This window comes from Synechococcus sp. H70.1 (genome assembly GCF_047502705.1).
Classification (GTDB): Bacteria; Cyanobacteriota; Cyanobacteriia; order Thermostichales; family Thermostichaceae; genus Thermostichus.
Map to the genome: position 1 here is coordinate 1 of NZ_JANSIV010000014.1, position 45,000 is coordinate 45,000.

Sequence of the window (45,000 nt, forward strand, 5' to 3'; positions counted from 1 at the left end):
CCCCGCCCCCGCCCCCCCGCCCCCCCCGCCGCGGCCCCCCCGCCCCCCGCCCCCCCCCCCCCCCCCCCCCGTGCGGCGCTGCCCATCGCCCAGCAACTGGGGGTTGGGAAGGTTGTTAGCCTGGATAATTGACCGCTGCGTCACCCCGTAGCGAGCAGCAATCCGCTCGATGGTGTCGCCGGCTCTCACGGTGTGGGTCAAAAGGGCCTGCCCTGCTGGCAGCCTCTGCTGGGCTCGGCGTGGCCGCTCAGTTTGTAAGCGAGCTTGTGCCTCTGCTTGGCGCTGGGCTTCCTCTTCCTGGCGGCGGCGCTCTTCCGCTTCGCGGGCTTTTTGAGCGGCAATTCTCTCCTTCTCCCGCCGGATTAGCTCGCCCACATCACCGGGGATGAGCAGCCGCTGGCCAATACGTAAATATTCAGGCCGCTCCAGAGGGGTGGCCTCAATAATTCGTTGCTGCGGAACTTGATAGCGCTTGGCAATACCTTCCAGGGTATCGCCTGCCTTGACGGTGTAGATTAACCCCGGCTGGCTAGGGATCAGCAGTTTCTGCCCTGGCTTTAGCTCAGTTCTAGCCTGCAGGCCGTTGGAAACGGCGATGGCAGCAGCATCGAGCTGATACCTCTGGGTTAGGTGCCAGAGGGTTTCTCCTGGCTGCACCTCATGCTCGAGAATGCCTCGGGGCCCTTCCCCTGTTGGGATTTGACCAGCCTCGAGGGCTTGCCGCAGTTGGGCTTTTTTGAGCTCGTAGTTCTGCTGCAGGGCGCCGGAGAGGGTATGCACTGAGGGTGGGATCAGCTCGGCTAGCTCTGCTCCCAAAGGGTAACGAGACAGCTGGCGTTGCTGCAGAGTAGCAGCCCCCGCCACACCCAACATGAGTAAAAGACCGGTGGCCCAGGCTGGATACCCTCGGTAAGCAACCCCCGGCGAGGGAGCTGCCCTCTCGGAGGAGCCCGGCTCCTCAGCGGAACTCGGCAGCGGCTCCTGCCAAACCTCTGCTCTGGGATCCGCCTTCAGCTTTAGGAGCCACACCAGGCTGGCTAAGCTGAGAGAGAGGGCCAAGCCAGCCCACCAACGTCTGGATAGGGCGGAGAACGTTTCAGGATCCCACTCCTTGCCTCCTTCCCCAGAGGGATCTGGAGCTGGCGGGATTCCTACCGAATCCTCAGCCGGAGAGAAAGTCCTAGGGGTATCTAGCTCCTCCCTCTGAGAATCTGAGAAGGTTAATTTTGGAGGCATCCTCACACCACTAGGTAGAGTGCAAGAGAAGAAGTAACCTCTTGGCCCCGCGCCTCGCTTGAAAGCAGCAAGGCTCAAGCCAATGTAACGAATCAGTTTGCACTCTGGTTAGGTTACCGTAGTTGGTAAATCTAGACAAGTCTTCGCAGGTAATTCCAGCTACGATGGTTGCACTACGATGATTTCAGCCTTCTACCTCTTGCAATTTTGCCTAGCCTTATCCCGGGGAGGACGGCGCCTTGGAAAGTAGAGTCCACTTTGCTGTACTTAAAGTTACAACTACAAGCTAGGGCTTTCCATGACTTTAGTTGTCTATAACACTTTGACTCGCCGCAAAGAAGTCTTCCAGCCCCTTGCTGCTAGTGAGGTGGCGGAGGGGGAAAAGCCACTGGTGCGGATGTACGTCTGCGGTGTTACAGTTTACGACCTCTGCCACCTGGGTCACGCGCGCGCCTATGTGGTGTGGGACATGGTGCGCCGTTACCTAGAGTGGCGGGGCTACTGGGTCAAGTATGTGCAGAACTTTACCGATGTGGACGACAAGATCCTCAAGCGGGCACTGGAGCGGGGCGAATCGATGCAGGCGGTGGCGGAACGCTTCATCGCCGAGTACTTCCAGGACATGGATCGCCTCAACGTCAAGCGGGCCGATCTCTACCCCCGGGCAACCCAATCCCTGCCGGCAATGTTCGAGCTAATCCAGGCGCTAGAGCTCAAGGGCTTTGCCTATCGGGTACGGGATCCGCAGGGGAAAATCCCAGGCTATAGCGTCTACTACACTGTCCGTAAATTCCCAGACTACGGTCAACTCTCCGGTTGCAAGCTGGAGGAGCTGGAGGCAGGGGCCAGTGGCCGGGTAGGGGAGGAAGGGGCTGGCAAACGAGATCCCTGGGATTTTGCTCTTTGGAAAGCGGTTCCCCCTTCCGAGCCGGGGTTTGAGTCTCCCTGGGGCTGGGGACGTCCGGGCTGGCACATCGAATGTTCGGCCATGGTGCGGGAAAACTTGGGGGATCACATCGACATTCACGCCGGCGGGGCCGATCTCATTTTTCCCCACCACGAGAATGAGCTCGCCCAATCCGAGCCGATTACCGGCAAGCCGCTGGCCAAGTACTGGCTGCACAACGGCTTTGTCAACGTCAACGGCCAGAAGATGTCCAAATCTTTGGGCAACTTCACCACCCTGCGCCAGGCGCTTGCCGTCTATCACCCTATGGCCCTGCGGCTGTTCTTGTTGCAGACCCACTACCGCAGCCCGATTGACCTCACCGAGGCTGGAATGCAGGCGGCTAGCCGCGGCTGGGAAACCCTCGAGAAAGGGATCCACTGCGCCGAGCAGTTTTGCCAAGGGGAGACAGCCTCCCCTGATCCCAAGGCGATGCAAGCCTTCCAAGCGGCTATGGACGATGACTTTGGCACCCCTGGGGCCCTGGCTGTTGCTTTTGAACTGGCCAAGGAACTGATCCGTGAGCACAACCTGTTGACCCACCAGGGCTACACCCAGCTGGAGCCGCAGGTACTCGGGCAAAAGGGTGCTGCCCTGTTGGAGATCTTAGCTACGCTGGGCTTTTGCTGGTTGCAGCCGGCTGTAGCTGCTCCAGGCCAGGCAAGCGCCCTCCAGAAAGAGGGGCTGCCTCTGCCGCAGGAGCAGATCGAAGAGTTGGTGGCGCAGCGCACGGCTGCCCGCAGGGCGAAAAACTTTGCCGAGGCGGATCGGATTCGAGAGCAGCTAAAGGCCCTGGGGATTACCCTCATCGATCAAAAAGATGGCACCACCCGTTGGCTGCGGGAGTAGGAAGCCTGAGGTGAGCCGCCTACCCCGAAAGGCTAGCAATGGCCTTGTGGTAGAACTGGCGCATCTCAGCAAACCACTCCACCCGCGAGGGATCCCAGGTGTAGAACATGTGGCCGCCGCGGTAGTGGCGCAAGAGGAGGTTGGCCCTAAGGCGAGGATCCAGCTTCATCAAGTCCACCAGGTGGTTAGAGGCAAAGTAGGGCGTAACCAAATCGTAGAAGCCGTGGTGAATGCTCACCCGCAAGTGGGGATTGAGAGCCATGCTGCTGCGCAGCTCGTCCATAGCGCCAATGAACCCCTGCTTGAGCTCCCCTTTGGGGGTAAAGCGCCAGGACTTGAACACCTCTAGGTTGAGGAGGTGGTAGGTCAAGTCTGTGTCCACCTGGAGGGTCTCCCGCAGGTGGCTGTTGATGGCGGCAGTAAACAGGCGATCCACCCCATCCAAGGTGGGATCGGATCCTGCAAAGGTAGGCCGATCCGGAAAGGGATCCACGGTGGTTACCGAGGCATCGTAGAGCCCCAACACCAACCGCTGGGAGCGCAACAGCTCGCGGGCAAAGCTGGCCGGGTCGATCCGCCCGCCCTTGTGGGCCACATACTCAGGTGAGAGTCCGATCCCTGCCGCCATCTCTGCATAGATGGCTTGCCGCTCTGCCTCTGGCATTGCCTCCCCCATGGCCAGAAGCGGCAACAGGCGTTGCCGGGCAAAGCTTTCTGCTTTGGGCAGCAGGAGCTGCAAATCCTCCCCCCAACCACACCGCCCATGATGGGCTGCTGTGGCTACATAGGAAGGGAAAAGCATTGCCCAGCTGCTGAGGTTGTAATCGTTGGTCTCCAACAACCCAAACTCAAGCGCTGGCGAAATGAGAATGGCCCCTGACAGGCCGACCCCAAACCTGGACTGCAGCTCCTTGGCCAGCCGTGCCACCCGAAACCCACCGTAGCTCTCACCAGCAATAAAAATTGGAGAGAGCCAGCGTTTGTAGCGGGAGAGGAAGCCCTGGATAAACTCGCCTAAGGACTGCAGATCCCGCTCCACATCCCAGAAGGGCGCTTCCTTGGGAGGCTCCTCCTCCTTGTCTAGCGGCTGAGTGGGCTTGGGGGCAGAGGTTGCCACAGCTCCCTGAGACTCTTTGGAAGATGGGGAGTCCTCCGAGATGGCGCGGCTAAAGCCTGTCCCTACTGGGTCGACAAAGACCAGGTCGGTAAAGGGCAGCCAACTTTCGGCGTTATCCACAAGGTGTACCGGCGAGGGGGGCAGACTGCCGTTGGGCCCAAAGCGAATGCGTTTCGGCCCCAGCGCACCCATGTGCAGATAGGCAGAGGCTGCCCCTGGCCCTCCGTTGAAAACAAAAGTAAGAGGGCGGTGCTGGGGCTCAGCGTCCTGGCGCAAATAGGCGACGTGGAAGATCTCCGCTACTGGCTTTTCTCGGCGGAAGAGCCTTTGCCAACCAGCCAAGGCCTTGTAGGGGAAGGGCTCTCCTCCAGCGGTAAAGGTGTGCTCAGTGGTGTGCAGGGCAGGGGTGGACTTGGGTTCTACCGCCATAGGTGTCAGGGATCCGCAATCTAACCGATCCCCAGTCAATCACAAGTTGCCGGCCATCCATCCCTTCCAACCTGCTTCTTTGGCGTTAGTGGCTAGAGCAGCCGGCTTCCCCCTTGATCCACCAGGGGGACCACAAGCTGCGGGCAGGTCAGTGGAGAAGCCACCAACGGTTTTCGGCGGAGCTCCTACAAAGCCAGTGGAGCTTCCAAGGTCAAATAAAAGGACTGGCCAGGGCGTAGCACCACCACCTGGGGAGCCGTGACATTGCCCACCACCCCTCCCGCCACCGCGCCCCCCAGAACGTTACCTAGCGAGAGGTTGCCCGTGAGTGCCCCTAGCACCACACCCGCCGCTGCCCCAATAGCCGCATCTTGGGCAATGGCCTCAGCCGTGGAGTGGCGGGGATCCTTCTCGTCGGGAAGGACGCTGGAAGAAGCCCGCAGGCTGTAGGTGCGACCGCCAAGGACAATGGAAGTGGCCACAAAGCGGGATCCGCCCGCTGCTGGCTCCATTTGCCCGAAAACGCGACTGCCGGCTGGGATCACCAAGCGCCCCTGGCTGTCGAAAATGTTCTGCGTAACGGCCACCTCTAGGGGATAGAGGGTGTCCGGGTAAAAGTACTGCGGCCCTTCGCTGCTGAGGCTGCCGACGGGGATAAGGGTCCCCTGGTCAAGACGGTAGGCACCCAATTCAAAAAGGGTCTGGGCCTCCACTGGCAGAGAGGCTAGGCCAGGGATCCCGGTTAAACCAATCGTGACTGCTACTAGAATGGCTCTCATTGCAAAATCTCTGCTTCGGCCAACGTTATCCAGCCAAAGTTCTGGCTCTTTTTTTGTCTTCAACTTTAAGCGGTTCTCGTTGCCTAGCGCTTGCCTTCACAAACGGGGCTTCTGCAGCAGCCAGAGTTCTGTTGCTACTGGATGTGGCTATGAGCCTCGCCCTGGACTCGTAGACACCCCCCGCGAAGATAGGGTAGGCTGCCCTACAGCCCCGCCGTGGGACCTCCCTGGCCCCTTCGTGGAGGGACTAGCAGGAGTGCAGGAGGAGGTCACTCAACGTTTTCGTTGCTTACAAACCCTGACTCCTCTGCAGAGCCAGGGGATTGCAGCGCGTGCTTGAGAGCATGCCATGCCAGGTTGGCACACTTGATGCGCACTGGGAACTGGGCGACCCCCTTCATGGCATTCAGGAAGCGGTACTCTCGGGGAAATTCTTCGCCGCCGCGCATCATGGCCTGAAAGCGCTCCACCAACTGCAGCGCTTCGGGAATAGTACGCCCCCGCACAGCATCAGCCATTAAATCGGCAGAAGCCATAGCAATAGCGCAACCTTCCCCCTCGAATTTGACATCGACAATCTGCTCCTGGTTGGGATCCAGCTGCAAAGTGAGATCAACTGTGTCGCCACAGGAGGGGTTATGGCCGCGTTGGTGGCGGTGAACCGGATTTACCCTGCCAAAGTTGCGAGGCTTTCTGTAGCGCTCGAGAATCACTTGTTGGTAGAGTCCGCGCAGGTTGTCAAGAGGCATTGTTGTTCCCAGCTAATCAACACCTGAGGAGTTGCGTTCGGGCAACATCCTCCCTTTCCAGGAGCCTGGGGAAGCAGCCCCCTCGGATGGTTTGGCGAGATCTAAGTTAATCTTAACTTTGTTCTCAGCTGAGACTAGGCCTGCAGAGGGTGCAAGCTATCTAAGCAGGAGCTCTGGCCAGGCTACTTGGGGAACAATGGTGCGCCGCCCGGCCAACGCAAGCGCATCAAAACGCATCAAAGGGATCCCAACCAGCGCCGCCAGCTCCACCAGGGAGCCCCTCTTCTGCGGGCCCGGAACAGCTCGGCCACTTCTTCGCCGCTGGGCCGAGCTCTAAAGGTCTGGAGGACGCTGTAGCAGCCGTCTTCCTCCTCCTGCCACACACTCCAGGGATCCGGATAGGCGCGAAACAGAGCCCCTCCCACCAGTGAGCGCAGATAGTAGCTGGTCTCAAAGGTACTCAGGAAGCGCTGCCGCAGCCGCCGGCCCGCCAACCCCACTCCCACGGTGGCGGCGTCTTGAAGCTGGGGGTTGAGGAGCACCACCGGCTTGGGATCCCGGCCTTTGGCCGGATCCCCGCCGCTGACCGCCTGGCAGACCCGCTCCACCTGGTCCAAGTTGTAGACTGCTGGCATGACGAAAAGGAGGCTCTGTTCTGGTGTAGGTTGGGTGCGGGCAGTCAGGCTCTGCAGTTGCACTCCTTCGGGAAGGGATCCCCACTCCCGCTGGGCTAGGGCTGCTCCGCCGGCATCGCTAAACAACACCAAAGCTGGTGGCTGGAGCAGCTGCAAGAACGGCCGGGCCAAGACCTCTGGTTTAATCTCAGGAGCAAGAAGCTCAATGAGCAAACGGCGATACCCCGCCTGTATGGCCAGCTGCGTGGCCTGAATGGCCTGCTCACAGGCCTGGGCCAGGTCGACAGGCAAGTGGGGAAATTGGGTTAGTTGTAGGTGCTCGGCCACAGTTCAATCCCACTAGAAGACACTTAGCCGGACGACTCTTCCCAAGCCCTGTGGGTGAGCAACTCCTCCAGCACCCGTACCCCCCGCAGTTGGTTGGAAAGGGGCAGGTGACCCTTGGGAGCAGAGAGATCCCAGGTAAACTCCTCAGGATAGCGGGTCCAGTGGTAGCCTTGCTTCCAGCCAATGAGCGACCAAAAGCGCTCCCAATTGCGATTTACCCCCAGCCACAGCTGCCGCTGCACCGAGTAGCCGAAGCGATCCCCAGAAGCCGCCCGCCACAGGGCATCGATGGTGCGCAAATCCTCCACTGGGATCCGGCTTACCTCAGAAAAGTACAACCAGCCCCGCCGCAGTGCCCCCTCTCCTGCTGCTTGACACAGCAATTGTAGACTTAGGCGATCCGCCTCCCGCCAGGCTCCTGCCAACAACAGCTCCTGCAAAGGCCGGTAGTCGATGTTCAGGGCCGAAATCAGAGGCACAGCTACCATTGCCCAGTTGCCGAAGGTCTTCCTCGATATCTTAGTCCCCTCAGCTTTCGGGCGGGTACTGGGGCGGATCCCCAAAGATGAGGCGATAGCCGATGTAGGCCACCCCCACCAGCCCCGCTAGAATCCACAAGAAGGTCGAGAAGGGCAGATAGGAAAAAAAGATCACATAGACCCGGCGGCTAAGCCAAGAGAGAATGAGATAGGCCGCTGCCACGAGGCCGATCCCTTGCAGAGTGCGGAAAGCCGGCACCCGCGAGAGCGGCATGCGCTGGCGGGCCACCCAGATGGAGGCGAGAAAATAGTAGGGAGGCACCAGCAACAGGAACATATCCGCCTGCTTGACCACTGCCTGCCAGCCAGCTGTGTTGGTGGCGTAGGCCAGGTAGCCAGCCCAGAGGACGAGGCTTACCGCTGCTAGGCCAAGGTTTAAGCTAAGCAAAAAAGGCTCTTCCCACTGCCCCGGGATCCAGTGGCAGAGAACCCAAACCAACCAGGGGGCGGCAAAGAGCAAGATGGCAATCGTTGGGCCGTTGGTGTTGAGCTGCGTGAAAAACGTTTCCAGCGTCATACAAAAAATGTCAATTTCTCTCGCTAGTAGTGTAGTTCCAATCCTTGCCCAAAATCTGTCAACAAGGTGGTAGGCATCAAGTCTTTCCGACAACCGGAAGAGTCCTTCTCCCAAGCCAACACCCCTCCCCCACGAAGGAGAGGGGCAACTGGCTGGACAACGGCTCAAACTACAGACCTTGCAGCACTGTGTCCTGGCGCACCGAGAGGTTCTGGATGCGGGTATCCTGGGCAGCCGGTGTGTCGGCTTGGGTAAACACCCCGATCTGCCGCAGGTAGCGAGCTAGAGCATCCTGTTCGCTGCCGGGAGTATCGAAGGTGAGGCCGGAACTGGGGGCCAAGTTCACCCGGTTGGGGTTAGACAGGCGCGGGAAGGGGTAGTCATCCCCACCGTTGGCCAAGAAGTCCAGCGTCACCAGGCGGAAGGTACGGCGGGGATCCCCTTGCAGCTGGCCGTTGCGCACCACTACATCAGGGCCCCTGGGGGTATCCACCCGCAAAGAAACTACGCGGGATCCCGGTGGCCGCGAGGGATCAAAGCTGAAGGCAAAGCCGCCAATCTGCGGGAAGCGGCCTGGTGTAGCCCCTGGCTGGGTTTGGGCCACTCCATGTTCTATCAATTGCTTCAGCTCCTCAGCGGTGACGGTTACCAGCGACAGGCCGTTGTTAAAGGCCAGAGCGGTTTCGATATCCAGTTGCGAAATTTGGCCTGCCTGCTTGCCGGCATCGGGGTTGGCCAGCGGAGGGATCCGCCGCACCGGCTCGCCGCCGCCGCCACCGGTGGTAGCTCCGATGGGAGCGCGAATGCCGCCGCCGTTTTTTAGAGAGATGACCGTGGTGGGGTCAACCGTTCTGGCGTAGGCCAAGTTGGCATCAGCCGTGAGGTTGCCCAGGTTGGTTTCCTCGGTGCGTACCTCGGCCCGCAGGCCGTTGAGGAACTGCGTTGTGGAGCCAAAGATGCGTCCATCCTTGGTGCGGATGATGTTGCCGATCTCGTTGGCCACCCGCACCACCTCAGGGTTGGGAGTGCCGCCTACGGCTGCTACCCCTTGCTCGTCGGTGGCATAGGCGCCGCTTACCGGATCAATGCGGGCAATCACCCCGTTGGCGTCGAAGCCAACCACCAAGCGGCCCACGTAGCGGTAGTTGGCGCCGGTGTTGACCACCGCCACCGGCTGGCCACTGGCGGAGGAGCGCAGAATGGGGTAGTCGCCCGTGCGCACATCCCCAGGGCGCAGGCGGTCGGTGGGCTTGGCAATCACCCGATGGGAGCCCCCTGCAATGATGACGTCCACATCCCGCAACTGGCTGGCCAGGGCCACCTCGTTTTGGAGCTGCTGCAGGTGGGCCAGGAGGATGATCTTGTTAATGCCCTGGGCAGTAAGCTGGTTAACGAAATTTTGAATCAAGGCGGCGCTGACCTGGTCACTGTCATCTACTCTGCCTTCCACCCTTACTTCAGGGCCAGGACTGGAAATGGCAGCTAGGCGCGTGGTGGTGGCTCCCACTAGGCCAATTCGCTGTCCCCCTACAGTAATCACAGCGGTTTTGGCAATCTTGCCCGGAATGGAACTGGCCTCTTGCCCATCGGGAGCTAGATCAGTGCTGCTTAATTCGCCGGTGCCGCTAAAGCTGAGGTTGGCGCTTAGGTAGGGAAAGCGGGCGCCCGCATAGCCGCGGCTAGGGTCAGGCCGCAGGAGGTCGCGGAGTTGCCGGGTACCCTGGTCAAACTCGTGGTTGCCAAGAGCAGAGGCCTGAAAGCCAATGGCATTGAGGATCTCGATATCAGCCTTGCCAGGCGTGCGGTCGTAGCGAGCCCGCAGCGAGGGATCGGCGCTGGCGTTGTAGAAGGGGCTGGGAATGTAGTTGTCGCCACTAGAGAGGATCACGGTGTTGGGAAATTGGGGCCGCAGCGCATTCACCACCGCCGAGAAGCGGGGTGCATCCTGAACGGCAGCGATGGAAGCTTCTAAGTCGCTGGCGTGCAAAATCTGCAGCGTGAAGACAGGCGGCTGGGGGGAGAGGGTGACGTTGGGATCCGAGGCAATAAACCCCGCTCCTCCCCCGGCTGGAGGAACTGAGCTGCCGTCGGTGGTACCGCAGGCGTTAGCCAGACCCAGCGCCAAGCAGCACAGCCCAGCCCCAAGGGACTTGGCCAGAGGGTTCAGCCAAGCCGGGAACCCTCCCTTGGCAGGGGCAGACCCTCGCGTGCAACAAGCTGGTTTCATGACCATCCCTACACTCCGTCCACAAGACGCCCTCGCGTTCACGTTACCAGGGCTGGGCGGGAGGTTTTGCTATGGTTTGTTTAAGGTTAGGTCAAGCCCAGGTTAAGCTTGGCTGGGATCCCAGCCAAACTGGTGCAGGTCCACCCGGCCCTCGGCGTCGAAGGGGATCCCTTCGGCTTGGAGCAAGACTTTTTGCAGGTCGTCGTAGCCAAGGCGAAAGGGGGAGTAGGAGATGCGCCCTTGGGCGTTGATCACCCGGTGCCAGGGGATGTCGGTCTTTTGGCCTTGCAGGCGAAACAGGGCATAGCCCACCTGGCGAGCATACCCCGGATAGCCGGCCAGCCGCGCCACCTGCCCATAGGTGGCCACTCGCCCCGGCGGGATCCGCCGCACAACTTCATAGAAGCGCTGGTAGAGGCTGATGGATTGGGCCTCGGTGGGGCAAGCCGGTGTCATAGGGATCCCTACCCAAACTCAGGAGACAATGGAGTTGGCTGATAACAAGCGCAGCTCTTCCTATGAGTTATCTCATTGCCGTCCTGCCGGATCGCATGGCTGCCGAAGCGGCCTACAGCGCCCTGGAACAAGCGGGCTTTCCCGTGGAGCGGCTGCACCTCCTGGGGCGAGGCTACAAAACGGCAGATGAGTTTGGGCTCATCGATCCGGCCCAAGCAGCCCGCCGGCAGATGCAGCGCCTAGCCATTTGGCTGGTGCCCTTTGGCTTCTTGGCGGGAGTGGGGTTCAGCCTCCTCAGCGGCCTGGATACCTTTGCTTGGGCGGGATCCCTGGGCAACCACCTCATTGGCGGCCTATTGGGTGCCCTGGGCGGGGCCATGGGCAGCTTTTTTGTGGGGGGAGGAGTGGGTCTAACCAGTGGCTCTGGCGATGCCCTGGCCTACCGCAACCGCCTCAATGCAGGCAAGTACGTGCTCATTGTGGAGGAAGCAAGCGAAACCCGCCTTCGCGAGGCGACGCGGATTTTGCGCCAATTTGAGCCGGAGAATCTACAAGGGTACAGCGAGCACCTTTGAACTTGACCTAGCTGCCGGTACAGCAAGCTTAGACCCTTTGCGTACGTGCAATTAATTGTGAGGTAGCAAAAAGCATGTTTTGGCAGTGGCGGCGACCTTTGGCCTTGCCTGCTCCAGTGGGCCGCAACTGGGCCGTTGGCCTGGGAGCAGGGATCGCCTGGCTGGCCTCTGGGCCGGCTCTTGCTCACCACGTTTTGGGCGGGAGATTGCCGGCCACAGGATGGGAAGGATTTCTCTCGGGGCTGGCTCACCCTGTTATTGGCTTAGATCACCTGGCCTTTGTGGTGGCCATGGGTCTCATTGCAGCGGGGCAGCCCTGGCGCTACGGGATCCCTTTGGGCTGTGTGCTGGCCAGTCTACTGGGCACCGGGATCCACCTGGCCGGCTGGGATCCCTTGGGGCTGACGGAGTTGGCGATTGCCTGCTCCATAGTTCTCTTTGGCCTACTGCTGGTTCAATCGCGGCAGCTCCCCAGTTGGCTCTTGCTGCTGTGGGGGTCCCTGGCTGGGCTATTCCATGGCTATGCCTATGCCGAAGCCATCCTCGGCGCCGAACCCATGCCCTGGCTGGGCTACTTACTGGGGTTGAGCACCGTGCAATATGGGGTAGCGCTCCTTGCCCTCTGGGCAGCTGAAACCTGGGCAGAGAGGATCCCTGGCTTCATCCGCAGCGCCGGCTGGATGATTGCGATAGTGGGGTCTATATTCCTGACGTTGGCGGTGGTGAGCTCCTAGACACCGTTGCACTGGGGATCCCCAATCCGGTACAAGGATAACGGTGAAGATCAACTCAAACAAGGGGAGATCCCATGGAGCGCACTTTTATCGCCATCAAGCCAGACGGCGTGCAGCGGGGTCTGGTGGGCACCATTATCCAGCGCCTGGAAAGCCGGGGCTACCAATTGGTGGGCCTAAAGCTGGTGCAGGTAAGCCGAGAGCTGGCAGAAGCCCACTACGCTGAACACAAGGAACGCCCTTTCTTCCCCGGCCTGGTAAAGTTTATTACCTCAGGGCCAGTGGTGGCCATGGTCTGGCAGGGCAAAGGAGTGATTGCTGCCGCTCGCAAGCTAATTGGCAAAACCAACCCCCTGGAAGCCGAGCCGGGCACCATCCGCGGCGATTTTGGCATTGATATTGGCCGCAACCTTGTCCACGGTTCTGACGGGCCGGAAACTGCCCAGCGGGAGATTGCCCTTTGGTTTCAAGAATCCGAGCTGGTGAACTGGACGCCTGCCACCCAAAGCTGGATTTACGAAGAGCTGTAGAGCTGCAAAGGGCACTCAAGACTCAAGCATCTGGGCTGGCACTACAATAAGGGTATTGCCCTCGCGCTCGATCACGTAAAGCTCTTGACCAGGTTGGATGGCTAAGTTAGGGATACTGCACTTGGCATTCCAGATGGAGCCGAGATAGGAGACCCGACCCCGCTCACCCGGCGGAATGGCCGTAACTGCCCGCGCTTCTCGCGATTCCTTCAGGAGATCTTCCAACTGCGTTGAAGGAGAGGGCAGCAGACGCCGGCTGAGAATGATTAGCCCAAGGGAGAGCCCAATCCAAGCCAAGAACTGGGCCCAAACTGGCCAACCCCAATGGGCCAAAAGAGCAGCGCCTAGAGCAGCCAAACCCACTGGGCCAGCTACCAGCCCCGGCAAAAACAGCTCGGAGGCAATGAGAACCAACCCAAGAACAATCCAGGGCCAAACCATAGGACCTAGGGATCCCACCACGTTTAGTATGGCTCACAGCCTCCGGATTCTGGGCAGGGATCCCTTTTTCTCCTGGCTAGACTGCCAGCTAGCCACCCAGGGGGTAGGGCTTCAAAAACTGCAAGGGATCCCTCTCCTCCTAAGGGGAATTCTTGGGTAAGTTCCTGGACTCGGCAAGCCGCATCAGGGTTTCCCAGTCTGTGTTCATGATGAAGGCCACCGCCTGAAGGGCTGCTTCTCGGTGGGGGCAGGCCTCGCCTAAAACGCAGCCATCTCGGCAAAGAGTGGCGCAGTCGTGCTCAGGGCTCTTGAGATTTGGGCCAGCCATACCGTCGTTCTCTCCTGGGGTTTTACATTTTCTTTAGGATACCCGACCTGAAGAGAATCTTGCGCCTGCTAGGGATCGGAATGGGCGCAGATAGCCTGGATGAGGTGAGAAGACCGGTTAAGCCCAGAGGAGCAGTGGTCTTATGGAGTTTTCCCAACTGCAAGTGCTGGTGGAGCGGGCTCTGGAAGATAAGAAGCTAACCCGCAGCGAGGTGGATCAAATCATCGCCGCCATCCGGGCCGATGGCAAAATCTCCCCGGAAGAGATGAACTTGCTGGAGTCCATTCGCGAGAAGGTGCTGCGCCGAGAAATTCAGGTGGTGGAAGAGTAAGGGGCGGGGATCTCTTTTTGCAGGTAGAGGGTAACCTCGCTGCGGTTGTGGAACAGGTGGCGGGCTCTCACCACGGAAAAAGCCTTGCCCAAAATGTCCAGCGTTTGCTGCAGCACCCGCAGGCGGGAGCGGCGGGGGAGTTTTAGGGTCATCACGGCTGCCCCCTGCGGCTCCAGATAAGGGGCAAAAGCCACCATCAAATGGGCAGAGGCGCGGCCATCCATGCGCATGTCGTTGAGAATGAGGTGAAACCGCCCCGCGCAGCGAGCCAGATAGGCTTGGGCGCTGAGGCGGTGGTGACAAATGCCGGCATCGGAGCGGAGACGCTTGTCCAGCTCTGCCGGATCCACGGCCGTCACCTGCTGGCCATGCAGGCGCAAAATGCGCGACCAGCCCCCCGGCGCTGCCCCCAGATCTAGGGCCTGCCCTCCTGGGTGCAAAGGGATGCGAAACACCTGGATGGCTTCTAGCAACTTGAACTCAGAGCGGCTAATCTGACAGGGATCGCGGCGGAAGCGGTGAATGCCGCCGGCCCACGTGGAGAGGTTTTGCGCTGCCCGCGACAGGCCCAGCCAAGCTCGGATCCCTGTCGGGTTGGCCAGGATCACCACCGAGATCACCTGTTGGGGATCCCTGACCTGCAGCGGCGCCCCCACTGCTGCCGCCACCTGGGCTGCTAGGGCGGCGTTGACCTGAAAGGGCTTGACGTTGAGCTTGCCAAATAGGCGCGTCTGCACAGAAAAGCTGAGGGCAGGGTCGATGGCCGCCAACAGCTCTTCGTCTAGACAGAGTTGCGCTAGGGATCCCTCGTCCAGCTGAAACTCCCGCTGGATGGGGCAGATGTGGCGCAAAAAAATAGGGGGGTTGGCCTGCCAGGCCTGGGCAAGGTCGGCAAAGGAACGCTGACTGCACACCCACACAAGGCCAGGTGCCTCCGGCAAGGGCTGAAGGACGGCCTCGGGATCCGCCGCCGCAATTTCCCGCCTTGCCAGATCCAGAAAGTTGGGGTCGGCGCTGCCCAGCCACAGGTGAGTAGCAGGGGGAAGAAACCTGCTCACTTGACCCGCTGCCATCGCAGATAGGGCAAAGAAGCAGCCACCTCTTGAATCCGATCCCGGGCGGCCAGCAACTGTCCGGTGGCATCCCACGTCCCCTGCACCAGCATCTGCCAGGCCCCCTGCGGGATTTCAACAGCAGCGGCCTTGTCCTCCCAACGCACCTGTTTGTTGAGCAGATCCAGCGTTAACTGGAGCTGCGGGTTTCTGACCACTGCCTCCTGGAGAGTGTGGATTACGCTCGCAGGTGCTGTTACACAGGGGATCCCCAAACTTAGACAGTTGCCGAAAAAGATCTCGGCAAAGCTTTCGCCAATGAGGGCGCGGATCCCCCACTTGGCCAGGGCCTGGGGGGCATGTTCCCGGCTGGAGCCACAGCCAAAGTTAGCGTTGACCAGCAAGATCTCTGCCCCCTGGTACTGAGGCAGGTCAAAGGGGTGCTGGCCGGCAGCTTGGGCGCGGTCGTCGGCAAACACGTGTTGGCCCAAGCCCTCAAAGGTAACGCATCTTAGGAAGCGGGCTGGGATAATCCGGTCCGTGTCAATGTCATTGCCTACCAGTGGGATCCCTCGACCTGTAATACTTAAAACTTCGCTTGCCATGCAAACCCCTGGCGAAACTTCACCCTCCGTCCAGAGATGGGCTAAAAGCGGCGGTAAACTTGGTTCTCCAAGTTGCGCACCTGTCGCTCCAGGCGATCCAGCCGCCCGCGCAGCTCATCCATTTCCGACTGGCGAGGCACGCCCAAATCCTGCAAAACGTTGCGCACCTGCCGCTGCACGTAGGATTCCAAGTTGCTCTGTTCAGTTTTTACCTGGTTGAGCAGGCTGTTGAGGAGATTGGATGCCTCTTCTGAGCTAAGCTGCCCTTTTTGCACCAGCTCATCGGCAGCTTTCTTTAACTGCTCTGCCAACAAAGTCGTGGTGCCAACACCCATCAGTAAGAGCTGACGTAGGATACTATTGTTTTCCAATGCTGCCCTCCAGAGACCACTTGACCAACAGGACTGTCCCCCATGACCTTTCTAGCCCCCTCTCTTAGGGCGGCCTCTGCCATCATAACAAATGAGCTCCACCCCCTCGAAGAGGGGTCAGTTTCAACCCCTATGGGGTGCCGGCCCAGGGGTTTCTGCCACTGGCAGCGCGGAGCGCCTGCCCTCGGGGATAGGGAAAACGCCAAAGTGCTAGCAACAGAGTTGGGCATTCCCCAAAAGATGCGGGAAGATTAGGAGTTAGGAAAGCCGGGATCCCAAGTCTTCTTGTTTGCCGAGGAACCCCCATGCACGATCTGGAGAGTTTGCCAGAACCGGTAGCTGATGCCCTGATCAAAAGTCTGCTTACAGATCTGGAACGGCTCATTAACCAGCATGGTTTGTCGGAGGTTTTGGTGGGGTTGGCCATGTATTGCAATGTGCAGTTCAAGGCCAAGCTCAACAAGCCCAACCGCACTGAGAGGGATGAGGAGTTGGGGTTTTATTTCCGCGACGCTGCCAAGGCTCTAGAGGTAGCAGCCAGCCTCACCTACCGCACCATTGACCGCTCCCGGCCCAGCCAGCCCAACGCTTAGCCACCCCCACCTCCAGCCCCTCTCCCTGAGGGAGAGGGGAGGTGGCCAGTGCTCTGGGGTTTGGGGTGGCAAGGGATCCCCCTGGGTTCTTATGCTGGTGGGCAACAGTTGCAGTGAGGCCGAGCGTGAGAGTTGTCTGGGAACGCAGCATTTACGCGGGCAATGGCCGCGTGCCCTGCATTATCTGCGGCGGATGGGCCACCCCGATCCAGAAAAAGGGGCAGCAGGTGCTGCTGGCGGTGGTCTACAACGACCGCGGCCAAATCTATGGCGAGATCTGCCGCAGTTGCCTTAGCCTGGGGGCTAAGGGCATCAAAGAGTATCTACGGGAGCGGATTGCCCGCCTGCGTAGACAACTGCAAGATCTGGAGGAGCTGGAGCGGGGAGAGGTGGAGTTGCCCACCTTGGAGGAGGAGCTGAGCGCTTACCTAGATTGAGGACTGCCCTTCCCGCCGCTCAATCGGGATCTTGAGCCAACGGCTCAGCTCCGAGGCCAGCCATTCCAGCTCTGGCTCCTGCAGACCCGTTAGCTCGTACTTGCGGATGCCCGCCCAGATGTTCAACCGTGGGCTCACCTCCCCGCGATCCCCATCGGAATCCCGTTTGGTATGGCGCGGGATCAACTCCAGCCGGTCAATATCCCGTCGTAAACTAGGGGGAACTGGATGAAAACGTAGGCCAAACAGCTCGTGGGCTAAGCTGATCCGTTCTTTGTCAATATGCAGGTAGGCCTTGCCGAATAACCCGTAGAGGATCCCGCGCATCACTGCCAACCCCACCATCCAGAAGGGCAGCGTGAACAGGCCAACCATCAGATTGCCCGGAAAAGGAGCATACCAAACCGACATGATCGTGAAAAAGGCCATGAAGGAGTTCCAAGTAATGGCGAAAGGCAACGAAGCCAAGGCACCGGATCGTTGGGCCGGGATCACTACCAGAAAGATCTGCTCGGACTTGTACAGTTGAATCCGGCTGCCTGCCGGCTTTCGGCGGGGAACCGCGGCTGCTGTTGAAGGAACCGGCAGGGGGTGGCGATCCAACTGCTCCAGTGCCGCCAGGGCCTGCCGGGCGGAAGTGGGGCGATCCGCCACTAAGGGCTCTGTCAGCCAGCGCAGCCAGTCGCGAAAGGCCGGGCTCAGTTGCACCGCTTGCTCGAACCCAATCCGGGATCCCACCTGCGGCAAGTCCGCCGGATGCTGGCCTGTCAGCAGGTGAATCAGCGTGGCGCCTAGGCTGTAGAGATCGGAGGCAGGCACAGTTCTGCCGCCAAATTGCTCTAGGGGCATGTAGCCGTAGCTCCCCACCACGGTGTAGGATCCCTGCTCCCGCGGCGCAGCCGCCTGCACCGAGCCAAAATCCACCAGGTACACCTGCCCGTCGGCTGCCAACAGAATGTTGCTGGGCTTGAGATCTCGGTGGATAACCGGCGGATGGAGCTCGTGGAGGTAGATGAGGATGCGCAGCAGCTTTTGCGCCAAGTCGCGCACTTCTGGCTCGGCAAAACGTCGCCCTCGCTCTATCCACTCCTGCAACGAGGGGGCATCGATGTAGCTTTGAACCAGCGCCAGGCCGCGCCCCCCTTTCAGGGCAATTTCAAAGCAATCGCGGTACTGGGGAATGGCCGGGTGGGAGAGAGTTTGCAGGATCTGGGCTTCTCGCTCAAACAGCTTCAGGTCGGCCCAGTTGAAATCCGGCCCGAATAGGATTAGCTTGATGACAACCGGTTCTGAGGTGAGGAGATCCCGCGCTAGGTAGGTGTGTCTACCGCTACGCTTGCTCAGCCGCCGCTCGAGTTGATACCGCTGCCGCCAAACTGGACGCTCTGAAGCCATCTCTCCTCGCTCAAGCACCCCGTTTGCTCAGCTCCATAGTAGCTCTAGGACAGGGATCCCCTCGGGGTCAGAAATTTGTTCTGGGAGACAGAATCAATGGGATTCCTGGAAAGCCTATCCAACAGCTTTCCCAAAACGGGCAGGATATGCTGGCGAGGGATCCCTGGTTCTCTACCGAGTCTCCCCTGGCCCCTCCGCCTGTTTCCCCACCTACTACCAGGGCTTTCTCCCCAAGCCAGCCTAGAGGAGATCAAAGCCGCTTGCCGCCGGCGGGTGCCGTCTGCCTGCCGACTTCCCCGAAGGGTTGCGGCAATTGGCCCAGTGAGATACCACGTCCCTCAGCAACAGCCAGATCCCAGCCCTCCCCCTTGCCGCAGCCGGCTGTGACCTCTACTGCTTGGCTTGCTCTCTTGAGTGCCGGCTGGAGGGGGGCTGCTCTCTGTTTGGCAAGTTTGGGTCCTCAGCCCGGCCCAAGGTTTGGATGTGGCCAGCAAAACGAGTTTCTCGGCCACCCCAACTCGCCTGCCATCGGCCAACGGCAGCAAAGAACGCCGGCGTCTAGCCAGGCAGGACTTTGGCCCCTAGGCGGGAGGAAAAGACCTCGTAAATGACCGTCAAAGGCTGGCCCCGGTGTAACAGGAGATAGTGCCTAGCCCAAAAAGGGCCGGGGCAGTTGAGAAGCCGGGCAATGGGCTCGGCTTCGCCGTAGTAGAGCCGCCCCAACTCGCGAAAGGTCTCCAGTTTTTCTTGGATTAGGTTTTGACCAATGGGCAGATCAGGATGGGGCAAGTACTGGGCCAGATGGGCAGGATTCCACCAAGAGGTGGCATACAGCAAAGGCCGTTGCGAGGCCGCCCCCCACAGACAAACCCGCCGCCGCATCAAGGGGGATCCCAGCCGCGCCAGATCCTTAGCCAGTTGAGGCATGGACTTGGGGACGGTGCTTTGCTCGGCCAGCAGCTCGACCTGGGCTGTATCCAACAGCTGGGCCTGAATGGGTTCCAGGGTTAGAGTGGCCAGATTGCGAGTGGTCAAGCCATCCCCCAGCAGCAACAGCCGCAACACGGGATCCACCTGCATCAGCTCAGGGTGAAGGGGGTCGGCTTCCCCCTGCCACTGCAACCGCAGCGGCCACCACTCGGCTTGACCCGAGGGAACATTGCCTAGGAAACCCTCCTCCGCAGAGCCAGCTGAGCTCTTGGGAGGTGCCGCCCCAAAGGCATGGCCGAGGGATAGAGAGTGGAAAAGTTCCAAGATGGCAGTGCAGTTGTTAAGTTCTGTATCGACACCTAGTCTAACCCACTCCCCCTCGCGGCAAACTTCTCTAGCTCGTGCCCGGCTGGATCAGCAGCCGCACCACCCAGGGGACGACCACAATGACGCTGATCAGGCGGGCCAGATGCATAACCACCACTGTGCTAGTTTGGGCTCCCATGTCCAGGGCGATCAAGCTCATATCGGAGATGCCCCCTGGGGCCGTACCCAAGATGGCAGTCAGGCGCTCGATCCCCAACCAGCGAGAGATCAAAAACCCTGAGAGAACGCCAGTACTCACCGCAATCACCGTACACAGCAGGGCTGGCCGCCACAGATCCTTGAGGGCCAGGAATGTCTCAGCGGTGAGCTTGCTGCCTAGGAGAATACCCAGGACCACCTGCATGACAAAGCGGATCCCAGAGGGGGGAGTGGGAATCGGGATTGCCCCCCAAACATTGACCAAGCCTACTGCCACCATCGAGCCTACTAAAGCCCCGGCTGGCAGCCTTAGCTTGACGGCAATCAAGGCGCCTGCCAACCCAATCAACACTGTCCAGAGATAGTTCATCATTGTGGCTTGGCCTCAAGGCAATAGGATGACTGGCAATTAGGGTTGGGCCTGCTTCCTCCACGGCATTCGGCGCAGACGCCGTAGAAGTCAAGCACATGGTACTCGATTACAAATTGGTAGCGGCTGGCCAGCTGCTCCTCCAGATCCCCCACCGGACAATCTGGCAAAGGCACCACCCGCCGACATTCGGTGCAGATCAGGTGATGGCGACTGTGGCCGTTGCTGGGCAGCACCTGGTAGTAGGTTTGCTGATCCCCCAGGTGGACGGCCTGGACCCTGCCCTCATTGCGGAGGGCCTCCAAAACCCGGTAGACAGTGGCTAAGCCTACCGTGTGGTTGGCGTTGCGCAGCTTCAGGAAAATCTCCTGAGCCGCTAGGGGCCGTTCGCTCTGCTCCAGCACTTCCAGGATCAATTTTTGGTTGCGAGTCTGGCGGGAGGAGGACATGAGCCTTTTCCCTTGGGGGTTACTGTGAGAGTTAGTGCTCAGCGTCAGCCTCAGCTTTCATGCGCTCTAGGGTCTGCTGCATTTGGTCAAACATTTGGCTCAGAGAAAGCCCAAACATCCCCAGTTGAGTTTGCAATTGCTTAATAGTCAGTTGGGCCATAAAATCGTCGGAGAGCTCCAGCCTCTTCATGAAAATGCGCTGACGCTCCAGCAATTCTTCCATGTGCTGAATAAAGATTTTTTTGCCTTCCCGGTCAAATTGACCGTAGCGCTCACCCAGTCGCATCAGGTTTTGGAAATCCTGAAACAGTTGCCTTGCCTCTTCCTGGACAATCTCCGAGTCGAAAAAGCTCATGGCTTTCCCCTTGCCCCCAACAAACGACATTCGATATACCTATCCTATCCGATGGCGTTGGAGAATGCAGGCGGTGCTGACGGGATCCCGTCCTGAGGGAATTGATTTAGGTGACTTACTAGAAGATGAAGACCCGAGATCTTAGCCTGTCAGCTATGCTCCTGCCTCCCTGCATTGAGGCTTACACTCAGCCCGCTTTGGCCCAACAGTGGTGCCAACGGGTACAGGGATCCCGACCTCTGTTTCTGGCCTGCCTAGGGTTTACCGAAACAGCTCTCATTCCAGGTATTTCCGCTGCTGGCGCCACGCCCTCCCTACGGCGCTACACAGCCTTGGCGGACGGGGAGGTGCTGCTGACCGGCCGTTCTCAGCGCTTGCCTACCTCGCCCGAGGGCTATCCCTCGCCGGTGGTCATCAGCCGGGCTGTCTTAAGCGAGCTGGGGATCCCCTGTGGCGTGTTCGACTGTGGCCTTCTGGAGCCTTTGCCAGGAGCAGAAAAAGTGCCTTCTGGCGGGCCAGCCCGCTGCCTGAGCACCGGCCAGGCGTTGTCCCTAGAACAGGTGAGAGCCTTGTGGCGGGAGGGGTATGAGCGGGGATCCCAACTGGAAGCCAGCTACTGCGTCGTCGGAGAATGCGTGGCGGGTGGTACCACGACGGCACTGGCGGTGTTGCTGGGGCTAGGCTGGCAGGCAGACGGCATGGTCAACAGCAGCCATCCGGTCTGTAACCACACCCAGAAGCTAGCCTTGGCCCAGCGAGGTTTGAAGAATCTCCCCTCCACCGCGACCGCGCCAGAGGTAGTGGCTGCCGTAGGGGATCCCATGCAACCCTTTGTAGCTGGGCTGGCCATGGCAGCAGCCCAGCGGGGGCCGGTGCTGCTGGCGGGAGGAACGCAAATGCTAGCGGTGCTGGCCCTCATGCGGCGCTGGGGAGAAGAGCAAGGGATCCTCTGGCCGCCAGAGAACGTGGTGGTGGGCACCACCCGCTGGGTAGCAGAGGATCCCTCAGGCAACACGGTAGGCCTGGCGGAGATGTTGGGCAATGTTTGTCTCTTGGCCACCCAACTGAGCTTGGCTCAGAGCCGCTACCCCTCCCTGCAAGCCTATGAGCAAGGCTATGTCAAAGAGGGAGTAGGAGCCGGCGGGCTAGCCATTGCCAGTAGCCTGTATGCTGGCTGGGGTCAGGCAGAGCTATTGGCCGCTGTTGAGCGCAGCTACGAGCAGCTCGTACTTCAGGCTGGTTCCAGCGGGGCCATCGTCAGGCCTTCCCGCAGCAACTGCTGATGGTAGAGCTCTGCTTGCTCTTGCGGACCGACCCAGACAACTGCCTGGCCCTCCCTGTCCACCTGCATTGTCAGTTGTCGCGCCAAGGGCAAAGTCATGCCGGGGATGTACTTGAGCAAGCATTCAGTAACGTGCTGGAAGGTGTTGAAGTCGTCGTCCAGGACAATCACCTTATAGTTGGGGTAGGGTTTGCGAACCCGCGTTGTAACTGAGGCCAACTGCTGCAGAGTCCGGGTTGGAGTTTCCGTGATCGCGGTCATAGCAGCTTAGGAGCGAAACAACCTCTAAGACCCAACTTCCGGCAGCGGCCTTTCCACAACTTAAGCCAAGCTGTGAAGGCCGTCCGTTTGTGACCACTACTAGTAGCTATTTTTAGCCAGTTTTGTGGCTAGGGTCAGCCTGGGCCTGCCTGCGGATTCCCGTACCAGTTCCTAGCTGGGGCGATTGCGGAAGCATGCCAAGGTTTAGCGCTGCTAGAAGCTACGAAAAGTCCCTAGGAGGGTCGTCGTTCTTGGCTTTGGGCAAACTGCTGCAGTTGCCGCAGCATCAGCAATTGGCCCAAGCCCAAGGGCAGGAGCGAGATGGCCTCTACCCGCAACTGTACCCACCCATTCCCCCATAGCCAGTCACAGTAGCCATCGGCACCACCCCACATCAGTAGCCGCAGCCGCCGGGGCAACAGGGTTTCCACCTGGTGCAGGATGGAGATAGGGCCCCAATGGACGGCAAAGGTGCTGCCCTGTTGTAGCTGGGCAGGTAGGGATCCCTGCAGTTGTTGTGGCCAGATCCACTGCCGCAACAGCTCCACTTCCGTGAGGCAGCGCTGCAGAGTCGAGGAACGGGCCTCAACCTCGATGCGGATGGTGGAGGACTGGAGGGTTCCTAGCATCCCTTCAAACGACGCTGGAGCTGGGGCACTGGCTATCCCTAAGTCTATCCTGGTCGGTTGCAAGAGATTTGCCTTTGAAAGCGCCTCGTCCCCACTTGGTGGCCATCTTGGCCCAGAGTCTCGATGGCAAGCTTGCTGCCCACCGCGGGCAAAGGCCCCACTTCCTTAGCTCTGAAGACCAGCGGCATCTGGAAACCCAAGCTGCTCGGCAACAGGCTTTAATCATGGGGGCGGCCACGCTGCGGGCTTACGGCACCAGTCTCCGCCTGCGGGATCCGGAGCTTATCCAAAGCCGAATGGCGCGGGGTCTCCCCCCCCAGCCCCTGACAATTATTTGTTCCAGCAGCGGCGAGATTCCGGAAGAGCTGCCCTTTTTTCGCCAGCCCCTTACCCGCTGGCTATGGACAACGCCGGCGGGATCCCGCCGGTGGCAGGGAAGGCCCGGTTTTGCCGAGATCTGGGTGGCCTCGGATTGGGATTTGACTGCTCGCCTAGCTCGCCTGCGGCAGCGGGGGATCGACCAGGTAGGCCTATTGGGCGGGGGGCGGCTTTTGGGGGCGTTTTTGCAGGCGCAAGCTTTGGATGAGCTGTGGGTGACGCTGGCGCCGCTGCTACTGAGTGGCTACCCCGCTGCCCCAGCTAGCATCGAGGGCTGGCAACTGCAGGGATCCCCGCCGCGCCTGGAGCTGCTCGAGTGCCGCCGCGGTTCCCAAGAGCTGTTTTTGCACTATCGAGTTGAGTGGCCCTAGGAGAGGACTCGAGGAAAATTTTTTAGAAAACTGAGATTTCCCAAAAATCCACAGGTTTTCCCCAGTCTTTCCACAGGTAGGCGGGCTGTTTTCCACAAGGTCTTTCGCTCTGGAGGCCGCCTCGAAGGGTTCTGTGGAAAAGTGGCCACCAGTAAGGTTCAAGTGACTACACCCTGAGAAACGTAACGGGATCGCGTCGCTTTTTCCGATGCCATCAAGGCCAAGGGAGGGCTTAAGTTCCCCTGGATACTCTTGCCCAGGATTGACATTCCCCCCAGGACAGAGGGCAAAATAACCCCACCTGAGGTGAGGGGGAGATTTCCCCAGCCCTTCTCCTCAGAGACAATTGCGTCCCCCTTGTCCTTCTCCTGCTTGAGAGAGACCAGGGAGTGGCTAGCTGCTTGCAGGCAGCTGACAGGCCAGCCCTTTTACACCCTTTCCTGTGAGGCCAAAGCGATCCCTGAGGGGCCCCAGTTAGAGGACTGGGTCAGCGGGTGGGCTTTCTTCCTGGGCCAGCTGGGCTTTGGCCGAGGGCCTAGAATCTTTCTGTTTCGACTGTTTGAGTATTAATCCCAGGTAGGTGGTTGGGCTATGGATTCTCCCACCGTCAGCATTTTGAGCGAAATCCCCAAGGAGCTCCATGACACCCTCAAAAACTACCTCTCTCGTCATCCCGACTGGGACCAAGACCGGGTTGTAACGGCAGCCCTCTCGTTGTTCTTGCTCCAAAGCGGAGATGGGGATCGACGTGCTGCGCGCATTTACCTAGACAGCCTCTTTCGCCGCAACTAGGCCCTTCAAAAGCAAGCCCCACAGCTAGCCGAAGGCCAGCTTAGGGCTTTGGGAGCGTCCTGTTAACCTACAAGTTAGGAAGGTGCCCTGCTGCTGCCCCAAAGCCGCAGGCAGGGCAAAAAGGACCCACAAGGGAAAAACCGCCGTGCCCCAGGGTTTTGGTCAAGGGAAAGGCAATCGGCAGGCGGCTAGGTGCCGGACCGCAGGGCACTCCTTCCCCTCGCCGGAGGCGGCGCTGGCTGTAGCCGAGCGCTACCGACAAGCAGGGGATCTGGGGGCGGCACTGCGCCTTTGTCAACAGCTCACCCGCACCCATCCGCACCTGGCTGCCGCCCAAGCGCTGCTAGGGTCTCTCTACCTCCAGATGGGAGATCCCTGTCAAGCCTTGACCCCCTTGCAACTGGCTGTGCACCTGCGGAAGGACTGGGTGCCTGCCTGGCAGGAGTTGGGTGATGCGTGGATGCTGCTGGGCCACCTGGAGGAGGCAGTGCACGCCTACCAAGAGGGGTTGGCCTTTGCCCCTGGCAATGGGCAACTGCTGTTCCGGCTGGGCAGTTGTTGGCTGGCGCTGGGGCAACGGCAGCGGGCCATTGCGGTGCTGCGCCAAGCTGCAGCAGCCCAACCTCCCCAGCCCTACGCTCTGGCCGCCCTGGGCAATGCTCTGATGTTCGATAACCAGCTGGAGGAAGCGGAAGGCTGGTTTCGCCAAGCCCTTGCCTTCCTACCCCAGGAGGGGCGGATCCTTGTCAACCTCGCCCACTGCCTCCACCTGCAAGACCGCCTGGAGGAGGCCGCCGACTGCCTCCGACAGGCCATCCCCCTGCTGCCAAAGGATGCTCAGCCCCACAACAACTTGGGCACGGTCCTGCAGGAACAGAACTGCCTCGAGGCCGCCCTTGAGTCCTACCGGCGGGGCTTGCAACTGGCCCCTGACTGGCCAGAGATCCACTACAACCTGGGCACGGCCCTGCTTACCCTGGGCCGCTATGAGGAGGGATGGCGGGAGTACGAATGGCGGCTGCAGCGCCAGGGGGCAGCCTATCCGCGCTTCCCTTCGCCCTTGTGGACGGGATCCCCCTTGGGCCAGCAGACTCTGCTCATTTACGCCGAACAAGGGTTGGGGGACACCCTTCAGTTTGTGCGCTACCTGCCCCTTCTGGCCGCGGCCCATCCGCAGGCCTCCCTCTACTTCCGCTGCCCCCCCTCCCTAGTCAAGTTGCTGCGGGCCTCCTTTCCTCAGGTACAGGTTATCTCGGATACGGATCCCCTACCTCCCTTTGACTGGCACCTGCCGTTGCTCAGCCTGCCCCACCGCCTGGGCACCACGCTAGAAACAATCCCTGCCCGTCTCCCCTACCTGGTCTGTCCCCAAGAGGGCTCTGCCTGGCCAGAAGCATGGCCCAAAGTTCCTCAAAAGGAGATGAAGGTGGGTTTGGTGTGGGCCAGTGGCCGCCGCAGCGACCCTGCCCTCAACCGGGTGTGGAGGTTAAAAAGCTGTCCTCTCCACCTCTTCCTTGAGCACCTTGATCTGCCCCAGGTGCAGTGGGTTAGCCTACAGGTGGGGGAAGAGCTAAGCCAGGTGGAACCCCTGCTAAAGCAGCACCAGGTGGTGGAGCTGGGATCCCGTTTCCGCAACTTTGTCGATACTGCCAGGGCAGTTGCCCAGTTGGATCTAGTAATTAGCGTCGATACCGCCGTTGCTCACTTAGCTGGAGCCCTGGGCAAGCCGGTGTGGGTGCTACTGCCCTTTGCGGCCGATTGGCGCTGGTTGCTGCACCGCCAGGATAGCCCCTGGTACCCTGGTGTGATGCGCCTATTCCGCCAAGAAGCCCCTGGCGACTGGGTTGGCCCCCTGCAGCAGATGCGAAGGGCGCTGGAGGAGAAATTGGCAGGGATCCCTTCCTAACCCTCTCCTTTTTCGCCTTTTGGCACAATGCGCTGAAACAGGTAGCCAGTGCCGCGGGCTGTTAGGATAAGCTCAGGATTGCTCGGGTCATCCTCCAACTTGGCCCGTAGCCGCGAAATGTGAACGTCCACCACCCGTGTATCCACATGGCGCTCTGGTGTATAGCCCCATACCTCTTGCAGGATCTCGGCGCGGGAAAACGGCTCCCCAGAGCGGCTAACCAATAGCTCCAGTAAACTAAACTCCATTCCCGTCAGGCGGATGCGCTCGCCCCGCTTGTAGACTTGGCGCTTGTTGGTGTCAATGCAAAGATCCCCCACCTGGATAATCCCGGAGCTGGGGATCCCCTCATGGCTAGAGCGTGCCACCCGCCGCAGCACCGAGCGAATGCGGGCCTCCAGCTCCTTGGGGGAAAAGGGCTTGACCACGTAGTCATCCGCCCCCAGCTCCAACCCAGTAATGCGGTCGGCCACATCCCCCAAGGCTGTAAGCATGATGATTGGGATGTCGGATTCTTTGCGCAACTCCTGGCAGACCCCGTAGCCATCCAGCTTTGGCATCATGACATCCAGCACCACCAGGTCAGGATTCTGCTTGCGGAAGACCTGCAGCGCCTCCTCGCCGTCGGCTGCGGTAACCACCTCGTACCCAATCATCGAGAGGCGAGTTTCCAAGATGCGGCGGATGCTAGCTTCATCATCAACCACGAGAATCCGTTCTTTACGCTGGGCTTCCACGGTGCTGCAACTCCTGTACTCACTATGCTTGGAGAAGTTAAGAAGAGCTCCTCCTGCCGCTAAAGGGCAGGTGGCCAAGGCACATTTCGCTTCCTGGTAACCGACTCGGCCTTCCTACGGAAACGCCGCCAAACTCGTGCTTAGAAAACTGTGGCCCAAGAACCCACCTCCAGCCAAGGAACGCAGAAGGCCTACTTGGCAACAGCTCTTAAAAGCACTGGCTTCCCTTGCCTTTAGCTGCCGTCTTCTCTGCAAACCCTCGCGGTTGACCGCGGCCAAAGCTGAGAAGCCCTTACAAGGAATTTACTTTCTAGCACTTAATGTATCATCTAGAAGCGGCTGCCTAGCCACCTTGAAGCTCTATTTTGCAGCCATTTGCCCAACTTGACACATACCTTCACAACTTTTTCAAGAGGTCGCCAATTGTTTGGGATTGGCCTCAGAAAAAGCTGGAGCAACTGGGGATCCCTGCTCGTCTGCAGGGGAGCAGCCAGCCAGCAGGCGGGCAGACCGGATTTCTCGCTCCGCATGCTGCTCCAAAATTCGGCGCAACAGGCGCTCTGCCCCCCGCCAAGCCGTCAAAGGCGGCGTTTTGTTAGCCAAGGGGGGCAAGGTGGGGCCAGGCAGGAATCCCAGGACCTGCAGGACAGAACTGGAGACGGCGGCAAGGGGGTTGGGCCGCTGTGCCATCCGGCAGGGATCGCAGAGCAGGCCGCCCCCCTGGGGACAGAAGAAAACCTCGCCCACTAACTCTCTCCCACAGGAGTAGCAGGCCTGTACCGAGGGGGCAACCCCCCCCACAGCCAAAAGGTGATAGAGGCCATGGACAAGGAGCGGCAAAACCGCCTCTGCTGCAGGAGCCTGCTCAATGCGCTGCAAGTGTTCTACTAAGAGCACAAACAGCTCTTCCTGAGCCTGATCTGGCAGGGCCAGGAGCAAAGCCACCTCTGCCAGGTACTGGGCTGCCGTGAGGTGGGCCAAGCTGCGGCCTAGACGGGGAAAACTCTGCAGGGTTTCTGCCTGAACAATACGCTGCAGGCGCTGGGAGGGATCCGTTTGGGCCGACCACCGTCCTCGGGCAAGCAGCAGGTCGTTAACTACAAAGGGCTCCAGTCGCCCTCCCCACTTGGAAGACGGCTTGCGGGATCCCTTGGCTACTGCCCGCAGCAATCCCTGCTCGCGAGTGAGGATGGTCACCACCCGATCCGACTCCCCCAGGGGAATGCCTTTGAGATTGATGCCGGTAACCCGGTAGGTTCGCCCGCTCATGCTCTGCCAGCCTCCCTCGCCCGCAGCTCTTGCATCAGCTCTAACCCCCAAGAGGTGCCAATCCGAGTAGCCCCTGCTGCAATCATTGCTTCCGCCTGGGCCAGCGTGCGAATGCCGCCCGAAGCTTTTACCCCCACCCGACCCCGGCTAAGCTGGGCCAGCAGTTGCACATCTGCCAAGGTTGCCCCTCCCATCCAGCCAGTGGAGGTCATCAAAAAGGCAGCTCCCGCATCCATACAGATCTCGGCAGCCAGCTTTTTTTCCTCGTCAGTAAGCTGGGCTGTCTCCAAAATGGCTTTGACGCAAACCCCCGTCTCCTCCACAATCTCAGCAATCTCGGCGTGGAGGCGATCCAGATCCCCCGCCTTAAGCCAGGCGAGGTTAATGCGAACATCCAGCTCCTGGCAGCCCTGCTCCACAGCCAGTTGAGCTTCGTAGAGTTTGACCTCCGCTGTGTTGGTCCCCAAGGGAAACCCCACCACGGTGCTCACCCGTACTGGCGACCCGTGCAGCCGCTCAACCACCCGCCGCACGTAGCAGGGAGGCACACAAAAGGTAGGGAAGCCGTAGCGCAGGGCAATTTCGCACCCCTCCTCAATTTCCTCCGGGGTCACCATGGGCAGCAGCAGCGTGTGGTCAATGTACTCTGCCAGGTTAATCGGCCCTTTTGCTAGACCTTGGGGCTCCAAAGAGACCATAGGTTAGGTAACAGCACCATTTCTACTCTAGCCCCCCAGCCCAGCCAGGACTCGGCCAATTCAGGACCAGGTGGTCCTTTTTGGGGGCCGAGCAGGGCAACATCTTGATACCCTGGTTGGGGGGCCATTTTCAACCTTGGGAAGGCATGGGGAGAAACCGGACTGGCGCGTTTATTGGCGGGCTGTTGGTGGGAACGGCAGTGGGCACAGTCATTGGCTTGCTCCTGGCCCCCCGCAGCGGACGGGAGACGCGGCGACTGTTGAAAAAATCGGCAGAGGCCCTGCCAGAAGTGGCAGAAGATGTAGCTAGCAGCCTGCAGTATCAATCCGAAAAGTTGTTCGACGCCGCTCAACGCAGTTTGGATGAGGCCCTGCTGCGGCTACAGCAGGCGGTGGCAGTGGGGAAAGAGGCGATGTTGCAGAAGCGGAAGGAGCTGCTCCAAGCCCAAAACTCGCGTCCCGTCGGGGGGGAGGAAAATGATCTGGAAGCCCAAAATGGGGAGGAGACAGCAGGATGAGCGATCCGGTCTTTTGGCTTGGCCTCTCGGTTGGTTTGGTGGCAGTGGCCATTTTGGCGGTAATCCTGACCCTGCTGCCTGCCGTTATTCAACTGGGTCGAGCGGCCCAGAGTGTGGAGCGCTTTTTCGACACGCTGCTACGGGAGTTGCCGCCCACCCTAGAGGCTCTGCGCCTGACTAGCCTGGAAGTTAGTGAGATTGCCGACAGCCTTGACGAAGGGGTGAAAGGGGCGGGTCAAGTGGTAAAACAGGTTAGCCGCTCCTTGGAAGGAGCCCGTGCCCAGGCCCAGGGTGCCCAAGTCAATGTTCGCAGTTTTTGGGCGGGAGTACGGGCAGCCTGGCAGACCCTTGCCAGTGGGGCTCCCCCTGCCGGTGGGGGCAACCCTCGCTTGCACTCGGCTCGGGTGTCTTCCTTCTCCGTGGGGGGTGGCCGTCCTTTTGCCGACAAGGCAACTCCTGCCCAACCTTCCCAGGCCAAGGCTACCAACTCTTAGCTGAGGGGGGTGCGGGGGTGAATAAGCCCTGCCCTGTATTAGACAGGGTTCGAATACAGACACCGCCGCGAAGATGGGATAGGTAGGCCTTGGCTGCGGAGTGGGGCATCCCCTGTCTACTCGTGGAGGAACCACCTCCGTGGCAGCAAGAAGCCTGCCCTCTAGGCGTTAGCGGAAGTATGTCATGCACTCCTGAGGAGTTTCTGAAAAACAGGCGTGGGGGGTTGGGGTTCTTGACCGGGGGGAAGCTGGCCCCAGCTGGCATCGGGATCCCAGCGCAGTTGGGTGATGTCGGTGAGGGAGAACCCTAGTTGCTGCAGGATCTTGAGGCTAAGGTTAGGAATGATGGGGGAAAGGGCTACTGCCACCCAGCGCACGCTTTCTAAGACGGCATAGAGAATCTCCGCTACCTGCTGGCTTTGCCCCTGTTTGTGCAGCGTCCAGGGAGCCTGCTCGTCGAGGTATTTGTTGCTGGCCTGGGCCAAGCTGAGGGCTTTGCGGGCAGCGGAGCTGGGATCTAACCGCTCGTAGGCGTCGGCCACCGCCGGGGCTAGGCGCTCGACCAGGGTTTTGAGGGGGTGATCCGCTGCGATCTGCACCTGGGGAATGCGGTAGTCGGGCTGGTATTTTTTGAGCATACTGAGGGTGCGGTTGAGCAGGTTCCCCAGGTCGTTGGCGAGGTCAGCGTTGAGAACCTCAATGAAGCGGCCCTCACTAAAGTCGCCATCCTTGCCCAGCTCAATTTCGGTCAAGAAATAGTAGCGCACAGCATCAGCGCCGTATCGCTGCACCAGCTCAAAGGGATCCAGCGTGTTGCCGAGGCTTTTGCCCATCTTGAGGCCATCTTTGGTGAGAAAGCCGTGGCCAAAGATTTGCTTAGGCAGCGGCAGCCCTGCCGACATGAGCATGGCCGGCCAGTAGATGGCATGAAAACGGACGATGTCCTTACCTACTAGATGCACATCGGCAGGCCAGTAGCGGCGCAGGGCGTTCTCCAGGGTGGGCTCGTCGTGAGGATCCAAGGCGGCGCTGATGTAGTTAATGAGGGCATCAAACCAAACGTAAAGGGTTTGGCTGGGATCCGCCGGGAAGGGGATCCCCCAGGAGACGCTGGGGCGAGAGATGGAAAAGTCCCGCAGGCCCTGCTTCACAAAGTTCATGACCTCATTGCGGCGGCTTTCCGGTTGAATGAACTCCGGGTGCTCCGCATAGAGGGCTTCCAGTTTTTCCTGGTAGCGAGAGAGGCGAAAAAAGTAGTTTTCTTCGTCTTTCCACTCCACTTTCTTGTTGGGGTGAAGGGGGCAAAACCCGCCTTCTAGGAGCTCTGACTCGTCCTTGAACTCCTCGCAGGCAACGCAGTACCAGCCCTGCTGGCGGCCAACGAAGATATCTCCCCGATCCCAAACCCGCTGAAAAAACTCCCGCACAATGGCTTTGTGGCGAGGGTCAGTGGTGCGGATAAAGCGGTCGTAGCGGATATCCAGCAACCGCCAAAGCTCCACAAACTGGGCGGCAATCTCGTCACAGTGCTGCTGCGGCGGAAGGCCGCGCTCTTCGGCGGTGCGCTGGATCTTCTGGCCGTGCTCGTCAGTTCCCGTTACCATCAGCACATCCTTGCCCCGCAGGCGGTGGTAACGGGCGATGGCATCCGCCGCCATGGTGGTGTAGGCGCTGCCGATGTGGGGGGCAGCGTTGACGTAGTAGATGGGTGTGGTGATGACGAAGGTGGAATCCGGCATGAGCAGTTGCAGCGCTTTCCCCCATGATAAAAGTTGCCGGAAAGTCCCGGCAGGCCGAGTTACGGGGCAGGGATGAAGCTGGCATTCAACCTAAAGGGATGGGGCTGCGGTGTCCTGGGGGCCGGGATCTTGGGCGCCGGGGCGGCTCTGGCCCAGCCTCTGCCCGAGACCCGCATCCCTTGCGAGATCCTCATCGCTGGGGGCGGGCTGGGGGGGGTGGCGGCGGCCTACGATGCCCTGCGCTTGGGGCGACAGGTGTGCATGACCGAAATAACCGACTGGATTGGCGGCCAGGTGAGCGCCCAGGGGGTCTCGGCTTTGGATGAGCGGCCCTTGCAGCGGGAAAACGAGATCTTTCCCCAGGGCTATAGAGAGTTTCGCCGCCGGGTGCGGGAAAAGTACAGCGGTGATCCCAATCCCGGCAAGTGCTGGGTGAGTGTGCTCTGCTTCTCGCCCCAGGTGGGCCACCAGGTCATCCGAGAGATGTTGGATCCCTACCTGCAGTCGGGGCAGTTGCGGCTGTTTACCGAGACGGTGGTCAAGGACGTGGAGATTGAGAACTACCAAATCCGCAGTGTGCAGGCCATCCGCAATATTCCCAAACACGCCGGCGTCCAGCCGGAGAATCGGGGGGATCTCTCCACCTACTTGCTGGATTTTTACCGCCTAGAGCCCACCCCAGACTGGGACAAAGAGATCCTGCGCTTTGAGCCGCCGCCGCAGCGGCAGGGCAAAACCCTACCTTGGGTAGTTATCGATGCTACCGAAACCGGCGAGCTGTTGCCCCTGGCGCGGGTGCCCTACCGCCTTGGCACGGATGGGAAAAGCCGCTGGGAGCCCAGCTCCAAGCCCTACAGGGATCCCTACTGCACCCAGGGGTTTACCTACACCTTTGTTATCGAGCACTCCGCTGTGCCGCAGGTGCCCATCAAGCCGGAGTTCTACAACGACCCGCTGCACGGCCCCTACTACAGCTTTGAACAGCCGCGCTTTAACTTTGCTCTGGTCTTCACCTACCGCCGCATCCGGGGACAGGTATTTGGCTTTGGGGAAGAGGCCATCCGGGTGGGGGATCAATCCCTGCAGAACTGGACCTGGGGCAACGACTGGCGCATCACCGGGCCGGAGATCAACCTCATCCTCACCCACGAGCAACTGCAAGCCTCAGGGCAACTGGATCCCGGCGGCTGGATGGGGGGCTTGCGGGTAGAGGCGCTGCGGCGGGCTGAGCAACATGCTAAAGGCTTCTTCTACTGGTTGGTGGCGGGGCGGACGGATTTTCTCCTGCAGCAGGCGGATCCTGACTTTCAAAAGGACTTTTACCTGCGCTACCGCTACCTCAAAGGGCCCAATAGCCCGATGGGAACTGCCAGTGGTCTCTCCAAGTACCCCTACATCCGCGAGTCGCGGCGCATCCTCGGTCGGCCCAGCCTTGCCTACCCGGAGGGGTTCACCATCTACGAGTCGGATATCACCACGCGGGAATCGGAGCTAAACCGCGGGCGCCCCTTCATCTTCTACGATTCGGTGGGGGTGGGGCAGTACCCTATTGATTTTCACGAGTGCCTGCTGCCCGATTTTTCGCTGCCCCCCAGCCACAACCAAGATGCCCAAGCCCCTACCTACCCCTACCAGATCCCGCTGCGGGCCCTGATCCCCCAGCGCATTGACAATCTTCTAGCTGGCAGCAAGAACATCGCCACCAGCCGCATTGCCAGCGCCTCTTACCGGGTGCATCCTGTGGAATGGGCCATTGGCACGGCAGCGGGTCACACGGCCCACTTTGCCCTGGAGCGGGATCTGATCCCGGCGGAGATCCTGCGGGAGCCGCTGCTGGACTTGCAGCTATTGCCCGCTCTCCAAGCCCAGATCCAGAGCTTGGGCAATCCCATTCAATTTCCTGGCACCACCATTACTGCCACCGACTGGGCCCAATCCCGCTAGCCTAGAAAGGCAGGGTTGGGAGCTGGCCATGGAGGCTATGGGGGTTGAATTTGGGGGACTGGAGGCGATCCGCCCTTCGTTGTGGGCGGCCACAGCCCTCTGGAGCCTGGGGTTGATGTGGGGTTTGTCGCCATTGCACCGCCGCCTGCAGGAGGGTTGGGAAAAGCAGTTGTCCTGGGATCCCAGTGGGGCTCTGGCCTCTTTGCTCAGCGTCATCCCTTTCCTGTTGGCAGCAGCGGTGGTGGTGGCTTTCACCGAGATCTCGTTGGGCAAAAGCTGGGCCGTCTCCTGGGGCCTTATTGCCTGTGTTGGCGGTGGCCTCTATGAGCTAGGCCGGCGGGACAATGCTCGCTAACCCAACGCCGGCCCCTCTCCCTCTGGGAGAGTAGACAATGCTAAGAGCCGTACCTAGAGCGATGACTCCCTTAGAAGAAGCGGCGGAAGCGGCGGCTAAGCTGCTGGTGTTTCGGGAAATCTGCGCCCATCCCCTGGCCCTGGCCTGGCAGGAGCTCATCCAGCAGTTGATGAGCGGGGATCCCCTGCCCTGCTGGAGAGCCTACGGGCGCTGGTTTGAGCTTTTGGCCCGGCAGGGCTTGAGCTGGCGGGAGTGGCTAATCCAGGAAATCCGCTGGGCCGATAACCCCTTCTCGCGGGCGGCGCTGCAACCCCAAGGGATCCCGGCACCCCTTTTGCAAGCGGCCCGCCACGATCTCCGCTGCCTGCAGATCCTGGCCGATAGCCAGGAGACCATTGCTGAGCAGATGCAGGCGCTGGGCTTGGGGATCCCCTGGCCGGATGAAAACCCCAGCAGCTCTGGCTGGGATCCCCGCCCTTTTGCCGATTGGGGCCAGAGCCTGGAGGCCTTAATTGCCCACTACCGCCAAGGGGGAGTGGGGCTCTATGGTCGCTATTGGGCGTTTCGCTGGGGGCCGGCAGGGCTAGAAGGGATCCCCACTCCCGATCTGCCCGACTGGGAGGAGATCTACGGCTACGAACGGCAGAAACGGCAGTTGGCCGCTAACACCGAAGCCCTCCTGCGGGGAGAGCCGGCGCTGCATGTGCTGCTTTACGGGGCGCGGGGCACCGGCAAGTCTTCCCTCGTGAAAGCGTTGTTGCGGCGCTACGGCCCCCAGGGGCTGCGCCTTTTGGAGCTGCGACGAGCAGATTTGGCTCAATTGCCGCAGATCTTGGCAGAGCTGGGACAGCAGACGCTGCCCTTTGTTCTCTTTGTGGACGATCTCTCCTTTGAGGCCGACGAGACCGAGTTTAAGCAGCTCAAAGTGCTGCTGGAAGGGGATCTCCTCCCACCGCCGCCCAACGTGCGTCTCTATGCCACCAGCAACCGCCGCCATCTTATCCGCGAGTTTTTTGGCGATCGCCCCCCTCCCCAAGAGCAAGAGGTGCACGCCTGGGATACGGTGCAGGAGAAGCTGTCGCTGCGGGATCGCTTTGGCCTTACCCTTACCTTTACCCCTTTTAGCCAAGCTGACTACCTGGCTACAGTAGAACACTTGGCGCAGCGGCTGGGTCTCCCTCAACCTTTAGAGACCTTGCGCCGCCAAGCCCTCCTCTGGGCGCAACAGCAAAATGGCTTTTCCGGTCGCACCGCCCGCCAGTTTTTGCAGGCCCTGCAGGCCGGCCTGGTGGAAGGTGGATAGCCAGCGGATTTTTCTAGGGGCAAGGAGGACTACAGTAGCCACTCGGAGGCGCGCTCTCCCACCCCTTGCAAATTCAAAGGAATGACCACCGCTTTGCCTACGCGGGGTTTCTGTCGGGTAGCTTCAATTTCTCGCTGCACCGTCTCCCATACCCCCCACGCCTGCAGATGGGCCATGACCGACTCCAGGCGAGCCAGATACTCGGCTTCACTCAAAGGGAAAGAGGGCTGCTCCAGGTAGCGCCACATCACCAACAGAACCACCCTGTCCCCCCTGCGGCGCAGTTGCACGTCGTAGGAGCAGCCCCACTTCTCCCGCAGCAAAGCTTGCAAGTCAGCTCCCGTCATAGTCAGCCTGGAGGGGGTTGACGATCCCAAGCAAACCTCTTGCCTTGGGTTGCTCCTAGCTTTGCATTTCTTAATGAAATTGGCTAGGGGACTCAGCTAGGATAGTGTCGCTTGTCAACGAAGATTAAAACTTCTCAGGCTTTCCTGACCATTATGACCGAGGCAATTAGCAACTTTGAAGCGCCGCCCATGAGCCGGCGGGTTTTTCTCAACGCCCTCCTCAGCGGCTCAGTGGGGGTGGTGGTGGTGGGCACCCTCTACCCGGTGGTGAAGTACTTTATTCCTCCCTCCGCTGGTGGAGCAAGTGGGGGGGTAATAGCCCAGGATGCCCTTGGCAAGCCAATTAGCGTGAGCGAGCTGCTGGCTACCCACGCAGCTACGGATCGGGTGCTGGCCCAAGGCTTAAAGGGGGATCCCACCTACATCGTGATTGACAATGGGGCGGTGGCCAACTACGGCCTCAATGCCGTCTGCACCCACCTTGGCTGCGTGGTGCCCTGGAGTGCAGGAGAAAACCTCTTCAAGTGCCCCTGTCACGGATCCCAGTACGCAGCCAATGGCAAGGTCATTCGCGGGCCGGCTCCCCGCTCCCTGGAGCTAGTTAGCGCCACGGTGGAGGGCGACAACATTCGCTTCAGCCCCTGGCAGGGCCCCGATTTCCGTGAGACCTAAGGCGGGAGGACAGCCCTTCCAAGGGGCGCCATTGCTGAGGGGGAAGAGGGGGAAAGCCTGAAGAGGGTGTGGCGCTGGTCTTGGCCAGGGCGCCCCTAGGCTTTTAAGGGTAGGGTCCAAGGAGCTTTTGCAGATTGGAATTGCACTTTTGAGCTGAACTTATGAGGAGAATTTTTTATTTGGCCTTGTGTGCGCTGCTGCTGCTGGGAATGGGAGCCCGTCCGGCCGCAGCCTATCCGTACTATGCCCAGATGGCCTACGACAACCCCCGCGAGGCAACGGGGAAAATTGTCTGCGCCAACTGCCATCTGAACACCATGCCTATCCGGGCCGAAGTGCCGCAGGCGGTTACCCCCGGCCAGGTGTTTACCATCAAGGTCGGGATCCCCTATGACTTGAGCAAGCAGCAGGTGCTCGCCGATGGCAGCAAAGGCGGTCTGAACGTCGGCGCGGTGGTGGTGCTGCCGGAGGGCTTCCGACTGGCTAGGGAGGAGGAAATGACAGAGGAGCAGCGGCAGGAAACCGCTGAGACCTACATCACCCCTTACAGCGACGCCAAGCCCAACATCCTCCTGGTGGGCCCCTTGCCCGGTGAGCAGCACCAGGAAATTGTCTTCCCGGTGGTAGCCCCTGATCCGAAGGAGGATCCCTCGGTGGCCTTTATGAAATATCGGGTTTACATTGGCGCCAACCGCGGTCGTGGCCAGATCAACCCCGATGGCAGCCTCAGCAACAACAATGTCTTCCGCGCTCCTGCCACTGGTCGCCTGACTAGCATTGCCACCCTCGAATCCGACCTTAGCGACCTGCCAGCTGAGCTGGCTGCCCTAGTGCCCCCCGAATACGAGTTGCCAGGCACGCGGGTGCTCAGCTTCGAGACCGAAAACGGGATCCAGCACCTCGTGGTGCCGCCGGGGCCGGAGTTGGTGGTCAACATTGGCGATACGGTCAAAGAAGGGGATCCGGTTACCAACAACCCCAACGTAGGTGGCTTTGGCCAAGCAGAGCGGGATCTGGTGCTGCAGAACCCAGAACGGGTGAAGTGGTTGGTGGCCTTCCTGGCGGCGGTAGCTATTACCCAACTTCTGCTGGTGCTCAAGAAAAAGCAAGTGGAGCTCATTCAGGCGGCAGAACTTTTGGGCTAGCCCAACTGCTGCTATCACGCTCCCGCACCCCGGAGCCAGCCGGGGTGTTTTTTCTAGGGGATCCGCAACTCTCCCACTATGACCAGCACTGCCTGCCCTACAATCTCCACCCGAGAGCCGCGATGGCAGCACCAGAGCTCGCCTCCTCGCGCCGAGAGCTGCCGCACCCTGAGCTCCCTTTGGCCTAGGCGCTCCGACCAATAGGGCGCCAGCAGACACTGGGCAGACCCGGTTACTGGATCCTCCGGGATCCCCAACTGGGGGGCAAAAACGCGACAGACGAAACCCTCCCCCCTCTCTTCAGCGGCGGTGACGATCAACCCGGAAACAGGCAGCGCCTGAACCCAGTTCAAGTCCGGCTGCACCTGTTGGATCTGTTGTGCCGAAGCCAGCACCGCTACCCCCATGCTGCCGCGGTACAGCTCCAAGGGGGGGATCCCCAAAGCCGCCGCCACCTGGTCTTGCGCTTCCAGCCAAGGCTGGGGAGTTTGGGCGGGGAAGTCCATCGCCAAACGATCCCGTTGCCGCCGCACCGACACCTGGCCACTGGGGGTGGAGAAGGTCACCTCCTGCGCTTCTGGGTGAACCTCGCTCAGCAGTACATGAGCAGCGGCTAGGGTGGCATGCCCGCAGAGAGCCACTTCCGTGGTTGGTGTAAACCAGCGCAGCCGGTAGTGAGGGAGGCCCTCCTGGGATCCCTGAGGCAGCAAAAAAGCGGTTTCCGAGAGATTGTTCTCTGCTGCAATTGCCTGCAAAAGTTCCTGCGGCAGCTCCTGGGACAGCAAGCAAACCGCCGCTGGATTGCCCCTGAAAGGCACCGCCGTAAAGGCATCCACCTGAAACAACGGGATCCGCACCTAGCTTGTTCAGCCCACCTCAAGCCATGATCCCACAACAGGCCCAGAAGTAGAGAGATCCGCACCTAACCGTACCTGCCAAAACTAGGGATCCCGCCAAAAGGGGCTATTGCCAGGCTGGAAAGCCGACTGATAAACTAGCACTCGTGAGCCGAGAGTGCTAAAACCGCAGCGAACGCAAGTTTCCCTCTATCACTCTTTGGCTTCCTGCTATAGGCATCAGGGAGGACACTTAGTATGGCTGCAGTAACGCTAAACGTCTCTACGCTGAAACCCCTAGGCGACCGGGTGCTGGTGAAAATTGCCCAGCAGGACGAGAAAACTGCAGGCGGGATCTTTTTGCCTGACACTGCCAAAGAGAAACCGCAGGTGGGGGAAGTGGTTGCTGTTGGCCCCGGCAAACGCAATGATGAGGGCAAGCTCATCCCAATGGAGCTGAAGGTAGGGGACAGGGTACTCTACTCCAAGTACGCTGGCACGGAGGTGAAGCTAGGCAGCGAGGAGTATGTGCTGCTAGCTGAGCGGGATATCCTCGCCATTGTCCAGTAGTTTTCTATTCTTGAGCAAGAGGCAGCAAATACAGGAAGTAGGCTAATAGGTGCCGCTAGCTAACTCTCGCTTGCTTCCCTACTTTACCCTTCGTTTACTGACAGTGAGAGGTTGACTATGGCTAAGACGATTATTTTCAGCGAAGAAGCTCGTCGTGCTCTTGAACACGGCATGGACATTTTGGCGGAAGCCGTAGCTGTTACCCTTGGCCCCAAAGGGCGCAACGTGGTGCTGGAGAAAAAATTTGGCGCACCCCAGATTGTTAACGATGGGGTAACCATTGCCAAAGAGATTGAGCTGGAAGACCACATTGAAAACACTGGCGTCTCTCTAATCCGTCAGGCCGCCTCTAAGACCAATGACATTGCGGGCGACGGCACCACTACAGCTACGGTCTTGGCCCACGCCATGGTGAAAGAAGGGCTCAAGAACGTGGCCGCCGGCGCCAACCCCATTGCCCTCAAGCGGGGCATTGACAAGGCGGTGAAGTTCCTGGTGGACAAAATTGCTGAACATGCCCGCCCAGTAGAAGACTCCAAAGCCATTGCCCAGGTGGCGGCCATTTCCGCTGGCAACGATGAGGAAGTGGGCCGCATGATTGCCGAGGCCATGGAAAAAGTGGGCCGCGAAGGGGTGATCTCCCTGGAAGAAGGCAAGTCCATGACCACGGAGCTGGAAGTGACGGAGGGGATGCGCTTTGACAAAGGCTATATTTCCCCTTACTTCGTCACCGACACCGAGCGGATGGAGGCGGTCCTGGAGAACCCCTACGTTCTCATCACGGACAAGAAGATTACCCTGGTGCAAGACCTGGTGCCAGTTCTGGAGCAAGTAGCTCGCGCTGGCCGTCCATTGCTAATCATCGCTGAAGACATCGAGAAGGAAGCGCTGGCCACCCTGGTGGTGAACAAGCTGCGGGGTGTGCTGAGCGTGGTGGCGGTGAAAGCCCCTGGCTTCGGGGATCGCCGTAAGGCCATGCTGGAAGACATCGCCATTCTCACCGGCGGCGAGGTCATTAGCGAGGAGCGCGGCCTGAAGCTGGAGAATGCCCGGCTTGAGTCCTTTGGCTCGGCGCGGCGCGTCACGGTAACTAAGGATCACACCACCATCGTGGCGGAGGGCAACGAAGCGGCTGTGAAAGCTCGCTGCGAGCAAATCCGTCGCCAAATTGAAGAGACCGACTCCACCTACGACAAAGAAAAACTGCAAGAGCGCTTGGCCAAGCTGGCTGGCGGCGTGGCAGTAATCAAAGTGGGCGCAGCCACCGAAACCGAAATGAAGGATCGCAAGCTGCGCCTGGAGGACGCCATCAACGCCACCAAGGCGGCGGTGGAAGAAGGGATCGTCCCTGGCGGTGGCACCACCCTGGCGCACCTCATCCCAGTGGTTACGGAGTGGGCGCAGGCCAACTTGTCCGGCGATGAGCTGGTGGGGGCTATGCTGGTGGCTCGCGCGCTGGGTGCTCCGCTGCGCCGCATTGCCGAGAACGCTGGCCAGAACGGCTCGATTGTGCTGGAGCGGGTGAAAGAGAAACCCTTCACGGTGGGTTACGACGCCCAGAACGACGCCTACGTGGACATGTTTGAGGCGGGCATCGTTGACCCGGCCAAAGTTACCCGCTCTGCCCTGCAAAACGCTGCCTCGATTGCCGGCATGGTGCTCACCACCGAAGCCATCGTGGTCGACAAGCCCGAGCCTAAGAACAACAAGCCAGCGGGCGGCGGTGGCGCAGATGACTACGACTACTAATCCTCGGGCACTAAATCGGCTGCCTCGTCAGCCCGTAGTCACCTGCTCTGAATAGAGCTTCCGGGATCCCCTGCAGCGGGATCCCGTTTTTTAGCTGTTGAGGCGGATGTCAGGGCAATTTGACGCCATTGGCAGTCCTGCCTTCCTCTCTTGCTAGGAGGGGGGTGAGGGAATCCTCGGTCGAGTGGGTGGAAAAGGGGAAGGTAGCGTGGCTCAGTTAATCTGCATTGGCCTAGACCTGGCCTGGTCCAGCCGCAACCCCTCGGGGGTGGCAACGTTGCAGGTCGAGGTCAGGGATCCCGACGCTCAAGCCTTGGCGGGACGCCTGCTGGACAGCCGCATCCTGCAAACCGACCAGGAAATCGTGGACTACATCCAAGCTCAAGCCGGCGGGGATCCCTGCCTGGTGGCGGTGGATGCTCCCTTGCGGGTCCCCAACCTTACTGGCCAGCGGCGGGCGGAAGCTGAACTAAACCGAGTGTTTCGCCCCTACGCGGTTGGTGCCCACCCGGCCAACCGCCGGCTTCTGGAAAAAGGCGGCCAGGTGCGAGGAGAGGCGCTGGTGCAAGCCCTGTCTGGCTATGGCTTTCAGGAGCAGGCCAGCATCGAGCAGGGACGCCTAGCCCGCCAGATTACCGAAGTCTTCCCCCACAGTGCTATGGTGAGCCTGTTTGGCCTCAGCCGCAGCCTTCCCTACAAAGCGCGTCCCCGCCGCCGCTGGCAAGCGCGAGAACAGGCCTGGCGTCTGTACCAGCAACATTTGCGCGCCTTGGCCAGTGCTGATCCCTCTCTGCAAGGCCACGAGCCCCTGCTCCAAGTGGAAGTGGGATCCCTTAGAGGCCGTCGGCTCAAAAACTACGAAGACCAAGTCGATGCCCTGCTGTGCGCCTACATCGCCCTCTACGGCTTCCGCTGGGGATCTCAGCGCTGCCATAGCTTCGGAAGTCTGCAGGAAGGGCACATCTTCACGCCCCTGCCCAGTAACCTCCAAGGTCAAGGGGGGTTAGCCTTGGAGCCCTCCTGGGCGACGTGATTAAGACACGACTAATACTACCATAATACGTGTAATGCAACATGGTTAATACATTAAGGGGAGCCAAAGCAAGGAAATGAACGTACAACTGGGCCGCAATCGACAGGCAAGACGGGCGTACGGGCTGGATGAGATTGCGCTGGTACCGGGCAGGCGAACTCTGGATCCTAGCCTGGTGGATACTCACTTCACCCTAGGAGGGATCCAACGGCCCATCCCCATCATCGCTAGCGCCATGGACGGTGTGGTGGATGTCAGGATGGCCATCCTCCTTTCCAAGCTGGGGGCGATGGGTGTGTTGAACCTAGATGGGATCCAAACCCGCTACGCGGATCCCGACGAGGTGCTAGACCAAATTGCTGCGGTCGGCAAAGACGAGTTTGTCCCCCTGATGCAGCGCCTCTACAGTGAACCCGTCAAGCCGGAGCTCATCCAAGAGCGCATCCGCCAGATCAAGGCTGCCGGTGCCATTGCTGCCGCTAGCTGCGTGCCCGCCCATGCGGCTGAATATGGCCCCCTGGTGGCAGAAGCAGGCGGGGATCTGTTTTTCGTCCAGGCCACCGTGGTTTCCGTCCATCACAAGGTGCCTGAGGGCATGCAAAAGCTGGATCTGGCCGCGTTCTGCCGCTCCATGCCCATTCCCGTGGTGCTGGGCAACTGCGTCACCTATGACGTCGCCCTGGAGCTGATGCAAGCGGGAGCGGCTGGAGTGCTGGTGGGCATCGGCCCCGGTGCTGCCTGCACCTCCCGCGGCGTGCTAGGAGTAGGGGTGCCCCAGGCTACTGCCATTGCCGACTGCGCTGCCGCCCGCGACCAGTTCTTGGCCGAAACCGGCACCTACGTTCCCATCATTGCCGACGGCGGCCTGGTGACTGGCGGGGATATCTGCAAGGCCATTGCCTGTGGAGCCGACGCCGTGATGATTGGATCCCCCTTAGCCCGCGCCCAAGAGGCACCCGGTCGCGGCTTTCACTGGGGCATGGCCACCCCCAGCCCAGTCTTGCCCCGCGGCACCCGCATCCGGGTGGGATCCACCGGCACCCTGGAAGAGATCTTGTGCGGCCCTGCCCGCCTGGATGATGGCACCCACAACCTCTGGGGCGCTCTGCGCACCAGCATGGCCACCCTGGGTGCCGCCAACCTCAAAGAAATGCACCAGGTGGAGATCTGCATCGCCCCTTCCCTTTTGACCGAGGGCAAGGTGTACCAGAAGGCGCAGAGCCTGGGCATGGGGAAATAGTCTCTCAGAAATGCTAGACTCAGGGAGCCGAGGGGGCGGTTAGCTCAGCGGTAGAGCGCCTGCCTTACAAGCAGGATGTCACTGGTTCGAGTCCGGTACCGCCCATCCCCATTCAGGTTTGCAGCTTGGGATACACTCGCTAGCCAGGGCTGGATCCCTGAGGTAGAGTAATGAAGGTGGAGCCTGGATCATCTACCACCGTTGGGTCTCGCATTGAGTCTGGCTCAAAAAGTGTGTAAAGTGGTAGACGACATCGACGGGGGCTGTACTATGTTCTTCTAAAGTCCGCAATTGTCAGGCTCGCTCTCGAGTTAGACAGCTTGTTACTTTTAGAAGACACTGCTACAGCCAAGACAGGTGTGAGGACAAAGAAGAAGGAGAGAAACATGCCCGCGAAACACGCGAATCCCTGGAAAACGCTGCTGGCTGGCACCCTGGGTGCAGCGGCAGTCTTGACTCCTGGAGTGGCCTATGCCCAAGCTACAGGGCCTGTCACTTCGATCTCTGAGCTTTCCGATGTTCAGCCTACTGACTGGGCATTCCAGGCGCTGCAATCTCTGGTCGAGCGCTACGGCTGTATTGCTGGCTACCCTGACCGCACCTTCCGCGGCAACCGGGCCATGACCCGCTATGAGTTTGCCGCCGGGATGAATGCCTGCTTGGATCGCATCAACGAGCTGATTGCCGCTGGCCTGGCCGACAAGGTTTCTAAGGAGGACTTGGCTACGCTGCAGCGCTTGCAAGAGGAGTTTGCCGCCGAGCTGGCAGCCCTGCGGGGACGGGTCGAGGCAGCGGAGGCTGATATCAACGACCTGAAGGGTAAAGTCTTCAACCCGGTCACCAAGCTGAATGCCCAAGTGATCACCGCTGTCCTGGGCAGTGCCCTCACCGACGACCGGGTGGTCAACAACAGCGTGGTGGCCGAGAGGGATCAGGCGAACATGACCCTGCCCTATCGGGTGCGGCTGAACTTCGACGCTTCCTTTGCTGGGCGTGACCGTCTGCGCATTCGTCTGCAGGCTCGCGATGCGGTAACCACCTTCTTCGAAGGGGATCCGGGCGTTGGCTTCCAAGGGGGGGGTGGTGGCACCTTCACGCTGGCCCAGTTGGTCTATCAGTTCCCTGCCTTTGACCGCGCTGCCACCATCTACGCCGGCATCACGGGCACGGGGGTGTCCAGCGTCCTGCAATACAGCGTTCCCTTTGATGCCCTCTCCGATTTTGCCGATCTCCCCAACTCTACGGGAGATGTGCCCAGTGGCACTCTGTTTGGCTTCCGCTTTCGCCTCAGCGACCAGCTTCGCCTGGCCTACGCCTACAGCACCCGCGGCGGCCAGACCTTGGGCAGAGGTTTTGGTGACAGCGGTTTGACCGGTAACGACAGCGCCCACACGGTGGAACTGGGCTTCCTGCCGACGAAAGGCCTGGAGTTCTACCTGCAATTTGCTTCCACCTATCTGCAGGACGCTAGCCGTGGCCCTGGTTTCCTGGCTACTGGCAGCAGCCTTTTCCGTGGGCCGCTGCGCCGGAATGACGTCACTCCTTCGGCTCGGGTCAATGCCTTTACGGCGGCCGCCACCTGGGAGATTAGCCCACGCATCATCCTGTCCGGCTGGTTTACGGCAGGCAATGTTGATTACAACCTGCCCAACGTGGTACCAGCTGGCACCATCGATCCTGGCGATGAAGACTTCAACGGGTTCTTGCTTGGTTTTGCCTTCCCGGATCTCTTCATTGAGGGTGCCAAGGGTGGCGTAGTCTTCGGTCAGCCGATCGTGACCACCGACAACGAGGGGGTTTGGGATACTCGGCCCTTCATTGTGGATGTCTACTACAGCTTCCCAGTGAACGAGTACATTACCCTGACGCCCGCCGCCTACTTTGTGAGCAACCCCAATGGGGGCA

The 45,000-nt window shown here is 60.2% G+C and carries 50 protein-coding genes and 1 tRNA gene; 24 read left to right on the forward strand and 27 right to left on the reverse strand.

Annotated features, from left to right (window positions below; genetic code table 11):
• Nucleotides 1-1,059, reverse strand: a 1,059-nt coding sequence (locus NW827_RS00785) for a LysM peptidoglycan-binding domain-containing protein (protein WP_414503224.1), incomplete at its 3' end; no start/stop codon positions are given.
• Nucleotides 1,060-1,534: 475 nt separating this feature from the next.
• On the opposite strand from NW827_RS00785, the gene cysS reads away from it, so the two are divergent.
• Nucleotides 1,535-3,031, forward strand: a complete 1,497-nt coding sequence (cysS, locus tag NW827_RS00790; RefSeq protein WP_414360572.1) for a cysteine--tRNA ligase — start codon at nucleotides 1,535-1,537, stop codon at nucleotides 3,029-3,031.
• 19 nt (nucleotides 3,032-3,050) lie between these two features.
• Here cysS and NW827_RS00795 read toward each other — a convergent pair whose 3' ends face one another.
• The 8 genes from NW827_RS00795 to NW827_RS00830 all read right to left on the reverse strand — a co-directional run bounded on the left by NW827_RS00795 (nucleotide 3,051) and on the right by NW827_RS00830 (nucleotide 10,806).
• Entirely contained in the window at nucleotides 3,051-4,577 is a 1,527-nt protein-coding gene (locus NW827_RS00795) for a S10 family peptidase (RefSeq protein ID WP_414404371.1), read from the reverse strand.
• Nucleotides 4,578-4,762: 185 nt separating this feature from the next.
• Nucleotides 4,763-5,356: a hypothetical protein gene (locus tag NW827_RS00800; protein WP_414360575.1), complete on the reverse strand. Its 594-nt coding sequence runs from the start codon at nucleotides 5,354-5,356 to the stop codon at nucleotides 4,763-4,765.
• 269 nt (nucleotides 5,357-5,625) lie between these two features.
• The gene (gene sufU, locus NW827_RS00805) at nucleotides 5,626-6,105 is read right to left on the reverse strand and encodes a Fe-S cluster assembly sulfur transfer protein SufU (protein WP_414360577.1); all 480 of its coding nucleotides are present in this window, start codon (nucleotides 6,103-6,105) and stop codon (nucleotides 5,626-5,628) included.
• 236 nt (nucleotides 6,106-6,341) lie between these two features.
• Nucleotides 6,342-7,067 (reverse strand): DUF1995 family protein, encoded by a 726-nt coding sequence (locus tag NW827_RS00810; RefSeq protein ID WP_414360579.1) that lies wholly within the window; start codon nucleotides 7,065-7,067, stop codon nucleotides 6,342-6,344.
• Nucleotides 7,068-7,090: 23 nt separating this feature from the next.
• Entirely contained in the window at nucleotides 7,091-7,555 is a 465-nt protein-coding gene (locus NW827_RS00815) for a GUN4 domain-containing protein (protein ID WP_414360580.1), read from the reverse strand.
• Nucleotides 7,556-7,595: 40 nt separating this feature from the next.
• Nucleotides 7,596-8,123, reverse strand: coding sequence for a hypothetical protein (locus NW827_RS00820; protein WP_414404370.1), 528 nt, complete (start codon nucleotides 8,121-8,123; stop codon nucleotides 7,596-7,598).
• 169 nt (nucleotides 8,124-8,292) lie between these two features.
• Nucleotides 8,293-10,248, reverse strand: a complete 1,956-nt coding sequence (locus NW827_RS00825) for a bifunctional metallophosphatase/5'-nucleotidase (RefSeq protein ID WP_414404369.1) — start codon at nucleotides 10,246-10,248, stop codon at nucleotides 8,293-8,295.
• 204 nt (nucleotides 10,249-10,452) lie between these two features.
• Nucleotides 10,453-10,806 (reverse strand): MGMT family protein, encoded by a 354-nt coding sequence (locus tag NW827_RS00830; protein ID WP_414360586.1) that lies wholly within the window; start codon nucleotides 10,804-10,806, stop codon nucleotides 10,453-10,455.
• Nucleotides 10,807-10,868: 62 nt separating this feature from the next.
• On the opposite strand from NW827_RS00830, the gene NW827_RS00835 reads away from it, so the two are divergent.
• The 3 genes from NW827_RS00835 to ndk all read left to right on the forward strand — a co-directional run bounded on the left by NW827_RS00835 (nucleotide 10,869) and on the right by ndk (nucleotide 12,645).
• Nucleotides 10,869-11,381 carry a hypothetical protein gene (locus NW827_RS00835; RefSeq protein WP_414360588.1) on the forward strand — a complete coding sequence of 171 codons (513 nt, stop codon included), beginning with the start codon at nucleotides 10,869-10,871 and terminating at the stop codon, nucleotides 11,379-11,381.
• Nucleotides 11,382-11,455: 74 nt separating this feature from the next.
• Nucleotides 11,456-12,115: a HupE/UreJ family protein gene (locus NW827_RS00840; protein ID WP_414404368.1), complete on the forward strand. Its 660-nt coding sequence runs from the start codon at nucleotides 11,456-11,458 to the stop codon at nucleotides 12,113-12,115.
• Between the two features lie 74 nt (nucleotides 12,116-12,189).
• Nucleotides 12,190-12,645 carry a nucleoside-diphosphate kinase gene (gene ndk, locus NW827_RS00845; RefSeq protein WP_414360590.1) on the forward strand — a complete coding sequence of 152 codons (456 nt, stop codon included), beginning with the start codon at nucleotides 12,190-12,192 and terminating at the stop codon, nucleotides 12,643-12,645.
• Between the two features lie 15 nt (nucleotides 12,646-12,660).
• On the opposite strand, the gene NW827_RS00850 is transcribed toward ndk, so the two are convergent.
• Nucleotides 12,661-13,086 (reverse strand): NfeD family protein, encoded by a 426-nt coding sequence (locus NW827_RS00850; protein ID WP_414404367.1) that lies wholly within the window; start codon nucleotides 13,084-13,086, stop codon nucleotides 12,661-12,663.
• A 139-nt stretch (nucleotides 13,087-13,225) separates the two neighbouring features.
• The gene (locus NW827_RS00855) at nucleotides 13,226-13,414 is read right to left on the reverse strand and encodes a hypothetical protein (protein WP_414360594.1); all 189 of its coding nucleotides are present in this window, start codon (nucleotides 13,412-13,414) and stop codon (nucleotides 13,226-13,228) included.
• Nucleotides 13,415-13,556: 142 nt separating this feature from the next.
• Here NW827_RS00855 and NW827_RS00860 point away from each other — a divergent pair, with 142 nt between their 5' ends.
• Nucleotides 13,557-13,745 carry a hypothetical protein gene (locus NW827_RS00860; protein WP_414360596.1) on the forward strand — a complete coding sequence of 63 codons (189 nt, stop codon included), beginning with the start codon at nucleotides 13,557-13,559 and terminating at the stop codon, nucleotides 13,743-13,745.
• Here NW827_RS00860 and NW827_RS00865 read toward each other — a convergent pair.
• Genes NW827_RS00865 through NW827_RS00875 form a run of 3 tightly spaced genes read right to left on the reverse strand, consistent with a single transcriptional unit; the run spans nucleotide 13,727 to nucleotide 15,773 of the window.
• The gene (locus NW827_RS00865; RefSeq protein WP_414503225.1) at nucleotides 13,727-14,803 is read right to left on the reverse strand and encodes an SAM-dependent methyltransferase; all 1,077 of its coding nucleotides are present in this window, start codon (nucleotides 14,801-14,803) and stop codon (nucleotides 13,727-13,729) included. The genes NW827_RS00860 and NW827_RS00865 overlap by 19 nt on opposite strands.
• A complete protein-coding gene (leuD, locus tag NW827_RS00870) occupies nucleotides 14,800-15,402 on the reverse strand; it encodes a 3-isopropylmalate dehydratase small subunit (RefSeq protein ID WP_414360600.1) in 603 nt (200 codons plus the stop codon). Before leuD ends, NW827_RS00865 begins: the two co-directional genes overlap by 4 nt.
• A 41-nt stretch (nucleotides 15,403-15,443) precedes the next feature.
• Entirely contained in the window at nucleotides 15,444-15,773 is a 330-nt protein-coding gene (locus tag NW827_RS00875; RefSeq protein WP_414360602.1) for a phasin family protein, read from the reverse strand.
• 305 nt (nucleotides 15,774-16,078) lie between these two features.
• On the opposite strand from NW827_RS00875, the gene NW827_RS00880 reads away from it, so the two are divergent.
• The gene (locus NW827_RS00880) at nucleotides 16,079-16,366 is read left to right on the forward strand and encodes a hypothetical protein (protein ID WP_414360605.1); all 288 of its coding nucleotides are present in this window, start codon (nucleotides 16,079-16,081) and stop codon (nucleotides 16,364-16,366) included.
• A 125-nt stretch (nucleotides 16,367-16,491) separates the two neighbouring features.
• Nucleotides 16,492-16,803 carry a hypothetical protein gene (locus tag NW827_RS00885; RefSeq protein ID WP_414404365.1) on the forward strand — a complete coding sequence of 104 codons (312 nt, stop codon included), beginning with the start codon at nucleotides 16,492-16,494 and terminating at the stop codon, nucleotides 16,801-16,803.
• Here NW827_RS00885 and NW827_RS00890 read toward each other — a convergent pair.
• The 5 genes from NW827_RS00890 to NW827_RS00910 all read right to left on the reverse strand — a co-directional run bounded on the left by NW827_RS00890 (nucleotide 16,795) and on the right by NW827_RS00910 (nucleotide 20,827).
• Nucleotides 16,795-18,198, reverse strand: a complete 1,404-nt coding sequence (locus tag NW827_RS00890) for a serine/threonine protein kinase (protein WP_414360609.1) — start codon at nucleotides 18,196-18,198, stop codon at nucleotides 16,795-16,797. The genes NW827_RS00885 and NW827_RS00890 overlap by 9 nt on opposite strands.
• Before the next feature lie 558 nt (nucleotides 18,199-18,756).
• Nucleotides 18,757-19,452, reverse strand: a complete 696-nt coding sequence (locus NW827_RS00895; protein ID WP_414404364.1) for a chorismate pyruvate-lyase family protein — start codon at nucleotides 19,450-19,452, stop codon at nucleotides 18,757-18,759.
• Between the two features lie 70 nt (nucleotides 19,453-19,522).
• Nucleotides 19,523-20,026: an AbrB family transcriptional regulator gene (locus NW827_RS00900; RefSeq protein ID WP_414360613.1), complete on the reverse strand. Its 504-nt coding sequence runs from the start codon at nucleotides 20,024-20,026 to the stop codon at nucleotides 19,523-19,525.
• Nucleotides 20,023-20,472: a Fur family transcriptional regulator gene (locus NW827_RS00905; RefSeq protein ID WP_414360614.1), complete on the reverse strand. Its 450-nt coding sequence runs from the start codon at nucleotides 20,470-20,472 to the stop codon at nucleotides 20,023-20,025. Before NW827_RS00905 ends, NW827_RS00900 begins: the two co-directional genes overlap by 4 nt.
• 31 nt (nucleotides 20,473-20,503) lie before the next feature.
• Entirely contained in the window at nucleotides 20,504-20,827 is a 324-nt protein-coding gene (locus NW827_RS00910) for a DUF1825 family protein (protein ID WP_414360810.1), read from the reverse strand.
• Nucleotides 20,828-20,952: 125 nt separating this feature from the next.
• On the opposite strand from NW827_RS00910, the gene cobT reads away from it, so the two are divergent.
• Complete coding sequence (gene cobT / locus NW827_RS00915; protein WP_414404363.1) at nucleotides 20,953-22,110, forward strand: nicotinate mononucleotide-dependent phosphoribosyltransferase CobT; 1,158 nt, start codon at nucleotides 20,953-20,955, stop codon at nucleotides 22,108-22,110.
• Here the strand turns inward: cobT and clpS are convergent.
• Both clpS and NW827_RS00925 read right to left on the reverse strand, forming a co-directional pair.
• Entirely contained in the window at nucleotides 22,059-22,370 is a 312-nt protein-coding gene (clpS, locus tag NW827_RS00920) for an ATP-dependent Clp protease adapter ClpS (protein WP_414360618.1), read from the reverse strand. The genes cobT and clpS overlap by 52 nt on opposite strands.
• Before the next feature lie 233 nt (nucleotides 22,371-22,603).
• Nucleotides 22,604-22,999: a hypothetical protein gene (locus NW827_RS00925; RefSeq protein WP_414360619.1), complete on the reverse strand. Its 396-nt coding sequence runs from the start codon at nucleotides 22,997-22,999 to the stop codon at nucleotides 22,604-22,606.
• Nucleotides 23,000-23,073: 74 nt separating this feature from the next.
• On the opposite strand from NW827_RS00925, the gene NW827_RS00930 reads away from it, so the two are divergent.
• The 3 genes from NW827_RS00930 (at nucleotide 23,074) to NW827_RS00940 (ending at nucleotide 26,446) form a co-directional block, all read left to right on the forward strand.
• Nucleotides 23,074-23,748 carry a RibD family protein gene (locus tag NW827_RS00930; RefSeq protein ID WP_414503226.1) on the forward strand — a complete coding sequence of 225 codons (675 nt, stop codon included), beginning with the start codon at nucleotides 23,074-23,076 and terminating at the stop codon, nucleotides 23,746-23,748.
• 591 nt (nucleotides 23,749-24,339) lie between these two features.
• On the forward strand, nucleotides 24,340-24,540 hold the full coding sequence (locus tag NW827_RS00935) for a DUF2811 domain-containing protein (protein ID WP_414360623.1): 201 nt from the start codon (nucleotides 24,340-24,342) through the stop codon (nucleotides 24,538-24,540).
• 145 nt (nucleotides 24,541-24,685) lie between these two features.
• Nucleotides 24,686-26,446 carry a tetratricopeptide repeat protein gene (locus NW827_RS00940; RefSeq protein WP_414404361.1) on the forward strand — a complete coding sequence of 587 codons (1,761 nt, stop codon included), beginning with the start codon at nucleotides 24,686-24,688 and terminating at the stop codon, nucleotides 26,444-26,446.
• Here NW827_RS00940 and rpaB read toward each other — a convergent pair.
• The 3 genes from rpaB to deoC all read right to left on the reverse strand — a co-directional run bounded on the left by rpaB (nucleotide 26,443) and on the right by deoC (nucleotide 29,150).
• On the reverse strand, nucleotides 26,443-27,183 hold the full coding sequence (gene rpaB / locus NW827_RS00945; protein ID WP_414360628.1) for a response regulator transcription factor RpaB: 741 nt from the start codon (nucleotides 27,181-27,183) through the stop codon (nucleotides 26,443-26,445). The two genes, NW827_RS00940 and rpaB, sit on opposite strands and share 4 nt — an antisense overlap.
• 408 nt (nucleotides 27,184-27,591) lie before the next feature.
• Nucleotides 27,592-28,452 carry a DNA repair protein RecO gene (recO, locus tag NW827_RS00950; protein WP_414503227.1) on the reverse strand — a complete coding sequence of 287 codons (861 nt, stop codon included), beginning with the start codon at nucleotides 28,450-28,452 and terminating at the stop codon, nucleotides 27,592-27,594.
• Nucleotides 28,449-29,150 carry a deoxyribose-phosphate aldolase gene (gene deoC / locus NW827_RS00955; protein WP_414360633.1) on the reverse strand — a complete coding sequence of 234 codons (702 nt, stop codon included), beginning with the start codon at nucleotides 29,148-29,150 and terminating at the stop codon, nucleotides 28,449-28,451. The genes recO and deoC overlap by 4 nt, the downstream gene beginning before the upstream one ends.
• A 146-nt stretch (nucleotides 29,151-29,296) precedes the next feature.
• Here deoC and NW827_RS00960 point away from each other — a divergent pair, with 146 nt between their 5' ends.
• Entirely contained in the window at nucleotides 29,297-29,668 is a 372-nt protein-coding gene (locus tag NW827_RS00960; RefSeq protein WP_414360635.1) for a YtxH domain-containing protein, read from the forward strand.
• Nucleotides 29,665-30,162, forward strand: coding sequence for a hypothetical protein (locus NW827_RS00965; RefSeq protein WP_414404359.1), 498 nt, complete (start codon nucleotides 29,665-29,667; stop codon nucleotides 30,160-30,162). Before NW827_RS00960 ends, NW827_RS00965 begins: the two co-directional genes overlap by 4 nt.
• Nucleotides 30,163-30,344: 182 nt before the next feature.
• Here the strand turns inward: NW827_RS00965 and metG are convergent, their stop codons facing one another.
• On the reverse strand, nucleotides 30,345-31,901 hold the full coding sequence (gene metG / locus NW827_RS00970; RefSeq protein WP_414404358.1) for a methionine--tRNA ligase: 1,557 nt from the start codon (nucleotides 31,899-31,901) through the stop codon (nucleotides 30,345-30,347).
• A 72-nt stretch (nucleotides 31,902-31,973) separates the two neighbouring features.
• On the opposite strand from metG, the gene NW827_RS00975 reads away from it, so the two are divergent.
• The 3 genes from NW827_RS00975 to NW827_RS00985 all read left to right on the forward strand — a co-directional run bounded on the left by NW827_RS00975 (nucleotide 31,974) and on the right by NW827_RS00985 (nucleotide 35,503).
• On the forward strand, nucleotides 31,974-33,845 hold the full coding sequence (locus NW827_RS00975) for an FAD-dependent oxidoreductase (RefSeq protein WP_414503228.1): 1,872 nt from the start codon (nucleotides 31,974-31,976) through the stop codon (nucleotides 33,843-33,845).
• Nucleotides 33,846-33,882: 37 nt separating this feature from the next.
• Nucleotides 33,883-34,200, forward strand: a complete 318-nt coding sequence (locus NW827_RS00980) for a hypothetical protein (RefSeq protein WP_414334789.1) — start codon at nucleotides 33,883-33,885, stop codon at nucleotides 34,198-34,200.
• A 61-nt stretch (nucleotides 34,201-34,261) separates the two neighbouring features.
• Nucleotides 34,262-35,503, forward strand: a complete 1,242-nt coding sequence (locus tag NW827_RS00985) for an ATP-binding protein (RefSeq protein ID WP_414404356.1) — start codon at nucleotides 34,262-34,264, stop codon at nucleotides 35,501-35,503.
• 29 nt (nucleotides 35,504-35,532) lie between these two features.
• Here the strand turns inward: NW827_RS00985 and NW827_RS00990 are convergent, their stop codons facing one another.
• Nucleotides 35,533-35,850 carry a DUF3067 family protein gene (locus tag NW827_RS00990; RefSeq protein WP_414404355.1) on the reverse strand — a complete coding sequence of 106 codons (318 nt, stop codon included), beginning with the start codon at nucleotides 35,848-35,850 and terminating at the stop codon, nucleotides 35,533-35,535.
• A gap of 153 nt (nucleotides 35,851-36,003) precedes the next feature.
• Here NW827_RS00990 and NW827_RS00995 point away from each other — a divergent pair, with 153 nt between their 5' ends.
• Together NW827_RS00995 and NW827_RS01000 are read left to right on the forward strand one after the other, a co-directional pair.
• On the forward strand, nucleotides 36,004-36,522 hold the full coding sequence (locus NW827_RS00995; RefSeq protein WP_414360813.1) for a cytochrome b6-f complex iron-sulfur subunit: 519 nt from the start codon (nucleotides 36,004-36,006) through the stop codon (nucleotides 36,520-36,522).
• Nucleotides 36,523-36,683: 161 nt separating this feature from the next.
• Complete coding sequence (locus NW827_RS01000; RefSeq protein WP_414360652.1) at nucleotides 36,684-37,667, forward strand: apocytochrome f; 984 nt, start codon at nucleotides 36,684-36,686, stop codon at nucleotides 37,665-37,667.
• A 53-nt stretch (nucleotides 37,668-37,720) separates the two neighbouring features.
• On the opposite strand, the gene NW827_RS01005 is transcribed toward NW827_RS01000, so the two are convergent.
• Nucleotides 37,721-38,524: a PhzF family phenazine biosynthesis protein gene (locus NW827_RS01005; protein WP_414404354.1), complete on the reverse strand. Its 804-nt coding sequence runs from the start codon at nucleotides 38,522-38,524 to the stop codon at nucleotides 37,721-37,723.
• 237 nt (nucleotides 38,525-38,761) lie between these two features.
• Between NW827_RS01005 and groES the strand changes: the two genes are divergently transcribed.
• From groES to NW827_RS01035, 6 genes are all read left to right on the forward strand, one after another.
• A complete protein-coding gene (gene groES, locus NW827_RS01010; RefSeq protein WP_414360657.1) occupies nucleotides 38,762-39,073 on the forward strand; it encodes a co-chaperone GroES in 312 nt (103 codons plus the stop codon).
• 117 nt (nucleotides 39,074-39,190) lie between these two features.
• Nucleotides 39,191-40,822, forward strand: a complete 1,632-nt coding sequence (gene groL, locus NW827_RS01015; RefSeq protein ID WP_414360659.1) for a chaperonin GroEL — start codon at nucleotides 39,191-39,193, stop codon at nucleotides 40,820-40,822.
• A gap of 208 nt (nucleotides 40,823-41,030) precedes the next feature.
• Nucleotides 41,031-41,855: a DUF429 domain-containing protein gene (locus NW827_RS01020; protein ID WP_414404353.1), complete on the forward strand. Its 825-nt coding sequence runs from the start codon at nucleotides 41,031-41,033 to the stop codon at nucleotides 41,853-41,855.
• Between the two features lie 76 nt (nucleotides 41,856-41,931).
• Nucleotides 41,932-43,095, forward strand: coding sequence for a GuaB3 family IMP dehydrogenase-related protein (locus NW827_RS01025; protein WP_414404352.1), 1,164 nt, complete (start codon nucleotides 41,932-41,934; stop codon nucleotides 43,093-43,095).
• A 33-nt stretch (nucleotides 43,096-43,128) separates the two neighbouring features.
• A tRNA-Val gene (locus NW827_RS01030) sits at nucleotides 43,129-43,200 on the forward strand.
• Nucleotides 43,201-43,481: 281 nt separating this feature from the next.
• The coding region (locus NW827_RS01035) for an iron uptake porin (protein WP_414503229.1) at nucleotides 43,482-45,000 on the forward strand (1,519 nt) is incomplete at its 3' end.

What these genes read in the sequence shown, in the direction of transcription:
- NW827_RS00835 (WP_414360588.1), top strand. Translation starts at nt 10,869, where the DNA reads ATGAGTTATCTCATTGCCGTCCTGCCGGATCGCATGGCTGCCGAAGCG.
- NW827_RS00860 (WP_414360596.1), top strand. Translation starts at nt 13,557, where the DNA reads ATGGAGTTTTCCCAACTGCAAGTGCTGGTGGAGCGGGCTCTGGAAGAT.
- recO (WP_414503227.1), bottom strand. Translation starts at nt 28,452, where the DNA reads ATGAGCGGGCGAACCTACCGGGTTACCGGCATCAATCTCAAAGGCATT.
- NW827_RS00985 (WP_414404356.1), top strand. Translation starts at nt 34,262, where the DNA reads ATGACTCCCTTAGAAGAAGCGGCGGAAGCGGCGGCTAAGCTGCTGGTG.
- NW827_RS00800 (WP_414360575.1), bottom strand. Translation starts at nt 5,356, where the DNA reads ATGAGAGCCATTCTAGTAGCAGTCACGATTGGTTTAACCGGGATCCCT.
- NW827_RS00880 (WP_414360605.1), top strand. Translation starts at nt 16,079, where the DNA reads ATGCACGATCTGGAGAGTTTGCCAGAACCGGTAGCTGATGCCCTGATC.
- metG (WP_414404358.1), bottom strand. Translation starts at nt 31,901, where the DNA reads ATGCCGGATTCCACCTTCGTCATCACCACACCCATCTACTACGTCAAC.
- NW827_RS00840 (WP_414404368.1), top strand. Translation starts at nt 11,456, where the DNA reads ATGTTTTGGCAGTGGCGGCGACCTTTGGCCTTGCCTGCTCCAGTGGGC.
- groL (WP_414360659.1), top strand. Translation starts at nt 39,191, where the DNA reads ATGGCTAAGACGATTATTTTCAGCGAAGAAGCTCGTCGTGCTCTTGAA.
- NW827_RS00815 (WP_414360580.1), bottom strand. Translation starts at nt 7,555, where the DNA reads ATGGTAGCTGTGCCTCTGATTTCGGCCCTGAACATCGACTACCGGCCT.
- NW827_RS00850 (WP_414404367.1), bottom strand. Translation starts at nt 13,086, where the DNA reads ATGGTTTGGCCCTGGATTGTTCTTGGGTTGGTTCTCATTGCCTCCGAG.
- NW827_RS00820 (WP_414404370.1), bottom strand. Translation starts at nt 8,123, where the DNA reads ATGACGCTGGAAACGTTTTTCACGCAGCTCAACACCAACGGCCCAACG.
- cysS (WP_414360572.1), top strand. Translation starts at nt 1,535, where the DNA reads ATGACTTTAGTTGTCTATAACACTTTGACTCGCCGCAAAGAAGTCTTC.
- NW827_RS01000 (WP_414360652.1), top strand. Translation starts at nt 36,684, where the DNA reads ATGAGGAGAATTTTTTATTTGGCCTTGTGTGCGCTGCTGCTGCTGGGA.
- NW827_RS00855 (WP_414360594.1), bottom strand. Translation starts at nt 13,414, where the DNA reads ATGGCTGGCCCAAATCTCAAGAGCCCTGAGCACGACTGCGCCACTCTT.
- NW827_RS00905 (WP_414360614.1), bottom strand. Translation starts at nt 20,472, where the DNA reads ATGTCCTCCTCCCGCCAGACTCGCAACCAAAAATTGATCCTGGAAGTG.
- NW827_RS00830 (WP_414360586.1), bottom strand. Translation starts at nt 10,806, where the DNA reads ATGACACCGGCTTGCCCCACCGAGGCCCAATCCATCAGCCTCTACCAG.
- deoC (WP_414360633.1), bottom strand. Translation starts at nt 29,150, where the DNA reads ATGGTCTCTTTGGAGCCCCAAGGTCTAGCAAAAGGGCCGATTAACCTG.
- NW827_RS01025 (WP_414404352.1), top strand. Translation starts at nt 41,932, where the DNA reads ATGAACGTACAACTGGGCCGCAATCGACAGGCAAGACGGGCGTACGGG.
- NW827_RS00960 (WP_414360635.1), top strand. Translation starts at nt 29,297, where the DNA reads ATGGGGAGAAACCGGACTGGCGCGTTTATTGGCGGGCTGTTGGTGGGA.
- clpS (WP_414360618.1), bottom strand. Translation starts at nt 22,370, where the DNA reads ATGACCGCGATCACGGAAACTCCAACCCGGACTCTGCAGCAGTTGGCC.
- NW827_RS00890 (WP_414360609.1), bottom strand. Translation starts at nt 18,198, where the DNA reads ATGGCTTCAGAGCGTCCAGTTTGGCGGCAGCGGTATCAACTCGAGCGG.
- NW827_RS00795 (WP_414404371.1), bottom strand. Translation starts at nt 4,577, where the DNA reads ATGGCGGTAGAACCCAAGTCCACCCCTGCCCTGCACACCACTGAGCAC.
- leuD (WP_414360600.1), bottom strand. Translation starts at nt 15,402, where the DNA reads ATGGCAAGCGAAGTTTTAAGTATTACAGGTCGAGGGATCCCACTGGTA.
- NW827_RS00975 (WP_414503228.1), top strand. Translation starts at nt 31,974, where the DNA reads ATGAAGCTGGCATTCAACCTAAAGGGATGGGGCTGCGGTGTCCTGGGG.
- groES (WP_414360657.1), top strand. Translation starts at nt 38,762, where the DNA reads ATGGCTGCAGTAACGCTAAACGTCTCTACGCTGAAACCCCTAGGCGAC.
- NW827_RS00925 (WP_414360619.1), bottom strand. Translation starts at nt 22,999, where the DNA reads ATGCTAGGAACCCTCCAGTCCTCCACCATCCGCATCGAGGTTGAGGCC.
- NW827_RS00910 (WP_414360810.1), bottom strand. Translation starts at nt 20,827, where the DNA reads ATGAGCTTTTTCGACTCGGAGATTGTCCAGGAAGAGGCAAGGCAACTG.
- NW827_RS00900 (WP_414360613.1), bottom strand. Translation starts at nt 20,026, where the DNA reads ATGATGAACTATCTCTGGACAGTGTTGATTGGGTTGGCAGGCGCCTTG.
- NW827_RS00935 (WP_414360623.1), top strand. Translation starts at nt 24,340, where the DNA reads ATGGATTCTCCCACCGTCAGCATTTTGAGCGAAATCCCCAAGGAGCTC.
- NW827_RS00965 (WP_414404359.1), top strand. Translation starts at nt 29,665, where the DNA reads ATGAGCGATCCGGTCTTTTGGCTTGGCCTCTCGGTTGGTTTGGTGGCA.
- ndk (WP_414360590.1), top strand. Translation starts at nt 12,190, where the DNA reads ATGGAGCGCACTTTTATCGCCATCAAGCCAGACGGCGTGCAGCGGGGT.
- cobT (WP_414404363.1), top strand. Translation starts at nt 20,953, where the DNA reads ATGAAGACCCGAGATCTTAGCCTGTCAGCTATGCTCCTGCCTCCCTGC.
- sufU (WP_414360577.1), bottom strand. Translation starts at nt 6,105, where the DNA reads ATGCCTCTTGACAACCTGCGCGGACTCTACCAACAAGTGATTCTCGAG.
- NW827_RS00980 (WP_414334789.1), top strand. Translation starts at nt 33,883, where the DNA reads ATGGGGGTTGAATTTGGGGGACTGGAGGCGATCCGCCCTTCGTTGTGG.
- NW827_RS00995 (WP_414360813.1), top strand. Translation starts at nt 36,004, where the DNA reads ATGACCGAGGCAATTAGCAACTTTGAAGCGCCGCCCATGAGCCGGCGG.
- NW827_RS00990 (WP_414404355.1), bottom strand. Translation starts at nt 35,850, where the DNA reads ATGACGGGAGCTGACTTGCAAGCTTTGCTGCGGGAGAAGTGGGGCTGC.